The sequence below is a fragment of the Bartonella sp. AA56HLJMS genome (genome assembly GCF_042197145.1).
GTDB lineage: Bacteria > Pseudomonadota > Alphaproteobacteria > Rhizobiales > Rhizobiaceae > Bartonella.
Map to the genome: position 1 here is coordinate 1 of NZ_JBHIRL010000003.1, position 57,671 is coordinate 57,671.

The window sequence follows — 57,671 nt, forward strand, 5'->3', positions numbered from 1 at the left end:
GCTAGCAAGATGAGGATTCCTAAGAGACTGTAAAGCAGTCCATTGGACTCGAAGAAGACGGTTTCTTGGAAAAGACGGCCTGCATATTGGAATCCTCCGCCTGCTGTTTTGTCAAGTAAATTCATTAATTGTTTATCATCGAGTGGGTTTGCGATGAGCGCTTTTGATAACTCATAGGGCATTTGTGTTATTAAATTTGTGATTTCTGGTTGATAAAGTCCTGTGGTAAGAGCTATTGAAGTAATAATACTTATCCGCAGGAAACGGTTTACGAATCCGGAAAGTGGCATATCGATAGCACCCCGAATGATAAGCCATCCATAGATGATGAAAGCGATTGTGATACCGATTGATACAAAGGGTGTAATTGTAACAATTGCTTTTGAGGAAATGTCCGTGACATATGTTTTTGTTATCTGATCAATTTTATTGAAAAGTTGCGTGAACACTGTAAAGTCCATGGAATTCCTCTTTAACGAATTTTCAACTTTTTATATGATTTTTAAGCATTTTTCGTTGAACTTTTTAAGGATAAAATGAAACTTCGTAGACCTTTTCGATCTATGAGAGAGAATTGAGTATTACGCATTAACGTTTTCTTTTTACGAGCATACAGGGAAATAATATACAAAATGTTATTATAAAAGCTTTACCTAATAAATCTTATGGTAGGCATTTTCGTGTTTTTACTATTCAAAATTTTTATGTTATGCTTATCTTTCTGTTGTTTGATAAGTGTATGTTCAGCATTGCGTAAATGTGTAACCATTTGTAGTTTTGCTGTTTCATTTTGTAGCATAGCAAGCATTCCAATTATATGTGCTTGTAACTCGGCAATACTTTTTAGATCTTTTGTTGTCGTGATTTCTTTTAATAGTTCTTCAATTTGCTGAAAACGATTGTTTGCTTCTTGAAAAGTTTTTAAACTTACGGCTTTATCAGTGATGGCTGCATATTGGATGCGCTTGTTGATAAAACTGCTAGATTCATGGATAGTGACAGGAATTTCTTCTTCTTTTAAAATATTTTCAAGTGATTTAGATAGAGCAGAAGGTTTATTTCTATTGTAGAGATTCTCTGGATTTTTGAGAAAAAAGCTACTGTGATCTGTTTGTACATTTTTAAGTTTTTTAGTATCGAATTTTTGGCTTCCCGTTATAGACTCGTGTATCTTTTTTACTTCCTCAAGGTGTTTTTTTAGCATATCGAGAAGTTGGGCATCAGATGGCGCTTTCTTTTGCTGTGGAGTTTTTTTAGACTTTGATCTATTTGAAGATGATTTCCCAAAAAAATTGGGCCACGTCGTTGGGACTGATGCTCCCAAATCCGCCGCCCCAGCGCCCCAAACCCAAGCCATCGCTGGGTTTGAAATCCCTAAAGTTATTACAACTACTATTGAAATGACCTTTTTTTTCATGTTTCCCTCCTGTCATTTTTTGCGTGCTGTAAGAAAATTGGCAACCATATTGCTGGATCATCACCAACTTCTGCGATAATGCTTTCGGCTAACTCTGCGTTATCAGGTGTACCTGATAACACCAAGAGCTCGTCACTAAAGTCGTGTTCGATGGCTTTTCCATCGCGTGTCAGGTGGAATTTACCAAGATTCAGTTCTGCAAGCGCAGATTGATCACCTTGCTTAATGAGGAATTGGCGACTAAACTCACCAAGTCCTTTAACGAGTTCAAATTCGGCATCTGTTAGTTTAAAGCCTTTTGTATAATCTTCATAATTTGCTTTGGGATTGGCTAGAAAAATGTAAGTTGCACACTGTTGAATGAGTGTTTTGGCAATATTACTTTCCAAGGCATCGCTAGGCTCTTGTGTTGCATAAACAAAAATACCATTTTGTTTACGGATAGTCTTTTGTTTATTTTTCGCTAAATCTTCAAAGTACGGATCTTGCAAAGGCTTCCAAAACTCGTCAAAGATATACATAAATCGCTGTCCGCTAATCATGCCTTCTGTGCGGTAAAGCAAATACATCATCACTGGAGTGCGAGTTTCAAAATTATCTAAGAACTCCGTGATATCAAAGCCGTAAATTTGATGTGTTGAGAGATCAAGAGCATCATGGGGATTATCAAACAACCACCCATAATCACCACCTTCACACCATTTTAGTAAGCGAGCATGAACAGATGGGTGAGCATTATAATCACTTAAACGTGGATTTGGTAAAAATTGTACTAGAAAGGACAAACGACGGAGTGATTGGTCAATGTTACTGCTCATAACAGACATAACCGCTTTGTTAATTTCTTCCTCGTCGTGATGCGTGACCTCACCACCAGCTTCTGCCAATTTTTTAACAAATTGTTTCAGAAAAATAAGATTTTCTTGTGTGGGTGGGAGTTGGAAAGGATTGAAACCACTTTTTCTGCCTGGCTTGAATGTTAAATATTTTCCACCCATCGCTCGAATGGCAATTTCCATGCCACGATCTTTATCAAAAACAACAGTTGTCGGCTTAAATTTTTGTGCTTGTGCTAACAAAAAGCCGAGTAACACGGTTTTACCCGAACCAGATTGTCCGATAAGCGCGGTATTACCAAGTAAACGTTTGTCTGTCGAGTCCTCTTCAAGTTTGGAGGCATGAAAGTTGAAATAAAGCGGTGTTTTACTGGTTGTTTTAAGAATTGTGACGGCTGGACCCCATGGGTTACCAGTGGGTTTTCCTGACATAAAATTATGAAAAGATGAAAATGATAAAAAGTTCAATGATGTAATCGGAGCAGGACGCGGTCTCCATTTCCAATTGCCAGGAAGTTGTGCCCAATAGCCAGCCTCTATTGCTAAGTCTACAGGTTTGGGCAGTACCGCAACGTCTAGTAATGCTGCACTTGCTTTGGCCATATGGTCGCGAACTTGTTGAATTGTATCACCATAGATCGTCAATGTGCAGTGATGTTCTCCCATGACAAAATGTCCACTGATAAGCTGGTTTAGTGCTTCGTCAATTTGTTCAATTTGGCTCGTTGCCACGTCTCGTGCATCAATAAGATTACGCTGATGCCGTTGTAAATAATCTTTAGCAGCATGTCGGGAGAGAACTGAAAAGCTCTGCGTCAATACGAACTCGAAGTCACTTTCCAACAAAACATTTAATTGTCCTGGTTTGGTTGTTGCATCATATTCTTTAATTTCCAGCATTCCAAATCGACGCATTCCATTGGTTGTTCGCAGTTCACCAAGAGCGCCCCATTTTGAGAAAAAAGGTCGATTGATAGACATATAGTCAGCAAAACGGTCATGGCAAATTGGCATAGGGCGATATTCACCATTGACAAGCATTCCAAGGAATTCAAGTGCAGAAGAATAAGCATGCCCATTTTTTTCATAAGCACCAAGAAGTTCTGCACCGTAACGGTTTAAAGATTGGCCTAAAGTACGATTGATATCATTGAGTTCCTTGATACATGTGTCTTGTCGCATCTTTTTTTGATCAAGCGTTTCACGTTCATGTTTAGAAAAGAATGACATAATTTTATCCGCTATCGGTTGAAAAATGACAGTCAGATATAAATCATTGACCATCAAATTATAACCAGTAAAGCTTTGTCGATATTTTTCATCAAGTTGATAGCAAAACATTTGATCAAATGTTGAATCGGGATATTCATAAACACGACGGCGCACAATATGCGTCCAAAATGATAAATTGGCTGATGCAAGACCCCGTAGAGTATTGTTAAGCTCTTTTATCCATTGAAAAATATCTTCTTCTGAAGCGCTTTGATGCGAACGCCCGTCAATTTTCCAAATTGACAAATATTCCGCATTTTTAGTAGAAATAATCGTATCTGTAATATGATGTGAATAAGGCAGAAACAGGCTTACAGGTGTCTCTGATGCAAGGCGTTTGCTGCTTTCAACAGCTGTCATGTTTATCTCCTTTTACTATAATCAGAGGGACTATAACTTGATGCGCCCCAAAAACCTTTGTTGCGATTGCGAAACTTAGTATCGATCCATAACCACCAGATACGAAACGCCTTATCATCGTTTTTAGTAATTTGCACCATAATGAACCATAATGGAGGTGCGATAATCCACAAAAAGATACTTACTGTCATAGCAATAACAGCGACCCCCATAACCATAACGATAAATGGCATCATAGGGACACCCCATATCGTTGGAACACGTGTTGCTCCCTTGAATAGGGGGAATTCTTTTTTTTCTTGCGATTTCATGGAATGTCCTCGTCACTGGAGGTGAAATAATATGTGGCTAATATAAAAAGCTGCACCAGCAATAATGACACTGAATGCCCATCGCATAAATGTAGCTCTTGCGATGATGCGAAATATATAAATAAGCAAAAGTAATAAAAGAATGACAGCCGCAACCATAGGAATAATTATACTTAATCCATATTGCATCCCTATGAAAACATCTAAACTCTTTGTTTCCGTCTGAGCATATGTAGATTGAGTTATTAATAACATAATCGAAGTGATAAAAATAATACTAATCTTACATATTTTTGATTGAAGCGTATTTAATTGTTTCATATCTTTTATCCCCTTTTAATTAAAGTTGCTATAAATAATATTCCTTTTTTCGTAGTATGAGCGATATTATTACTGGTACAAATCTATAATCAACGAACATTAAAAACATTACGTATTATACTAATTTATGCTTGACCTGTAAATAGCATTTTAGCAAGTTGGGTTGCTGAGCCAGCGATGACAACGCCGATGGCCCATCGTATAAATGTATCTCTTTCAATGTAGCGTCCCGCATAACCAATTGCTAAGCACAAAAGTATAAGAGCAGCAGCAACAGGAATAATATTACCAATAAGATCTTTTTGCAGAGCTTCTAAAGCGTTTTTAGCATTATCTATTGCTGCATATGCGGGATACGTTATAAAAAACGCAGTTATAGTCGCAGAAATTGCAATGATTCTGTTGTTATTTTTTGATTGAAGGTTGATTAGTTTTTGCATATTTCACTCTTATTATTAAATGAGTTTTTACATTAAAAACGTTTTGTATTATAATTACTTATGCATTACCTGTAAATAGCATTGTAGCAAGTTGGGTTGCTGAGCCAGCGATGACAACGCCGACGGCCCATCGTATAAATGTATCCCTTTCAATGTAGCGCCCTGCGTAACCAATTGCTAAGCACAAGAGGATAACGGCAGCAGCAATAGGGATAATATTGGTAGTAAGATCGTTTTTCAGAGCATTTAAAGCATTTTTAGCATTCTGTATTTCTGCATATGCAGGATGCGTTATAAAAAACGTAACTATAGTCGCAGAAATCGCAATGACTCTGTTGTTATTTTTTGATTGAAGGTTGATTAGTTTTTGCATATTTTACTCTCATTAAGTTCTTATGAATGCTTTGTATTTACTATTATAAATGGAATAGCATTTTGCCATGTTAATAATTACTGAATGAACTTTTATATTAAAAACATTTTGTATTATACTTATTCATGGTTTACCTGTAAATAGCATTGTAGCAAGTTGGGTTGCTGATCCAGCGATGACAACACCAATTGCCCATCGTACGAATGTATCTCTTCCGATGTAGCGTCCTGCATAACCAATTGCTAAACACAAAAGTATAAGAGCAGCAGCAACAGGAATAATATTATCAATAAGATCTGTTTTCAGAGCATTTAAAGCGTTTTTAGCATTATCTATTGCTGCATATGCAGGATGTGTTATAAAAAATGCAGCTATAGCTGCAGAAAGTGTAGCGATTTTCTTATTATTTTTTGATTGGAGATTAATTAGTTTTTGCATATTTTACTCTCATTAAGTTCTTATGAATGCTTTGTATTTACTATTATAAATGGAATAGCATTTTGCCATGTTAATAATTACTGAATGAACTTTTATATTAAAAACATTTTGTATTATACTTATTCATGGTTTACCTGTAAATAGCATTGTAGCAAGTTGGGTTGCTGAACCAGCGATAACAACACCAATTGCCCAGCGTACAAATGTATCCTTTCCGATGTAGCGCCCTGCATAACCAATTGCTAAGCACAAGAGGATAACGGCAGCAGCAATAGGGATAATGTTTTTAATAAGGTCGTCCCGTAAAGACTCTAAAGCAGTTTTTGCATTTGTTAATGTTACTTGAGCATACACAGGATTGGCCATAAAAAAGACAGTTAAAGCTGCAGAGGTTTTAGTAGCTTTATTTCGAATTATTGTTTGAAGAATTTTTGATTGTTTCATATTGTTTATCTCAATTTAGATTTTTCTTTAGAATAAAAAGATATTTTATACAGCATGACTTTAATAGTCATTCTCATTACACTTTTATGAATAACATATTTGCAAGTTCAGCTGCTGAACCAGCGATAACAACACCAATTGCCCACCGTACGAATGTATCTTTTCCGATATAGCGCCCTGCATAACCAATTGCTAAGCACAAAAGTATCACGGCAGCAGCAATGGGGATAATATCTTTCAAGTCTTTTTGGAGCGCTTTTAAAGCTGTATCTGCGTTTTTCAAACCTTGTGCTGCTTGAGCCCATACGGGATTTTTCATAAAAAATACAGTTAAAGCTGCGGAGGCTGCGGTAATTTTATTATTATCTTTCAATTGAAAATTTATTAATTTTCTCATATCATTCAACCTTATCAAATTATATTTGACGTAAGTAGTTTTTCCATGAAATAAGGAATAATTTTATTGATGTGCAATAAAAGCACTGAAACCTAAATTTCTTTTTTACGAAAGAAGCATTTCATGTTTCAAAAAAATTATCATTTTGTAAATAATAAACCAGCAAGTTCAGCTGCTGAACCAGCGATAACGACACCAATTGCCCACCGTACAAATGTGTCTTTTCCGATGTAGCGCCCTGCATAACCAATTGCTAAGCACAAAAGTATAACAGCAGCGGCGATAGGGATAATCGTCTTCAAGTCTGTTTGGAGTGCAGTTAAAGCTTTGTTTGCAGGCTGTAAAACTACTGCTTGGGCTAACACAGGATTGGCCATAAAAAATACAGTTAAAGCTGTAGAGGTTTTAGTGGCTTTATTCCAAATTATTGTTTGAAGAGTTTTTAATTGTTTCATATTGTTTATTCCAATTTAGATTACAGTTGACATAAATAATCTCTTTTTTGATATAGTTTATTATTTCACTAAATAAAAACACAGAAAGCTAAGTTTCTTTTTTTTGATATAAATATTTCGTGCTTAATAAGATTTATCAGGAGTTTTTAAATAACAAGTCAGCAAGTTCAGTTGCTGAACCAGCGATAACGACACCAATTGCCCACCGTACGAATGTATCTTTTCCGATATAGCGCCCTGCATAAGCAATTGCTAAGCACAAAAGTATCACGGCAGCGGCGATAGGGATAATCGCTTTTAAATCTGTTTGAAGCAGCCCTAAAGCTTTTTTTGCAGGATCTAAACCTGCTGCTTGGGTATATGCGGGATTGGTCATAAAAAATACGGTTAAAGCTGCTGAAAATGCAGCAATTTTATTACGAGCTGTTGTGTGAAGAATATTTAATTGTTTCATGTTCTTTATCCTGATTAAGATTAAAACTCCCACAAATGACCCCTCGTTCATGAAGAAACTTAAAGAGATATTTTGGATCAGCCCAAGTTCTTAATTTTCCTCTTTGTGTAAGTAACGTATATTTATTTGGCTTTCCGGTGATTGGATCATCGGAAATGAACGTAAAATACCATTCTCTTTCTGAAAGCATAACGACTGTAATCTCACGTGCTGCTTTTTGACTAAATGCTATATCAACGCTGTTTTGTTCTATCATTTTCATTATCTTTGCCCTCAATTAGAAGAGATTTTGTTCAATCTTACTAATTAGAGCTTTAACATTTTCTTATCTACCTTTCATTATAATATCCTATCAAAATTCTGGGGTTTCGTGAAAATATCAGTCGTTACTCTAGTGATCTTCTCGATGAAGAAAATCTTCAGCTGAAAAAGCATCTCTGGCGCTACTTTCTTTATGTGTAAATGCATCTTCTTCTCCTTTTGAAGAGAGAGAAAGAGAATCTACTTTAGTTGTCTGTTCTGGTTCTTCTTTTTTAAGCTTTACAGGCTCCTGCAAGTCTTCATTTCCTCGTACAGAAGCTTTTACTCCAATATATGAAGTAACTTTTTGCATACGGGTGTGGCTTGAGTTTTCTGTATTGTAAAAATTCAGCACAGACTGCAAAGTCGCTTTTTCAAAGACGCACTTTGATGTTGTTTGTTCATAGCAGTAAGTTAAAGCGCTTTGTGCAGCTGTAAGATTTCTGCAAAAATCAAATGCATCAAAAAGAGAAAACAATTTCACATTTCCAACACTAATTTGCCCTAAAATTATGTTAAAATTATGTTCACTCTGTTCAGCTGTTGCGATTGTTTCCTTAAGCTGAGATGATTGATAGAAGAAGTTATCTTTATCATCTGTTACATAGACATTGTCCCGCGCTTCTTGTTCGGCAACAACTGAAAATGCTAGGGGGGGCGTATTGGATATGTATGCAGCAGCAAAAAATGTGAAATCTGGAACAATCATTAGCAATACACCTTATTACGAAGAATTTTATTAATACAAATGCTAATTCTTTGTGGTGCTTTTTCTCGTTGTCTTTTGATTGTATAAATTTGCAGAATGAGATTGTTTAGCTTAGAATATTTCTTGTGATTATTGCTTTGTTTTCTTCTAAGAATATTTCTAATATATGCGAATATCCAACCAACAAGATACAAGTGTCGAATAAAATAGAGCACATTACGCCAACCAATATTATTGGAATCACGAAAAAAGGCGCTGCTTTTAAAAAATAATAATCTTTGATACTGTATTGAAGCTGCTTGTTTTATATAATTCTCTAGTTGCAAAAATTTTTTCAAAAAAAATTTATACGAAGTAAAAAGCCGTTGTGTGTAAGGGGAGGTTTTACTGTTATAATGAACTACACTATCATTATACAGAGAGGGCTTGTTCTTTGTTGCGTATTGCCATAATTTATAGAGTGACGATTTATATTTACTTTTGACTACTGATTCATGAGAGTCAGAGAGGTGTGATGGTGTTTGAGCACTGCATTTAGTAGTTCCAGTAATTGAACTGAAAAAAGATGCAGTGGTGGTAGTTGATATACCAATAAACAGTTCTTTGTGGCTCAAAGCACATCTCCGTCAAAGTGATATATGTATCGTAATTTTAATTTCGATAATAAATGGACAGAAATTGTCTATAATTGTGTTTAAAATATGGCAAAAAGAAATTCTTTTTTGCAAGGGGAGTAATTAAGGTGAATGATCTCAAAAATATGAATTTTGATGAACTACAAGAGATGCGTACACAAATCGATGTGGAATTAAAAAAACGGCAAGCAAAGGAAAAGCAAAATGCGCGACGAAAAATTCTTGAAATTGCTAATGCCCATGGAATTGATATCGCTGATCTTGTGAGCAAAGAGCGCCATTATAGAAATCCCAATAACCAATGGGAATTATGGAATGGGCGTGGACGTAGACCTAAGTGGATTAAAGAGTGGTTGGAGAATGGGTATACACTTGATGAACTCGAAGTAACGTAACACGTGTGCGATCTTTACAAGATAAGGGAATACCAAGGAATGTAAATGCAAGAAGTATGCTCTTTTGGGTAATTTGATTGTATAAACATACTGAACAAATATATTAAAGTATTGAGTTACCAAATACAACAATAGGGAGCGTGAACAAATTTATTTAAATGCAAAAGGTCTTGTTGTTATAATCTGGCAAGCATAAAGATGATGCCAGATTGGAATATTGTAATTGCTTTTGGCATGTGAGAGAGGGGGATGTTTTACTTCTTTTTATCGTTTCATTAACGTTGCTCTTTTTAGTCTATGTAAATAAATAGTTTTATTGATTATTTACAAATAATGGTCGAAATGAGAATAATTTATTGCATAGGGATTTTAACTCAATATGTAAAATGATAATTTTATCAATTAATATGTTAATAAATTAGCATACTTATATTTTTGAAATATTGTTCTGTAGAACAAGCCTGATGTTATAGATTTTGTTTGGTCTTTTTTCTGTAAGATTATATATGAGGTATTTACTTTATTTATCGTTCGTTGGGATGAGTGAGTGTGTAGAAAAATGGAAAATTTCTATGGCTGTTATGGGTTTTATAGAATTTATGACATATTTCTGAGCGTTTGTGATTAAAATTCATTTCTGAGCGTTTATGAATAATGAATAAAGAGCGTATTTGAAAATAAAAGGATTGGAATATTTTTTCTAAAGTCGTGTGGTATTCCACAATAAGTTAAAGAGTTTGTCTGAGAAGCAGAATGTCCCAAACCGAATACATTTATGTTTCCAATTTACGCGCTTTTTTAAAAGAAAAATTTTTCAATGCAATTAAGCTTATTTTATGGCGCTTTTCTTGAATAGTATAACGTAAAAGTCCCTATGATCATATAAAATCCATTGTACACCACCATTTTTACTTCGATAAAAAGTGTATGCCGGTGCCATTATACACTTTACTCGCCTCCAATATTGCTAAAGCCCTTAGTCCTTGAGAGAGGGAGGCTTTTGTCGCTTTGTTTAATTGTTTTATTTATACGATACTTTCGCTTGTGATGTGCAAGCGAATGATTTTGATTGCTTCAACATGAGAGAGATTTGAAATAAGGGTATTTTATGATCTTTAGATTTCTCACTCAATATGAGAACAATGAACTTATTATTATAAATAAAAGTGTTGTGTGCTAAAAAGTCTTGTTTATTTTATTATGCCGTGAAATGGCTTCTTTTAAGGTGTGGTGATATAAAGCAACAACCTCTCTGAGATATTAAACGTTTTTTCAGTGTATGGTGAATATTCTTAGAATGTAGCTTGCTTGTCGAGTTTAATGTTAAGTGAAATATGGGAGGAGGAAGTCAAGAAAAAATTACTCGACAGGAATCCGGTTTGTAAACAGATTGGATGAGATAGGAATTTTTTGTTCTTTGAAGGAGGAAGGCAAAGGTTGTAAAAAAAGTGAAATAGTATGAATTTTTGCTTAAAGTGGGAAGCCGCGTAGAAGACGTGGGGCATTTGGAGAGAGTCCGGCAGCTTCTTGAATGAAGTATTTTTTTATTTTTGGTGCTTGATTAATGATTCCAAGGCCGGTATCGCGGAGCATCCGTAAAAGAAGGCTATCATTAGAAAAGAGTTTATTAAGCCAATCATTGCTTAAAGCCATACGGACAATTTCAAAACGTCTCCAGCTTTGATAGCGCTCTAAAGCCGTGAGGGAGCCAATGTCAAGACCTAGTCGTGCTGTTTCAATAATCACTTCAGCCAGCGCAGCGCTATCGCGTAATCCTAAATTGAGTCCTTGTCCTGCAATGGGGTGGATGGTATGGGCGGCATCGCCAACGAGAGCAAAACGTGGTTTAACGCATTGACGTGTTAAAGAAAGACTCAAAGGAAAAGCTTGACGTTCGCCATCCCAAGAGAGTTTGCCTAATCGATGGCCAATGCGTCTTTCGAGTTCTGTTTCAAAAATAAGTGTATCAGCTTTGAGATAATATTGCGCAGTTTTATGATCTTCATTCCACACAATGGCGGATCGGTTGCCTTTGAGAGGGAGAAGAGCAAAAGGACCGGCAGGTAAAAAATGTTGAATTGCTTGACCATTATGGGGTTTTTCATGTTCAACTGTGCAGATGATTGCTGTTTGTTTATAGGGATGAGAAAAATTTTTCAGACCAGCTTTTTGGCGTAATTTCGAATGGGCTCCGTCAGCTGCAATAAGCAATTTTGTTTGCCAAACCTCTTCATTATTTAAAGTGACGGTTGTATGTTGATCTTCTTGATGAAAATCAATGACACGGGTGTTTGTAATAACAGGGATATTGAGACCTTTGACACGTTTTTTTAAAGTGTTGATGAGTTCTCTATGCTCTACCATAGCAGCAAAGGGCTCGCCGGGATTAATGTCGCCTTCAAAGGTTAAAAGAGTGGGTTTGACAGGATCATTTGTGCTTGTATCTGTGATGATCATTGAATGAATGGGTTGCGCATAGAGTTTTATAGATTCCCAACATTGTAATTGTTTTAACATACGAATAGAAGCAGCAGCAAGGGCAATGGTTCGTATGTTAGAAGCAGCGGGATCTCCTTGTGGAGCAGCATCAACGATTTTTATTTTCAGATTAGGGGCTGTTTGCTTGAGTGCTATCGCTAGGGTTAAACCGACAGCTGCCCCCCCTGCAATGAGCAGATCACATTGTTTAGTTTTATGAGATTTAATTTTTTTATTGGGTTGTACATTTTTATTGCGATTAGAACACACAATACTTCTTCCATTGTTTATAGTTTGCTTTCTTTTAAAAAGAATATCTTTTTACATTGCTAAAATATCTTAACCTTTACTTTTCTCTCTGCTTTACAAAAACGAGGTTTCTTTTTAGCGCCAATCTGATGACAGATTGGTTTTTCAGAGTTTTTCTGCTTAATCATTTATGTGATTCATCTTACAGATTTATCGGATAAGCTTTTTTAAATATCTTCTTCAATTCTTTTTACACTTGGTTGATAAAAAAGAAAACTAAAAATAAACAAAGATGGTTGTGTATTTTTTTAGTTGTGTGAGTTGCTTCAGTATGCTTGTCCTGAAAGGGGCCATTTCGTTAGTATGATAGATAAAAATTGTGGTCATTCGTGATGGTTAAAACAGTATTCATATTTTGCCGTTATCATGGTGTAGCGTAAAAAATATTATTTGTTTAGGAAGGTGCCTATAGCACCCATGTAACACTTTACACATGAGGTGTTTTTTGGTTGATCGTTTGATAAATATTCAGGGAGAGCTTTTTGTGCGCCTTATGAAGGATTGTCTCTTAGGGTGGTGGTATATGAATGATATGAAGTGGTTAGAAGGTAGAACGCGCTAGATAAGAAGTCGGATTGTTTACAGGCTATTTGTTTACAAATCGGCACAGAGTTTAAGCTTCATGCTTTTTTTAGAGAGAGAGGGAGTTATAACTCTTTAAAATATGAAAGTTTTGTATTTGGAATTGATAGATGCACCGAAGTTCTTCTCCTTATGATTCATTAGAAGTGCGAAATTCTCAAGGTTCGCGTCTTATTGAGATGTTTTTACGTCAGATAGGAGTATTTATTGGGCTCGGGCTTTTGGGCTTTATTATTTTTTGTGTGTTTGCTTTGGCGACGTGGAATGTTGCGGATCCATCTTTAACCCATGCAAGTACAAATGAGGTTACAAACCTTATGGGGTGGATGGGGGCAATTTTTTCAGATTTTATTATGCAGTTTTTTGGCTTGGCAAGTCTTTCTGTTTTGTTGCCACCGTTATTTTGGTCTTTTCTCTTGTTGGCGCAAAAGAATATCTACAATTTGACTTTGCGCTTTTTTTTATGGGTGCTATCAACGATTTGTTTTTTAATTGCTTTTGCCCTTATGTCACCTGTTGCTTCTTTTACTTATTGGCCATTGCCAATGGGATTGGGAGGGGTTTTAGGAGATAAAGTTTTAAGTGTTGCTTCTTCAGTCTTTCCTCTTTTTCTTTCTCCTCCTTACACGGTGTTTTTCAGTGTTGTTTTTATTCTTTTAGGTTTTTTCACCGCTGCTTTTGCTGGTAATGTGATATGGCGGCGTCGAACAAAGAAAAGAAAAGAAAAAAGCATTCCAAAAGACGAAATCGTTAATCCAGTCTTTGAGTTGGAAGAAGATACGGAATATGCCGCAGAGGAGGATCGTGAAAATCATGGTTTTTTTGCGACAACTTGTGGCGCTCTTTTGCATCTTTTTTATTTTTTACAAGCGCGTTTTTTTCGTTTATTCTGTTTCAAAAGGCGTTTTCAGAGTAAAGGGCAAGGAAAGCCATTTGATCGGATTGAGCCAACTTTTTTAGGTGAAAAAGTAAAGTGTGAGGAAAATCAAAATAAAGCCTATGTTTCTCCTGTTAAAAATCGAAAGTCTTTAACAGCTTCTTCAAAGGGTGGTTTTGTTCTTCCTCTTGTAGATTATCTTTCGGTTCCACCACCGTCTGTTAAGGATGCAAAACTTTCTCCTGCTGTTTTAAGAGCAAATTCTCAGGAGCTTGAAGGGGTTTTGTTAGATTTTGGAGTCAAAGGAAAAATTATAGATGCTTGTCCTGGACCGGTGGTAACTTTGTACGAATTTGAACCGGCTGCAGGCATTAAGTCTTCCCGTATCATTGGTTTGGCAGATGATATTGCACGCTCGATGCGTGCGATTTCGGCGCGTGTTGCGGTGGTTCCAGGACGTAATGTTATTGGAATAGAACTGCCTAATGCAAAGCGTGAGATGGTTTATTTACGAGAAATGTTGCAGGCGCAAGAATTTATTGACAGCAAAGCCAAGCTAGGACTTGCTTTGGGTAAGACAATCGGGGGGGAAGCTGTTGTTGCAGATTTAGCAAAAATGCCCCATCTTTTGGTTGCTGGTACAACAGGATCGGGAAAGTCTGTTGCTATCAATACAATGATTTTATCATTGCTTTATCGTATGACACCTGAACAATGTCGTCTCATTATGGTGGACCCGAAAATGCTTGAGCTTTCGGTTTATGATGGCATTCCCCATTTATTAACACCCGTGGTGACGGATCCTAAAAAAGCCGTGATTGCTTTAAAGTGGGCTGTTCGTGAAATGGAAGAACGCTATAGTAAAATGTCAAAACTAGGCGTTCGTAATATTGATGGGTTTAATGCACGTCTTAGGGAAGCTGCAAGTCAGGGAGAGACAATGGTTCGGACAATTCAAGTTGGATTTGATCGTGAGACTGGTGAGCCTCTTTATGAAACGGAAACACTTGATTTTAGTCCTATGCCCTATATTGTTGTCATTATTGATGAAATGGCTGATTTGATGATGGTTGCTGGTAAAGATATTGAAGGAGCGGTTCAACGTTTAGCACAAATGGCACGTGCTGCCGGTATCCATGTAATTATGGCGACACAGCGTCCTTCTGTCGATGTTATTACTGGGACGATCAAAGCCAATTTTCCTACACGTATTTCTTTTTCTGTGAGTTCAAAAATTGATAGCCGAACAATTTTAGGCGAACAGGGGGCCGAGCAATTATTGGGACAAGGAGATATGCTCTTTATGATGGGAGGAGGACGTATTCAGCGTGTGCATGGGCCTTTTGTTGCGGATGATGAAGTGGAGCAGGTTGTTGCGCATCTCAAAGCGCAAGCACGACCTGATTATTTAGAAACAATTACGCAAGAAGTTGAAGAGGATGGTGCTGATGTTTCTTTGTCTTCTCCTTCAGAAGATGATCCCTATAGTCGAGCTGTTGCTATTGTGCTTCGTGATCGTAAGGCTTCGACCTCTTATATTCAACGCCGTTTAGGCATTGGTTATAACCGCGCTGCGACATTGATTGAGAGGATGGAAGAAGAAGGTATTATTAGTCCAGCAAATCACGCAGGGAAACGAGAAATTTTAGTGCCTGCTGAAGAAGAGCGCTTTTGAAAAATCTTTATAGTTGTTTTTTATAATACCTTATAAAATAAGTGTTTATCCTATTGTATCGTAGAAAGTCTGCATTTTCATATACCAGCTCTCAATTTGCGATAGCTCCTTGGTACTTAAGACTCCTTATAAGGGGATTCTTTATCTTATATAACTTTTATCCATACATCAACCTTGCTTGTAATGTGCAAGCAAATGATTTGAATTGATTTAATATGAGAGAGTATGTGATGAGAGAATCTTATTGTATTTGGCGTTATGATTTAAGTTAAAAAGATAAATTATTATAAATCAATATCTTGGTATAAAATAATGTCATTGCGAGTGTAGAGGGGGTAAAAGCATGTAAGACTTGATATTTTAGTGTCTTTTTAAGTGCGCTCTAAATATTTAGGGCAAGGCTGATCTGTCGAGTCTTAATATAAAAGAATTATATGGAGTGGGAAGCTAAGTGAAATTTGCTAAACTCCAAACTGTTTACAGAGTGGTTCGGATGAAGATTTTTATTCTTTTGGGTGGGAAGGAAGTCAAAAAAGCATTTTTGACACTTAAAAGAGCTTTCAGGTTCGCGAGTAATATGTTTAGTCCTTAATCCATTATGTATTGACTATAATTTATGTTGCTTCATAGATTAGGGGTGGGAAAGAATATATTATGCGTTTAGAAAATCAGCAGAAAAGCAGGAAAATTTGATGATTTCGGAAACTTAAACGCAGACTGGTTATTTGGAAACGATACCGCAAGAAATAAAAAAGGATGTTTCTTTAGCTTTTTCTTTAGCAGATGATTCCTATTGTCAAGCTGTTGCTATTATGCTTCGTGATCGTAAGGCTTCAACTTCTTATATTCAATGTTGTTTAGGCATTGGTTATAATCGTGCCGCCACATTGATCGAAAGGATGGAAGAAGAAGGCACCATTAGTCCAGCTAATGATATGGGTAAGCGAAAAGTTTTGGAGACTGTCGAAGAAGAATACTTTTAAAAATCTTTTGATATTTTTTTCAAACAATATCTTTATCTTATAAAGAAGGGTATTTATTCGTCGTTGATCACTTAAGTTATGAATTATAAAGTCAATTAAGTATTGCTTGGGAGCATTTTTTATGAAAACGTCTTTTTTACTGCAAAGAAGAGTCTTTGGGTTGGTGGGAATTATTATCTTTTGGTGTTTAACTGTTCCTGTTTTTTCGCAAGCATCTAATAAAGTGATAAAGGCGCAAAATGTTGTGAATCACTTTGCGGCAATCAAAACAATGACAGGTGATTTTATTCAGTTTAGTCCAAAGGGAAAAATGTCTCAGGGGACATTTTATTTAGAGCGCCCAGGGAAAATTCGTTTCATTTACAAAAAAATGCCTTTACAGATTATTTCAGATGGCCAATTTGTGGGTATTAACAATCGGGCTTTGAATACTTGGAACTTTTCACAACTTTCGCAAACGCCAATGAAATTTTTGTTGGATGATAAAATTGATGTATCTTCTGGGCGCTTGTTCGCATTTCGCGAAGATCCAGGGGCTGTAACGATTGTTCTGCGTGATAAAACGATTGGGGCAGGGCAAATAAGGATGGTTTTTGATTCTAAAGGCTCTGCTTTGCGACAGTGGACAATTGTTGACCAACAAAATTTGGAAACTACTGTGCAGATTATGAATGTGCGGACAGACGTCCGGTTCGCTAATGGGATGTTTGCACTTCCTTCGAATAAATGAAGAAAGAGTGTTACGTCATTGGGATTAAAACAAATGTTCTTTCGTATTGCGACTTGGAATATTAATTCTATTCGTTTGCGTCTTGCACAGGTTTTTCAGTATTTGGAACTCTTTTCCACAGATGTTTTGTGTCTACAGGAAACAAAATGTCCAGATGCTTTATTTCCAGTGGAGGCTTTTGAAGCAGCGGGTTATAAGCATATCGCATTGAGTGGACAAAAATCTTATAACGGGGTGGCTATTATTTCTCGTTTGCCTTTTAAAAAGGTAGAAAAACGTTTTTTTTGTCAAAACCAAGATTGCCGTTATATCTCAGTTATTGTGGAAGCCCATGGGAGAAGCTTACGGATTCATAATTTTTATGTTCCTGCTGGGGGAGATATCCCTGATGCTGATGTGAATGAAAAGTTTCGTCATAAGCTTGATTTTTTAGAAGGAATGTCCTCCATTCGTGCGGATCAAGGCGATGGTCTTTCTTCTCTTTTGGTGGGAGATTTAAATATTGCTCCTTTGGCAGAGGATGTTTGGTCTCATCAGCAATTGTTGAAGGTTGTAAGCCATACTCCCATTGAAACCGAGCGTTTACAGGATTTGTGTTGTCAAGGTGGATGGGTTGATCTGATGCGGTTGCATATTCCTGTTCCTACCAAGCTTTACACATGGTGGAGTTATCGTGCTCGCGATTGGGCATTTACCGATTATGGGCGGCGGCTTGACCATGTTTGGTCTTCTCAAGATTTAGCCCCTTTTGTTGTAGATCTTTCGATTTTTCGTGATGCGCGCGGATGGGAACGTCCTTCAGATCATATTCCTGTGCAAACTGTATTTGATTTTTCACGTCAAGTTTGAAATAAGAGGTAAATAAAGTATTAATATTAAATAATGATTCTGAAAGAATGCGGGAGACTGGATGTATATCAGAAATCTCAAATGGGGCGCTTCTCGTGGATTATTTTTTAGTGTCTTGTTGTGTTTGCTTTTGTCAGGATGTATGGTTGGTCCTAATTACCAGAAAACATCTTTTCGTGTTCCAGCAGTTTGGGGAGAAAAATCTGCACAGACTGCACGGCAGCCCGTTGCGCTTGCCGGATGGTGGCGGCATTTGAATGATCCTGTTCTAGATGCGTTAATGGATTACGCGATTTCTGGAAATAATAATGTTGCTGTTGCCAAAGCTCGGGTACGTGAGGCGCGTGCGGGTTTAGGACAGGTTGTGGGAACTCTTTTGCCAAATGTGTCCAATTCAATTTCAGGAACCCGTAGTCGTTCTGGACAGTCTGATGCATTGTTAAACCAGTATAGTAGTGGTTTTGATGCAAGCTGGGAGCTTGATTTTTTTGGTGGGCATAAACGTGCGGTTGAAGCAGCGCGTTATGGCCTTGATGCGGCTGTGGAAGATATGCGCGCTACCATGGTGACATTACTAGGAGATGTGGCAACAAATTATGTGCAAATGCGTGGCTGGCAACAAAAGTTGTTTATTGTGCGGCAAATTGCTGTATCACAACGTAAAACTTATGAACTGATGCGCGCTAGATTAACAGCTGGTGATGTTTCTGAGCTTGATGTTTCAAATGCGCAAGCACAAATGGCAAATACAGAAGCAGATATATCACAGATGGAAGCGAATTTAGCAATGAGCGTTCATCGCCTTTCTGTCTTAACTGGTCGTGTGCCTACGGCATTGAAGGATCTTTTACAAAAAAATGCTAAGCATGCAAAGATTCCACAACCACGCTGGCCGATACCAGCAGGAATTCCAGCCGATATTTTGTTAACACGTCCAGATTTGCGACGGGCAGAGCGTCAATATGCGCAAGCGACAGCACGGATTGGTCAACGTGAAGCAGATCGTTATCCATCACTTACTTTAACAGGTAATATTTCGACAGCAGCAACGGCAATTGATCAATTATGGAAAAATTCAACGATTGGCTGGTCTTTTGGACCTGGTCTTCGTTTTCCTCTTTTTAATGGAGGTCAGGTCGAGGCTTCTATTGCGGTAGCGCGCGCGCAGCGTGATCAAGCTTTTATTACTTATCGAGCTGCTGTGTTGGAAGCTTTAGAAGATGTAGAAAATGCGCTTGTAAGATTAACGAAGGAACATCAACGCTTAGAAAAGCTAATCGTTGCGAATAAAGCTTCTCTTCATTCCTTAAAACTTTCACGGAACCTTTTTGAGAATGGAAATACTAGTTTTCTTGAATTGTTAAATGCTGATCGCTCTTATTATTCTGCACAAATGGCGCTTAAAGATAGCCGTGTTTCTTTGGTTACGCAATATATCACGTTGATGAAAGCATTGGGGGGGGGCTGGGATGGCGTTGTTGATGTATCGCGTCCAGAAGTCGTTGATAATGCACCTCGTTCGCGTGCAAAGGTAGGGAAATGAAAAAAAACTTACTCAAAAATTTCATTACAAAACACAAAAAACTTTCCTTCTTTTTAACTGCTATATTTCTCATTCTCTCGTTGTTATGGTTACGTTCTGTTTTTTTTGGAACATCTACTCCAACTTATATAACCGCTGTGGTGAAACGTGGGGATATTGAGGAAAGTGTTTTAGCTTCTGGTCTTGTACGTCCTTACCGGTTGGTGGCTGTTGGTGCGCGAGCAACAGGGCGTGTGGTGTCAATGCATGTTTCCCCTGGGAGTGTTGTGAAAGAAGGCGATCTCTTGGCAGAAATTGATCCTACAGATCAGGAAAATGATTTAAAAAGAAAAAAAGCAGCATTATCGCATTATTATGCGAGTTTGGTAGAACAAGAAGCCTATCTTTCTCTTGCACAGAAAAATTTAGAGCGTCAGAAAAAAATGATTGAAACACGTGCGGTTTCACGTGCGAACCTCGATGAGGCTGCGACACAGGTGAAAATACGCGAGGCGCAAATTGAACAACTTCGTCAGCAGATTGTGCAAGCACAAATTGATGTGGAGAGTGCAGAGGTTAATTTAGGTTATACACGCATCACTGCCCCTTCAGCGGGAACGGTTTTGGCAACAGTTGTGGAAGAAGGGCAGAATGTGAATGCGGTTCAGTCGGCGCCAACAATTGTTATTTTGGGTGATTTATCAAAGATGACGATCAAGGCGCAAATCTCAGAAGCAGATGTTCTTAAAGTCCGAGCTGGACAACCACTTTATTTTACAGTTTTAGGTAATTCACAGCGTCGTTATGAAGGCGTTTTAGAAAAAGTAGAGCCGGCTCCTGAAACAATTCGTGCTGATGTGAGTATTAATCCTGGTATGGTGAGTGGTTCTAGTGCTTTAATATCATCGGCTATCTATTACAATGGAATTCTACATGTTGATAATGCGGACAATTTTTTGCGAACCTATATGACTGCTCAAGTTCATATTATCTTAGGGCGCGCACAGAATGTTTTGTTGGTTCCAAGTGATGCTTTACGCGATGAGACAAGAGAGCGTAAAGCATGGGTTTCTGTTTTGGTGGGGGAAAATAAGGTGGTTACTAAACAGGTGAGCGTTGGGTTGAATAATAAGGTTATGGCAGAGATTGTTTCAGGACTTAACGAGGGTGATGTCGTCGTCACCAGTTCGTCTGATGGAGTGATGCCAGAGTCTTCTCACATGCACAGCGAAGACGAGAGTTAAAGCATGAGCACAAATCAAGCAGATGCTGTCTTCGTCTTGGAAAATATTGTGCGCAAATTTCCTGCGGGCGAAGCGTTTGTTACCATTTTGAAAGACATCAATCTTACCATTAAACGTGGTGAAATGGTGGCAATTGTAGGTGCTTCCGGTTCAGGTAAATCAACCTTGATGAATATTTTAGGCTGTCTTGATCGTCCAACTTCTGGTCGTTATTGGATCTCTGGTAAAGAAACAGCTTCTCTTTCTGCGGATGAATTGTCGGCTTTGCGACGTAATCATTTTGGTTTTATTTTTCAGCGTTACCATTTGTTGAATGAATTGACAGCTCTTGGTAATGTTGAAATTCCGGCTATTTATGCGGGATGTGCCGTGGAAGCAAGGAAACAGCGGGCACAGGATCTTTTAACGCGTTTGGGCATGGGGGATCGGATAAATCATCGTCCAAATCAGCTTTCTGGTGGTCAGCAACAACGTGTTTCTATTGCTCGGGCGCTCATGAATAATGCGGAGGTCATTCTTGCGGATGAGCCAACTGGTGCATTGGATAAAAAGAGTGGGCAAGAAGTATTGCATATTTTGGATGAACTTCATCAAGAGGGGCGTACCATTATCATTGTAACCCATGATATGCAGGTGGCTGAAAGAGCAGAGCGTATTATCGAAATCAGTGATGGGGAAATTATTGCTGATAAGCGGTCAAAGGTTGCAAAAACAAAAGTTGGTGGAAAATCTCTTCAGGAACAACAAAATCTAAAAGGCCAACAAAAACTGGGCTTTTTTCGTTCTTTTGTTGAGCGATTCCGTGAGGCGTTTGTGATGGCTCTGTTGGCAATGAATGCACATCGCATGCGGACTTTTCTAACAATGCTTGGGGTGATTATCGGTATTGGGGCGATTATTGCTATGGTGGCTTTAGGGAATGGTACACGAGAGAAAATTCTGGAAAATTTTAAAAGTTTGGGTACTAATACATTAACCATTTTTCCTGGTAAAAGTTTTTCTGATCCACAAGCAGAAAAAATAACCAGTTTGGTTGAAGCTGATGCAGAAGCCTTGTCTGGATTACCTTATGTTTCTGGTGTAACACCACAGATTTCAGCAAGCTCGAAAGTGCGTTTTGGTGCAGTTGAAGTCAATGCCATTATTGCGGGGGTGGGAGAACAATTTTTTCAGACACAGGGGCTCAAAGTTTTCAAAGGACAGTTTTTTGATCAAAAAAGTGTCCATGATCGGGCGGTTGATCTCGTGATCGAGAAAGAAGCATTGTCTGTTCTTTTCCCCCATAGCCATGAAAGCCCCCTTGGAAAGGTGGTGAATGTGGGTAATGTTCCTGCGCGTATTATTGGTGTTGTTGATTCACAAAATAATGCAAGTGGAGATACATCAAATACTTTACAGCTTTATTTACCCTATACAACAGTGCAGACGCGTTTTCTTGGTACAACAGAAGTTCGTGCGATTACTGTTAGGATTGCTGATGATATTGATTCACATTTAGCGGAGACCATGATAAAACGTTTTCTCATTATGCGGCATGGCGGGGAGGATTTTTTCATTAGAAATTCTGAATTTTTCCGTGAACGTGTTATGGAGAGTACAAATATTTTAACACTTTTAATTTCTTCAATTGCAGCTATTTCCTTGGTTGTGGGGGGTATTGGGGTGATGAATATTATGTTGGTCACTGTTTCTGAGCGGATCAATGAAATCGGCGTGCGTATGGCAGTTGGTGCACGGCAAAGTGATATTTTACAGCAATTTCTCATTGAAGCGATTTTGGTTTGTGTGATTGGTGGTGGTTTGGGGATCTTGCTTGGACTTTCTATCGGTGGCTTGTTTCTTCTGTTTAAGGCACCTATTCATTTGGTTTATACTATTGAATCGATCATTATGTCTCTTACTTTTTCAACCCTCATAGGAATATGTTTTGGCTTTTCTCCAGCGCGGCAAGCTTCACGGCTTGACCCTGTTGTCGCTCTTTCACGCGATTAAGCTTTATCAATTGGGGCATGTTTGTTCGTGATGCTTTCCACTTGGATGAAGTATTTATGAAGCGAAACATGAATGGAAAAAGTTTAGCATTATTTGCTGCTCTATTTTAGAAAACACTTTGTTCATTAAGTGGAGCGTACCACTAGAGGTGAACGTTTTATAGGGCACCCCATCATGTGAGATATGGTAGGCATATAAGCCTTCTTGAGGCATTAAATGTTTTGAGAATGCATGATGAATATTTTAAATCTTTCTTGTCGAGTCTTATGGAAGTAAATCCTATTAAGGAGAAATTAAATAGAACCCGTTAGAATGAGATTGCTTGCAGACTGAATTTTGTTAAAAATTCTCGTCTTCTGAGATGTGAAGAGGAGGACAAATGAAATATACTGCGCGGCGATTCTTAAGATTTAACCTAAAAAGAGGCGGGGGAATAATATATCTGCTAACAAACAAAAGAACAAAAAAGAAGGTTGATGCCAAAAACAGCTTAAACCTGCGTTCTTCCAAAAAAATGAACTGGTATCGAGATAGTTGAGCAGTTTAAGAGGTTTCGTTTAGTCTTTTTAAGATTTTCGGAAAAGAGGTTATGAGGATTTCTCACTTTTAGTTTTGCAGAAGGTGGTGCAAATTATAGGTGTTTAGGTTTATGCAAATAAATTATGATCGTGCTCAAGTTTTAAAATGTGACCTAAGACACAGCCATTTTCTGTTCCTTTATGCGAGTAACTTAGCTTTCTTTAGAATATTTTGTTTAAGGCATCGCTTTTTTCTGCCATATCTCATGATTTTGGAGCTGAAGGATAAACAAGCCATTTGAGTTTCTAGGGTAAGGATGCCGTCAGATACTCGGTAGGGGGCGTGATCTTAAGAACTAATACCGTGAGATGCGGGTTTGATTTCATGAGTTTGGTGAGGACGACAAAAAGTTTGAGAGGCGGATGGCTTCTTATGTTGAATGATGTATGAATGAAAAGGGCTTTCATTTATTGAAAAAGAATAAGCTCATATTCAGCAGGTGTGAGATGAAGTAAGAGAACACCGTAATACCAAGCTGCAGTTATGTTGCTAAAGAACATAATGGCGCTAGTGATGAGCAATGGTATGTCTAGTTGGTATGGTATTCTTCCTCCTGCTACAAGTCCGATACAGAGCGCCATTGTGTTGCACATTGACACTCTTGTTTTAAAGAAAGATTTCTCAAGGTATCCAAGCCTATTTTGCGACGCTGTTCATGGTAAATCTATTGAGCACCTCCATCTTTACGCTTATGAAGTAATAAGCCGGGCACCATCATTATATTTGCCAGCTCGTGGGTTTGCGATAGACCTTGCATTAAGACGGTTCATAAGAGCCATTTTTAGTCATTTCTTGTACAGTTTTTCTCCACACACTCATTCCGCTTGTGATGTGCAAGCGGGTGGTTTTGATTGATTCAAGATAAACAGATTTGAAATGAGAAAATCTTACGTTATTCAGAGTTCTAATTTAATATGAATGATGCTATATTATCATTATAAATCAATATATTGTACATATAAAAAAGAATTCTAAAACCACCCGCTATAAAGTATAAGAAGCGAATAATTAGTCTACGAAAGAACAAAAGACAAAGAAATATTTCAAAAATCAATATTTTGAATATCACAACTAATATTTTGCGTATTATAGTGAAATTATATGCATGATCGTTCGTAAAATGCGCTGTTTTGTGTGTGGAGTTTCTTCCTTGGTATCTTGTGTGTTCGCAGGTGTCCTATCCATTTCCTCCTCTCATTCTTAAGCTAAATCCTAAAATTATTGCGCACTTTATTGTGTATTCTTAACAAAAGGCAAAAAATATTTTCAAAATCATCACGCCTTACCGTTTATTTCCATAGGGATATAGACATCAATAAATGCATCATATGATTTGGGGGATACTCAAAAAGATCAAAAGATTCTCTCTTGTTGATTTAATTAAGCATAGACGAAATATCTTAAAATCAAGCAATTTTAAGTTTTTTTTAAGTTTTTTGGGTAGAACAAGAGGCATTAATGAATAGGTCTAGATTCGATAATTGAAGATGTTTTTAATAGAGAGAAAAGCATGACGACGCTGCAATCGCTTTTACAGAGCTATCGTGATGAAGCGCGTACCGAACGAGATAAAGGTACATATTTTGAGCGTTTTGCTCTTGCTTATCTGACACATGATCCTCTTCAGTCTGGGTGTTATGAGAAGATTCAAACCTTTAAAGATTGGGCTCGTGAAAATGCTTGGGATGGTCGGGATACCGGTATTGATCTTGTGGCAAAGCTTCGTGATGAAGAGGGATTTGCAGCAATCCAATGTAAATTTTATGATGCAGCTTATCGGATTAGAAAAGCAGATATTGATAGTTTTATTTCGGCATCAGGGAAAGCTCCATTCAAGCGGCGTGTTATTATAGATAGTACTGAAAGTACTTGGAGTGATAACGCTGAAACAATGATACGGGGGCAGGATATTCCTGTTATACGGATTAATCTTTCCGATATACAACAAAGTCCGATCCGTTGGGAAACTTTTGCAGCCCAGGGCAAAGTTGTTTTGGAGGATAAAAAGAAGTTGCGTCCACATCAATTGGAAGCATTGCGTGATGTGCGTGCTGGGCTTGCTCAAGCAGATCGGGGGAAGCTTATTATGGCTTGTGGTACTGGTAAGACATTTACCAGTCTTAAAATTGCTGAGGATTTGGCGGGTGAAGGCAAGTTTGTTTTGTTTCTTGTTCCTTCCTTGGCACTGATGTCACAGACGGTTCGTGAATGGACAACGGATGCAGGAATCGGATTGAGATCTTTTGCTGTTTGTTCCGATACACAAGTGGGAAAGCGTCGTAAAAATAGTGATGATGTTGCTGAAATTGATGTGTTTGATCTTGCTTTTCCGGCGACAACCGATGCTGCTAAACTTGCAGAACAGGTGGCGAAGAGTGTTGCAGATAAGATGACCGTGGTGTTTGCAACCTATCAATCTATTCAGGTGATTGCTGATGCTCAGAAAAACTATGGTTTGCCAACATTTGATCTTATCATTTGTGATGAAGCGCACCGTACAACAGGGGCAACGCTGGTGGGCGAGGATGAATCCAATTTTGTTAAGGTGCATTCTAATGATGTTATTTGCGCCAAGAAACGCCTTTATATGACAGCGACACCACGCATTTTTGGTGATAACGCAAAAAGTCGCGCGAATGAAGTTAATGCCGTTCTTGCTTCGATGGATGATGAAAAGCTTTTTGGTAAAACACTTTTTTATCGGGGTTTTTCATGGGCAGTACAAAATGATCTTTTAACAGATTATAAGGTTATTGTCTTAGCAATGGACGAAAAATTGGTCAGTTCCGCTGTTCAGAAGCGCCTTAGTGATAGCGATACTGAGCTTATTCTTGATGATGCAACAAAGATTATTGGCTGTTATAAGGCTTTGACAAAACAAAATATGAAGGCTGATGTTGGTGCGGATTTATATCCTATGCATCGTGCTTTAGCGTTTTGTAAAACTATTAAAAGTTCTGAACTTGTGCGTGATGAGTTTTCTACGGTTGTTAGAGAATATCTTGATTATACGAAAGAGGATACAGAAAATGAGCATTTTCTGAAGTGTGAAATTGAGCATGTTGATGGCACTTTTAATGCGAAGGATCGTGGTGCATTACTTGACTGGTTGAAAGCTGATAGTGGGGATGATGTTTGTCGTATTTTGACCAATGCTCGGTGTTTGTCTGAGGGGGTGGATGTTCCGGCTCTTGATGCGATCATGTTTTTAAATCCACGCAAAAGCCAGATTGATGTTGTGCAAGCGGTTGGGCGGGTGATGCGTCGCTCTGAAGGTAAAAAGATGGGATATGTCATTTTGCCAATTGGTATTCCTCCTGATACTCCAGTGGAACAGGCTTTGAACAACAATGATAAATATCGGGCTATCTGGCAAATTTTAAATGCTTTGCGTGCGCATGATGATCGTTTTGATGCGACGATTAATAAGGCATCCCTCGGGCAAGATATCAGCAATGTGATTGAGATTATTGGTGTCACGCAGAGCACTGAGTTACAGGCTGTTACGGCTGTTGTAGACAATCTTCCGGTTCGCTCACAGCCTGCACGAGCGGGAATTGGAAGTCTGGAGCATGATTGCTTTCTTACAGAGCAGGTAAACGAGGAGTTTTCTTTCTGCGTAGATGAACTTTCTCGTGCGATTTTGGCAAAGATCGTTAAGAAATGTGGGACACGTGATTATTGGGAGGATTGGGCGAGCAATATTGCTGAAATTGCTAAGAATCATATCACGCGCTTAACAGGCATTCTGGCAGAGCCAAATACTGAGGCGCGTCAAGCCTTTGACAGGTTTGTGGCAGAACTGCGTGATGACTTAAATGATGCTGTTACAGAAGCTGATGCGATTGAGATGTTGGCACAGCATATTATCACGCGTCCTGTCTTTCAGGTGTTGTTTGAAGGCTATCAGTTCACACGTGAGAATCCTGTCTCGCGTGCTATGCAGCGTATGCTTGATGTGCTTGATGAGGCAAATCTTGATAAGGAATCCAAAGATCTGGAAAAATTTTACGCAAGTGTAAAATTACGAGCCAGTGGCATTACGGATCCAAAAGCAAAACAGAGGTTGATTGTAGAGCTTTATGATAAGTTTTTTCGTTATGCTTTTCCACGCACTGTAGAAAAACTAGGCATTGTTTATACCCCCGTCGAGGTTGTGGATTTTATTTTGCACTCTGTCAATGATGTCTTAGAGCAAGAATTTGGGCAAACGCTTGGCTCACCGGGTGTGCACATCATGGATCCTTTTACTGGAACGGGTACTTTTATCACGCGGCTTTTACAATCGGGTCTGATAAAACCAGAGGAGATGAAACACAAATTTTGTCGTGAAATTCATGCCAATGAAATCGTGCTTTTAGCCTATTATATTGCAGCCATTAATATTGAGACGACCTATCATGGTCTGATGGGGGGCGATTATGTTCCGTTTGAGGGAATTTGTTTAACCGATACATTCCAGCTTTATGAGCAAGAAAAAGACCTGATCAGTGATTTGCTGGTGGATAACAGTACACGTCGGGTGCACCAGAAGGAACTGGATATTCGTGTTATTGTTGGCAACCCCCCTTATTCTTCTGGACAAAAAAGTGAAAACGACAATGCGCAGAATATTGGCTATCCTAAATTGGATCGTCGCATTCGTGAAACCTATGCCGCTCAATCTAAAGCAAGCAATGTTAATGGACTTTATGACAGTTATATTCGTGCCATTCGTTGGGCAAGTGACCGTATAAAAGACTGTGGTGTTATTGGTTTTGTGACAAATGCAGGTTTTATCAGTAGTTACTCTACGGATGGTTTACGAAAATGTTTAATCGAGGAATTTAGCAGCCTTTATATTTTCCATTTGCGGGGGAATCAACGAACTTCTGGAGAGCTCTCTCGAAAGGAGGGGGGAAAGATTTTTGGTTCTGGGTCTCGCGCACCTATTGCGATTTCCATTTTGGTTAAAAATCCGGATGCACAACAGCATGGGAAAATATATTTTCGTGATATTGGAGATTATCTCACAGCAAAAGAAAAGCTCCGTGAACTTCAGAGGTTGGGGAGTATTAGTGGTATCACACGTGAACACGGCTGGCAGATGATTACACCAGATGAATATGGCGATTGGCTGAAACAGCGCAACAGTGATTTTAAAAAATTTCTGGCCTTAGGTGATAAGAAAGGCAGTGATAAAAAGCTCTTTGAAAATTTTTCTGGTGGGATACAAACTAGTCGTGATGCTTGGACATATAACTCAAGTCGTGAAGCTTTAGCAAAGAATATGAGCAATATGATTGCTTTTTATAACAGTGAAGTAGAGCGTTTTAATGCTGCGTATCTACATTCTGATCGCAAAGCACGTGCAAATGCTGTGAACGATTTTGTCAATACAGATTCTAGAAAGATTAGTTGGAGTAGTAGCCTTAAAGAAGAATTAATAAGGGGGAAAGCTTTTAAATTTAAAGATACGTATATTACCCAGAGCCTTTATCGTCCTTTTACACAACAGTGGCTCTATTACAATCGTGTTTTTAACCATAGAGTTTTACAAATGCCACGTATTTTTCCTCTGGAACAAACGGCTGAAAATAAGGTGATACAAGTTACGGGAATTGGAGCAAGCAGTGGCTTTTCTGTTCTGATGACTAAGAATTTATCTAATCTTCATGCAATGGATACTGGTCAATGTTTTCCACGGTATGTTTATGAAGATGCTGTGTCCTTGAAAAATAAGGAGGGGGATCAGGTTCATTTGTTTGCAAATTTTGCAGAGGAAAGCAAAGAAACTGGTTTAGAGCGGCGTGATGCTCTTACGGACGAAGGGTTGGCTTATTTTAAGGCAGCTTATCCTGGTGAAATGATAACAAAGGATGATTTGTTTTATTATGTTTATGGGATTTTGCATTCTGAAGATTATCGTGCTCGTTATGCGCATAATCTGTCTAAACAATTGCCGCGTATTCCAACAGTTAAAAAGGTAGAGGATTTTTGGGCTTTTGTTACAGCGGGGCGCAAGCTTGGTGATTTGCATATGAATTATGAAGAGGTTGAACCCTATCCCGTTACCTATAAACAGGGTGATCCAAGAACTTGGGTGATTTCTGATGAGAAGGGTTTTTATCGTGTTGAAGCAATGAAATTTGCTGGTAAGCGTGGTGCTATTGACAAAACCACCGTGGTTTATAATGCGAATATCACGATGCAGAATATTCCTCTTGAAGCTTATGAGTATGTGATCAATGGCAGGCCTGCTCTTGAATGGGTTATGGAGCGGCAGGTTGTCAAAACGGATAAAGCGAGTGGGATTGTGAATGATGCCAATCGCTATGCTGTTGAAACGGTGGGTAATCCAGCTTATCCATTGGAATTGTTTCAGCGGGTTATTACTGTAAGCTTGGAAACAATGAAAATTGTGCGCAACCTGCCAAAATTGGAAGTGAGAGAAACTGAAAAGGTTAAATTATCCATTGTGCGGTAAAATAGCGCTGTGTCGTAACAAACTGGCACTATCACACACCTTGTCAGCTCGTGGGTATTGCGACAGCCCTTGGCACTTGAGACAAGTCCATAAGAGGCATGTCTTTCTTGTACAGTTTTACGCTGCGCAGGCTCTCTTCCTTTGTGATGTGCAAGTCCTATGTGATGTGCAAGAAAATGGTTTTGATTGATTCAATAGAGAGCAGATTTGAAATGAGAGAATCTGATGATATTGAGAGCTCTCATTCAAGTTGTAGCGTAATAAATTTTCATTATAAATCAATATATTGTATGTGATAAAGCACCTTAGGCAGTGAGGTCGCTAAAATTATGACGCATGAGCTTTAGCGGTAGTGATGAATATTCTCAGGCAGGGTTTTCTTGTCTAGCTTTATGTGAGTAAACCATATAAATGGGGAAGCTGAGTGGAACCTGTCTAGAGAAAGTGGATTGTTTACAAATCGTTGCTAATAAGAATCGTCGCCTTTTGAGATGTTGAGAGGAAATGAAAATTCTCATGAAATCTGTCTTTTGAGGTGTTCTGATATTGAAGTGAGCAGGTGGAACGCGTTAGACAAGAAGCTGAGTTATTATTGTTTACAGATCAATAGAGTTTAAAAATTTTCGTTCTTTTTGGGGATGAAACCAGACAAAAGGTGATCTTAGAGAGCGAAATGATTTCAAAAAAGATTGCGATAAAAAACGTAGGGTATTTGTCGCGGTGTGCGTTTTGAGCTTATTCCTATCTGTGATCTAAAATGCTCTTATGAAGACGCTTTGTATAATGAAGAGATTGTTTCTAATGTATTGATTTATAATGATAGTTTAACCTTCTCTCTGTTGAATGAGAAATCTAACTATTATAAATTTTCTTATTTTAAATCTATTAAAATTATTTTTTTGCATGTCATACAAGGTTGGTATGTTCGTGTTTAAGAAAGGGGTAATGCATGCCTCTTACCAATCATCCCAAGAGGTTTAAGAGCTATCGTAATACTTGGGGGGTGGCAAAATATAGGGTGAGGCGGTTTGCATTTTTTATGAAGGGTAAGACAGTGGTATAAATAGATTTTTATGACAAGTCTGGAAATCTTATGGTTGTCTGGGGGCTCTATTTACAAGAGCTTATATATTGGGATGGTATGTACAGATCCGCGCTGTGAGATATGTTTGGGATGTAAGAGATGTTTTGGGTGAACGTGCAAATACAGTGACACGTGCATTGGGATGTTCTGCGTTGTATGAGGGTAAGCTCTGTCGAGCTTTTATAGAGGCAACTCGTGTGGAAGGGTATGAAGCGGTTCGTGGGTGGCAAGGTTTTTAAAAAGTCAGAAGGATAAAGATTAGAATGCGGTTCTGATATAGACTTGGAGCGTTTTAATATATTGGAATATAAGAATGCGGATTTGATTGATCTGTTGTATTGCGCTTTCAGCATTGTTCTTTTTAACAGGATAGGCAATGAAATGGATATCAGGCATTAAATATTTAAGTTCTCGCATTGAGCGCCACACATGGTAATCATGGGTGACGATATAAAGGGTTCTATAGTGGTGTTTTTTGATCCAAGCGGCGCTTTCTTCGGCGTTTCCTCTGGTGTTAATCGCTTGATGCCCAATGTCAATACAACAGGAGATAAGCCGTGGGGTAATATGCATGTTGTGCATGAGACTTTTCAGATTGGTTGTGGTGTTTACGCCACTGATGAGGAGACGTGAACCAAACCCCCTTTGTAAGAGATTAAGTCCTGTCTCTATTCGGTTTTCTCCGCCTGTAAGCACGATAATGGCATCCGCTTTGGGGAGAGGTGTTGGGGGAGAAAGTCGTTCAGTTTTTTCAGAAAAAATGATAAAACCGCTCCAGAAAATGAAAACAATGATTGAAAGAGTAAGGGTTGTCGGTGGAAAATAGCGAAATAAAAAGCAGGGAGACCAACTATTATAGTGGGGCCGTTTTGGAAGAGGACGTTCTAAATTTTGTTGCATCAATGAGTTGGGGCTGTTGTGAGTCATAAAATTAAAATAAACCGTTTTCACATTGATCGATTTTTTTCAGTTGCGCTAAAATAGTCATGCGGTTGGTAAGGGTGGTGAGAAAAGAAACGAAAATAATAAGCAGAGTGATTTTTCCGTAGGGGATGGAACTTATGGAAAGATGTCCAAACAAAGCTGTTACTTGGCTAGCTTCTACTCTTCCCAAGTTATAATTCGTCCAGAAGCAAAAGGCTGAAAACAGAAATATGCTTGTAAGACCACCATATAAAGCACCACGCAGCGCAGTTTTAAAAAAATGCCAGTCAAATTGGCGCGCAATGAAAAGAGTTTCAGTACCAAGGAAATATAAGACATTGATAATATGTGCATTTTCTGCCAATGCATTGCGGGTGGCAAAAATGATGGTGAGGATAAGAGAGCCTAAAACCAATGCTAAAATTGAAAAACCAATGAAAACAGTGGTGTGTGCCATGGTCGCAAAACGATGAACCCAAACACGGTGATCATCAAATTGACCTCCTGGAATTTGGGTTTTAATGGCGTGATTAATGGCTGAAAAATTGATTTTTTCATCCCCATTCAGGGTCACAATGATGAGGCGGGGAAGGGGTAGTTCATTGACATTGAAGCCTGTTCCAAGCCATGGCTCCAGTAACTTTTCTGTAGCTTTTTGGTCAACAATTTTTGCATCTTGTACACCAGAAAATGTTTTAACCAATTGTACGGCATCACGGAGTGCTTTGTTGATATCAACATTGTCAATGGGGCGTATTTGTATTGTTGCTTCATAGCTAATCTGATTACTCCAATTTTGGGCGGCACGTTGGACCAAATCAACACCGATTAAGGTGAGGCTTGAAAGAAATGTCATAATAGCAATCACGGCAACTAATGCTTTTCCAGAAATATTACCACTGGGAATAATCGCTGTTGTATTTTTTTTATTGCTTGTAAAAATGGGGAAAGACTTATTCATGAATCGTCATCCGTCCGTTATGGAGAAGCATACGTCGTGCTGCAACTTGTTCCATTAAGGCAATATCATGGGTAGCAATGATAACAGCTGTTCCAAAACGATTTAATTCAATAAACAAACGCAGTAGGCGTTTTGCCAAGGGCGGATCGACATTTCCGGTGGGTTCATCGGCAAGTAGAATTTCAGGTTGATCAATGAGTGCGCGTGCAATGGCTACCCTTTGTTTTTCCCCACCGGAAAGAACCGGTGGTAAAACATGAATATGATCTCCAAGACCTACCCAACAGAGAAGATCTTCCACTTCACTGCGATAGGTTGCTTCTTCTTGTCCTTTAATGCGTAAAGGTAAGGAGACATTTTCATAAGTGGTCATGTGGTCGAGTAAACGAAAATCTTGAAAAACCACCCCGATACGTTGTCGCAGCGCAGGGAGCTCTTGTCGTTTGAGCAATGCTGTGTCTGTTCCAAAGAGATCAATATGACCGCGGGTGGGTTTGAGTGCCAAAAACATAAGACGCATCAGCGACGTTTTCCCTGCTCCAGAGGCACCTGTGAGAAATTGAAATGATCCAGGAGGAATATGAAAGCTAATATCACGAAGGACCTCAGGGCCCATTCCATAGCGTAGGCCGACATTTTCAAAATGAATCACTTTTTATTATTACTCCTGATTTTATATTGCATCATTTATTCTAAAAACTCTTACTTTCATTGCTTTAGATTTTTGTTGTAAGCTTGTTTATTTTAGATTTCATGGTTTTCAATATTTTTTATACACCCTCGTTATAGATAAATATTTTTGCTCAAGAATATTATCACTTATACTTTCTTTTTTTAGCCTTATTTATGATTTTAGCAGGAATTTCAAAGGGATTCTAGCATAAACATCAGAACTATTTTTCCTTCTTACTCAGAGGCTTTTTTTGCATTGAGTGGACATTAGGTGATTTTAAAAAGCTATGTTGCTCTTTTTATCTTACTTTCTTATTCTTGTTCGCATCCCAATCCTGAGGTTTTTGCTTAAATTATTTCTTACCTGTTATGAAAAAAAGCGTTTGTTGTTAGAATGATTGAGCTTCTCGTGAATTGTTTTATTTTTTATTCTCCTCGGTGGTTTTCGTAATAATGCTGAGATAATTTTAGCAAAAAAAACAAAAACCACCGTATGTTGTATTGCGTCGTGTTTTTTAGTTTTGTCGGTTGGCAATTAGATCTTCAACAACTTGTGGTTCGGCAAGGGTTGAAATATCTCCGAGAGTATCAAAATCGTTTTCAGCGATTTTTCGTAAAATACGTCTCATAATTTTCCCTGATCGCGTTTTGGGAAGCTGTGGAGCAAACTGAATTTTATCCAATATGGCAATAGAACCTATTTCTTGTCTCACATGCTTGATAAGGTCTTTTTGCAATTCTTCACTTGGCGCTGTTCCTTCCATGAGGGTCACAAAACTATAAATTCCTTGCCCTTTAATGGGATGCGGGTAACCCACAATAGCTGCTTCTGATACAGCGGGATGAGAAACAAGAGCCGATTCAATTTCAGCAGTTCCTAACCTGTGCCCCGAGACATTGAGAATGTCATCAACTCGTCCTGTGATCCAATAATAACCGTCGCTATCGCGCCTACAGCTATCGCCTGAAAAATATTTTCCTTTATAGGAGGAAAAATAAGTTTGAATAAAGCGTTCATGATCCTTATAAAGTGTGCGCATTTGTCCGGGCCATGAATCACTGATACAAAGAGTGCCTTCTGCTTCACCTTCTAAAACATTGCCTTGGGCATCAACAATTTGGGGTTGAACACCAAAGAAAGGACGTGTGGCCGATCCTGCTTTGAGGGGGGTTGCACCGGGCAAGGGTGTGATCATATGCCCTCCTGTTTCCGTTTGCCACCATGTATCGAGAATCGGACAACGGTCATTTCCAATTATATGATAAAACCATTCCCATGCTTCTGGGTTAATCGGTTCGCCTACCGTGCCTAAAAGACGCAACGACGTCCTGTCTGAGTGTTCAACAAACGAATTTCCTGCTCCCATTAAGGCGCGGATAGCTGTTGGTGCGGTGTAGAGTGTATTGACTTGATGCTTGTCGACAATTTCCCAGAATCTGCCTTTGTCAGGAAAGGTTGGTGTGCCTTCAAACATTAAAGTGGTCGCACCATTACATAAAGGTCCATAAACCAAGTAAGAATGGCCGGTTATCCAACCAATATCAGCCGTACACCAGTAAACTTCATCGGGGTGGTAATCAAAAACATATTGGTGAGTCATCGAGGCAAAAACAAGATAGCCTGCTGTGGTATGCAAAACACCTTTAGGTTTGCCGGTGGAGCCTGAAGTATAAAGAATAAAAAGCGGATCTTCAGCATTCATGGGTTCTGCTGGACAAGCTGTTTTGGCATGAGCTATCTCTTCGTGGTACCAAAAATCACGCCCCTCTACCCATTGAATGGGTCCACAAGTCCGCCGTATAACCATGACTTGGTCCACCTGCACGTTTTGGCGCGCGGCTATCTCAATGGCATGGTCAACGTTGTCTTTTAAGTTGATCCGTTTGCCGCCACGCAAGCCGTGATCAGCGGTAATCATAAAGGTTGATTCACAATCGACAAGGCGTCCTGCTATTGCTTCAGCAGAAAAGCCAGCAAAAATAACCGAATGAATAGCTCCAATGCGAGCACAAGCAAGCATGGCATAGGCTGCTTCGGGAATCATAGGAAGATAAATGGTTACTTTATCGCCTTTCTTAATGCCACGACTTTTCAAAAGATTAGCAAAACGACAAACATGTTCATAAAGCTCGTTATAGGTTATTTTTTTATCATGATAAGGATTATCTCCTTCCCAAATGAGCGCGATTTTGTCTCCATGGGTTTTCAGGTGGCGATCAATGCAATTATAGGTAACATTTGTTATCCCATCTTCGTACCATTGAATGGAGACATCTCCGTTAAAAGAAGTGTTTTTTACTTTTGTAAAAGGTTTAAACCATTCAATGCGTTGACCATGTTTTGCCCAGAAGCTTTCTGGATCATCGATGCTTTCTCGATACCATTGTTGATAAGTTTCCTCATCGAGTAAAGTATTTTTTTTGATCTCTTCTGATACTGGATAGATTTTTTCAGTCATGTTTCCCTCTTTTTATTGTTTGGAAAAATCTGCCTCTGTATTTTTGTATGGTTATATTTGTGGCAGAGTTTTCCCAAAAGCTTTTCATTGTGAGGTTAGACTAAATGACAAAGATTAGAATAGTCAATTTTTAAAATCTGATACGTTTGTATTCAAGAGAGTATTTTATGCTTTTAGGATATTCAAATGTGGCAGAATCTATTGTAGTAAAGAGCTTTTTATAAAAGCATAAAGATATTAAAAAATACCCTATAAAGGAGAGGGAATGAGAATGCTTTTTAAAAGAATAAATTTACTAAATATTAATATAAACCAAAATATCTACATAAACTATCAAAAATAATGAACATAATTACTGTATATAATGTTGTTTTATAGCTACTTTCCAACTGTAACCACCAATTTTTTTAAAACCAATAGCATATATAGGGATGAATACAAAGAGAATGCAAAACAGCCTTATTATTTCATAACGAATATTCATTATAAAAAATCCTAAATTATAATAGGTGATCCGTAATAGATATCTCTGAAAAATATTTTGTCCATAGATATTTGGTATATTCTTTCCAATATTTACAAAAATACTAATTTCAGAGATATCTTTGTCGCTATTCTCTATAAATTAGAACCAACATTCACGACCTTTTTCTATAAAGCCCAAAGACCATCTGCTAAGAATCCACCTGCGGCGCCTAAGAGTCTACCTGTAAATGCACCCGCTGGTCTTCCAGTTATACCACCTAGAATTGCTCTGCCTATTCCTCCATCAAAAGCTCCATGCAACCCCCCCTGCACCTATGTGATACATAAAATCATTAGTACTACATGCATTTCCATAAATGATAGGTGTTGAATCATGTATCGTATAAGTTAAACCTGAACCAAAATGTTTCAGTTTAATACTCCTAATATTATCTACATTAAAAATATTAATCATAATTATACATTTCAAATGTCTATCACGTATTTTTAGAGAAATTACAAATATAAACTTTAGAAATGGTGATAAAAATACTGTAATAAATAATATATAAATTATGTATATATGAAATTATTATTCTTAATAAAATAATAATATTAATTATAAGTTTTTAAAATATAAGAAATGACACCATATTTTTTCTTAATTAAAGTTTAAATTTAGAAAAATTTGGCATATGAAAAGTTGAAGTTTTTCTCTTTGTTTACGAGATCGACAAAGGAATAATGATAAAGAAATATTGTTATTGAAATCGGTTTCATTGCCATTGTTTTGTATGCATATATTATGCGCATATGCACGGGATTTGTTCTTTTATTTTTCAGGCGAATATTAACCGTATTTTATGCTTTGTAGAGCATAGAAAGCCTTTTGCTATTTGTTGGACCTTATAGATTGCTATTCATGTTGTTTAGCGCGGTTCTTGGTGCTCTATTGAGCATTTAAGATGTTTATTTTGCTCAAGTGACTTACATGAAAGAGTTTTGTTACTGTATTATGTAACCATAAGCCTCTTTTTGTCTGCTTTATGCTATTGGCATGTGGGGAAATTGTTTACGCGTGTTGGGGAAGTTAAGAGAATTCATGATTTTCAATGGAAATCATTGCGATGATCTTATTCAATATTCTTTTGTAATTATTTATTTCGCGACAGTTTTTTCATTCATGCTCAACGCCATTTTTACCATTTTGCCTTTATATAAGGATTTATTTTTTATGTTGCTTTTGCTGGAGAGGCGTTCAGAGGGGAGTAAAGTAGAGCCAATATGCGAGAATATGAGAGCCAAATTGTAATGCTATTTTGAAGCTATTGTACGTGTTGTGGATGTACCGGTGAGAAATTTGAGAAGACCAGCTTTTTTGCTTATTTTGCTAACAGGATGAAAGAGGGACTGGAATCTTTTTTGCTAGAATTGCTCTTTGTATTGATATTGAAGGAAATATTTTTTCTCATTTCTGCTGTTTTTGGCTTGTTCGTAGAATTTTCAATGGGAATTTATATGAAGGGGAAATTGCTTTACACAGGGCGTTTTCCAAATAAAGCAGAGCCAATGCGAAGGACATTAGAGCCAAACTGTAGAGCGGTTTTGAAGTCACTGGACATGCCCATGGAAAGCTTTGGAAGACCTGCTTGTTTTGCTAATTTTGCTAACAGTGCGAAATAGGGGCCGGGGTTTTCATCGACAGGGGGAATGCCCATAAGTCCGATGATATCAAGTCCATAGTTGTTTTTGCATTGGTTGACAAAAGATGTAGCTTCTTGTGGTGCTATACCACTTTTTTGCGGTTCTAAGCCAATGTTAACCTGAACATAGCAAGGAAGATGCCTTTTTTGTTTTTGCATTTCTTCAGCTAAGCTTTTGGCTATTTTTTCACGGTCAACCGTTTGAATAACATCAAAAAGTTTGATCGCCTCTGCTGTTTTATTTGATTGTAGGGGACCGATGAGATGGAGTTTAATATTTTCAAATTGTTGACGTAAAGCAGGCCATTTTTGTGCTGCTTCTTGTACGCGGTTTTCTGCAAACAAAGATTGGCCTGCTTGCAAAAGGGGTCGTATATCAATAGCAGAAACAGTTTTTGAAACAGCGATAAGTTCAATTTCTTCTACAGGGCGTTGTAACTCTTGACATGTTTCAGCAATGTCTTTTTGAAGGTTTTGCCATGCTTCAACGGAAGGGGCATCAAGGGGTGTTTGTGTATTCATATTTTTGTGCTTTACCTTTTTTGTTCAAGAGTTGGTCGTTTTTTTTAAAGTTTTATAAAATACTTAGGGAAATATTTCACGAAAATGTTGACGATGAGGTTAATCCATGGTCAAGCATAATAAAACAAGTTTTTGGTTCAGTTTTATTAAAAGAGTATAATGGGAATGACGATTGAGCATTATAAGATAGGCGAACGCTATAATCCACGGGCGAGAGAAAAAAAATGGCAAGAAATTTGGGATGAAAAGAAAATTTTTCAGACTGTCCAAGAAGATGCTCGTGAAAAATATTATGTTTTAGAGATGTTTCCTTACCCTTCTGGCCGTATTCACATGGGGCATGTGCGCAATTATGCCATGGGGGATGTGGTTGCACGCTATAAACGCGCCAAGGGGTTTAATGTCCTTCATCCTATGGGGTGGGACGCTTTTGGGATGCCGGCTGAAAATGCTGCTATGCAAAATAAAGTGCACCCTAAAACTTGGACTTATCAAAATATTGCGGTGATGCGTGGGCAATTAAAGCAATTAGGGCTCTCGATAGATTGGACTCGGGAATTTGCGACTTGTGATGTGGAATATTACCACCGCCAACAAATGTTGTTCCTTGATTTCTATCAAAAGGGGTTGGTAGCACGTAAAGTGGCTAAGGTGAATTGGGATCCTGTTGATCATACTGTTTTGGCCAATGAACAGGTTGTTGATGGGCGGGGATGGCGTTCTGGTGCGTTGGTGGAACAACGTGAGTTGACGCAGTGGTTTTTCAAAATTAGCGACTTTAGTGAAGATCTCTTGGCAGGGCTTGAAGAGCTGAACCAATGGCCGGAAAAAGTTCGCACCATGCAAAAAAATTGGATTGGAAAATCACAAGGTTTGCTGATTCGTTGGGCTTTAAAGTCGGCGGGTGATGCTGATGATGTTTGTGAGAAATTTGATGAGGTTGTTTGTTATTCAACGCGTCCTGATACACTGTTTGGCGCTTCCTTTTTGGCTCTGTCTGTTGATCATCCTATTGCACAAGCTTTGGCAAAAAAAGACAAAGCGTTGAGTGCTTTTATTGAAAATTGTCGGTGTGGTGGAACGACAACGGCAGCACTTGAAACAGCTGAAAAACAAGGGTTTCTCACGCCCCTTTTGGCTGTTCATCCTTTCGATTCAACAGTACATATTCCCGTTTATATCGCGAATTTTGTGCTTATGGACTATGGAACAGGGGTTGTTTTTGGTTGTCCAGCTCATGATCAGAGAGATTTCGATTTTGCGCGTAAATATGATCTTCCAATAAAACCCGTGGTTTTGCCAAAAGGAGAGCAAGCAGAAGATTTTGTTATTACTGAAACACCTTATACGGGTGATGGGGTGATGATCAATTCTAGTTTTTTGGATGGTTTGACACCCCGACAAGCTTTTGAAGAAGCTGCTAAAAAGCTTGAAAAACAAATGCTCAATGGGCAACCGCAAGGGAAGAAAACAGTGCAATTTCGTTTGCGTGATTGGGGGATTTCGCGTCAACGTTATTGGGGGTGCCCCATTCCGATGATCCATTGTACAACTTGTGGGGTTGTTCCTGTTCCACGTGCTAATTTACCGGTTGTGTTGCCTGATGATGTTACTTTTGATCAACCAGGAAATCCTCTTGCACGACATGAAACATGGCAGAATGTTACTTGTCCTTCCTGTGGTCAACCTGCCAAACGCGAAACCGATACCATGGATACATTTGTTGACTCTTCTTGGTATTATGCACGCTTTACGGCTCCTTTTGCGCAGGGACCTGTTGACAAACAAGCAACAGCTGAATGGTTGCCTGTGCAACAATATATTGGTGGAATTGAGCATGCCATTTTGCATCTTCTTTATGCACGCTTTTTTATGCGTGCTATGAAATTGGTCGGTCATGTGACGGTAGATGAGCCTTTTAAGGGGCTTTTTACCCAAGGTATGGTGGTGCATGAAACCTATCGAGATGGTAAAGGGTGGGTTTCTCCAGCAGAAATTTCGATTGTTGAAAAAGATGGAAAGCGGTGTGCTTATAAATTAACCGATCAAAGTGAAGTGACGATTGGTTTGATTGAGAAAATGTCAAAATCAAAAAAGAATGTCGTTGATCCTGATGATATTATTGCATCTTATGGCGCTGATACTGTGCGTTGGTTTGTGTTGTCAGATTCTCCTCCCGAGCGGGATGTCATTTGGACAGAATCTGGTGTTGAAGGTGCACATCGCTTTGTACAGCGTGTTTGGCGCCATGTGGCTGTGAGTGCTTCTATTTTAAAGGATGTGGCGCCTTGTGCAGGGCATCAGGGAGCGGCTTTGGAACTCTCAAAGGTCGCACATCGCACGCTCCACGCTGTAGAAGATGATTTGGAAAAATTCGCTTTTAATCGGGCTATTGCACGCCTTTATGAATTCTTGAATATTATGGCGCCGTTGTTAAATAGGATAGAAAGTGTTGACGATGAAATGAAAGCTTCTTTACGTCAAGCTATGGATTTTTTTCTTGCTATGATTGCACCCATGATGCCCCATTTAGCAGAAGAATGTCATGCTGCTTTAGGGGGAAAAAATTTAATATCTGCGCTTGCTTGGCCTATTTATGATCCCACGTTAACCGTTGCGGAATGCTATACTTTGCCAGTACAAATTAATGGTAAAAAACGTGGTGAGGTGAGCGTTGCAGCAACTGCTGATGAGGTGATGATTAAAGAAGCGGTTTTGGCGTTAGATTTTGTAAAGGCGCAGCTGATTGAAAAGCCTGTGAAAAAAATCATTGTTGTTCCACAAAGGATTGTGAATGTCGTTTTTTAGAAGTTCTATTCTTGTCATTTTAGCTGGTGTATTCACACTGTTGTGTGGATGCAAAGTTGAACCGCTTTACCGTCAAGAATTGCAGAGTGCAATGACAATGGATTCTGCTTCTTATGGGAATCCTGCTTCTGGGCACCCTTCTGGACAAGCTTCTTTGGGATTAGCGCAAAAGCTTGCTTCTATTGTTGTGGAAGAACCTTCGGATCGTTTTGGACAAATGGTGCGCAATCATCTTCTATTTCTTTTGTATGGAAATGGTGCTAAACCTTCTCTACCTGCTTATCAATTGGCATTGCAGATATCCGTCTTTACCAGAGAATCGATGCAGATAGAGGTTGATTTCGAGAAAAAGAGAAAGGGACGACCTTCTGTTGGAACTGTTATGAGCAGAGCTTCTTACACTTTGCAGGATATGAAAAATACTCTTGTTGCAAAAGGAACAGCAATGATGAATGCATCTTTTGAGCGACTTCGTCAAGAATATGCAACGCTGCAAGCAGAAGAAGATGCAAAAAAACGTGTTGCGGAAGAGTTGGCTGAACAGATCTTTTTGTTACTTTCAAAAGATCTTTCCAATAAAAATTCTAGATATTAAGCAATATTTTGTCCTGTTTTTTTCCAGTCGTCGAGGAATATTTGCAACCCTTTGTCGGTGAGAGGGTGTTTGACCAGTGCTTTTAAGATTGCTGGTGGAACTGTTGCAATGTCAGCACCACTGAGTGCTGCTTCTTTGACATGATTAACGGTGCGGATTGAAGCGGCCAAGATTTGTGTTTCAAAGTTATAGTTATCATAAATTGTGCGAATTTCATGAAGCAGTTCACTTCCATCATTTCCACAATCATCAAGTCTACCAATAAAAGGTGAAACGAATGTTGCGCCTGCTTTGGCGGCTAATAAGGCTTGATTGGCAGAAAAACAAAGTGTGAGATTTGTTTTTAGTCCTGCTGCTGTGAGGGCTTTACAGGCTTTTAATCCATCGAGTGTTAAAGGAAGCTTGATACAAATATTGTCGGCAACCTTTGCTAAAACAGCTGCTTCTTTCATCATGTTTTCAAATTCTGTTGCTGCAACTTCAGCAGAAACAGGTCCGTTAACGAGAGCACAAATTTCTTTTGTAACATCAAGAATATTGCGTCCTGATTTTAGGATAAGAGAGGGATTGGTTGTGACACCATCAACAAGGCTTAAATTCTGTAACTCTTGAATTTCTTCAATATTGGCGCTATCCACAAAAAATTTCATCTCTAACCTCTTCTTTTTAGCTTTATCCTATTTTTTGTTATGCGCTATTGTTGACTGCAAAAGCAAGAGAAAGAATTAATATCTGTGTAAAGAACAAGAATGCTATGGTGTTAATCATGTACCCGTTTTCGGTAAAGAAATATGATTTATCGTTTCCACACCTATTTCATAGTGTTGCTCGTGATAAGGCATAGAATTCATTGCGTACCAACATTTTTGCGTATTGGCATCTTTGCGTAGCGGTGTTTTTATATTTATGGAAATAAGCTAGCATTATCAAACACTTTGCTCATTTCCTATTTGCGATTGCTCTTGATATTTGAGAGTGCATCATAAGATACCTTCCTTTTTTAGGGGGTATGTTTAACTTTGTTTTTGATGAAAGCGGATGGATTTATTTTGTCGTAAAACACTGTTGAAGAACGCCTGTAAAATTTTACGCATGAAGGGTTTTTTTATGGTCAATTACATTGATTTATTCTGTGTTCTCCATTCTTCAACAATACGCTTTTGTGCTGCTTGTATTGTTGCTTGATTCTCAATCAAGCTGAAAGATGTATACACGTGTTTTCACGTTTTGGCACAAAGCCAAGGTGAATATTGTAACGGCTCCATTTGCAATATTATTCTCCCTATAATTAAAATCATGGGATACTCTTTCATCAATAAGGATTTACAAATGTTCCTCGATGGGGTTGAAATGAGAAAAATTCATCGTATTGAGGGTTTTATTACAATAGGTAAAATGATGATTATATCTTTATAAATCAGTTTGTTGAAGATAAATTGAGATATGAGGCGGTAAAAAAATAAAAGTGTGCGTTGGGAAGAAGTCATATTATGGGATCGCTTTGTTGAAGGATGCACTTAACCGATAGCATGTTGAATGCTTAATAGTGATGCGCTTTATTTGCACAGAAGAATGGCGCTGTTTTTTTTGCTATAGAGTTTTTTATTATAGACGATGAGATTGGTTCTTTTATTGGCACTTTGGTGATGAAATGAGTATTAAAAAGAATTTTTGTTAGAAAAGTGTTGTAATCGGGGGGATTGAATCCTGCAATGAATTTTATAAGAGTGTTTAAAGATTAAGGTTTAGGCCTGTTGGTGTTCAATAGGTCGTAGATTGGTTTAAAAGATGAATTCAAACATGATAGAGGAAAAGATTGTATCCGTATTGGTTCCTCTTCCTGTTGCTCACGCTTATAGTTATAAAGTTCCATCTTCTATGGAGGTGAACGTTGGTTCCTTTGTTCGGGTTCCGTTGATGGGGCGTGAGCTTTGCGGTTTTGTTGTGGACGTTGGAGAGCAGACAGCCGATGGGCAAAAGTCTGCTCCTGTGGCGCGTGAAAAATTACGCTCTCTGCTTCATGTTTTTGATTGTCCCCCATTAAAGGCAGAAATGATCACATTTTTGCGTTTTGTTAGTCGCTATACAATGGCACCTTTTGGTCTTGTAGCACGATTGGTTTTGTCGGTACCGGCTGCTTTAGAGCCGGAAGCGCAGATGCTGGGTTTGCGATATTGTGGTGGAAATGTAGAACGTCTCACACCAGCGCGATCACGGATTTTGGAATTGGTGCGTAATGAGAAGATATGGACACGTTCTGGTCTGGCACATGCGGCTGGAACTTCGGTTTCTGTTGTTGAAGGTTTAAAAGCGCTAGGAATTTTTGAAGATGTTAAGGTTCCTGCTCCTGATCTTGTGGCAATGCCTGATCCTGATTTTTGTCCCCCTCAGTTGCAGGGAGCGCAAAGTGAAGCAGCAACAATGTTGCGAGAAGGTGTTTTATCTTCTCAGTTTCAAGTTTTTTTGCTTGATGGTGTTACGGGATCAGGAAAGACAGAAGTTTATTTTGAAGCGGTCGCTCAAGCTTTCAAAGGGGGCAAGCAGGTTTTAATTTTATTGCCGGAAATTGCTTTAACACAGCAGTTTTTAGATCGTTTTTATGCACGTTTTGGCGCTGTGGCAGCAGAATGGCATTCTGATTTGACGCCACGTCGTAGAGAACGCGTCTGGCGGCAAGTTGCAGAAGGGCGGGTGCGTGTCGTTGCGGGGGCTCGTTCAGCACTTTTTCTTCCCTTTCATGAGCTTGGCTTGATTGTTGTCGATGAAGAGCACGATAGCGCTTATAAACAAGAAGAGCGCATTTTTTATCATGCGCGTGATATGGCTGTTGCACGGGGCTCTTTTGAGCATTTTCCTGTTATTTTATCTTCAGCCACACCGTCGATTGAAAGCCAAGCCAATGTTTTAAAAGGGCGTTATCAAAAGGTGCATTTACCTTCCCGTTTTAAAGAAGCTGCACTTCCACAGTTGCGGGTGGTTGATATGCGCCAAGGAGGGGTGCAAAAGGGGCGCTTTATTTCCTTTGCTCTTGAAAGGGCTTTAAAACAAACGCTTGATAAGGGCGAACAAGCTCTTCTTTTTCTTAATCGTCGTGGTTATGCACCTTTGACTTTATGCCGAATTTGCGGACATCGTTTTCATTGTACCGATTGTTCAAGTTGGTTGGTAGAACATCGTGCGCAAGGGCAACTGAAATGTCATCATTGTGGATATCATGAACCACTTCCTGAAGCCTGTCCTGAATGCGGAACCTTAGATCATCTCGTGGCTTGTGGACCGGGTGTGGAAAGAATTGCCGAAGAAACACAAATGCTTTTTCCTCAAGCGCGATCATTGATCCTTTCAACAGATCTCAAAGGAGGGATTGGGAAGTTGCGAAGCGAATTACAAGCCATTGCAAATGGCGATATGGACATTATTATTGGAACACAGTTGGTTGCTAAAGGACATCATTTTCCCAAGCTCTCTCTGGTTGGCGTTATTGATGCTGATCTTGGTCTTGCCAATGGCGATTTACGCGCAAGTGAACGTACCTATCAGCTGCTTTCTCAAGTTACCGGAAGAGCAGGGCGTGTGGGATTGAAAAGTTTAGGATTATTGCAAACTTATCAACCAGATCATCCGGTCATCAAAGCCTTACTTGCATGCCAGCCAGAAGATTTTTACACACGTGAGATTGCAGCACGTCAGCATTATCATTTGCCTCCCTATGGGCGGCTTGCCTCTTTGATCGTGTCTGCACAACAGCGCCAAGCAGCAGAACATTATGCGCGCGCATTGCGTCAGGCAGCGCCACGGGAAAAAAATATCTCGGTTATGGGACCAGCAGAAGCGCCTTTGGCTTTGGTTCGGGGGCGTTATCGTTTTCGGCTTTTGCTGCAAGGACAGCGTTCTTTTGATATACAAGGGTTTATACGTGCAATGCTTAGCGGTACACCCAAAATGCCCAGTTCCGTTCGGGTTCAAATTGATATTGATCCGCAAAGTTTTTTCTAAAACCAGTATCGCATAAAGTGAAGGTCTCTTTGCTTAAGGTGCTTTACTTGAACTCTTATATTATTCAGAATAAGCATCCAAGCAGCAAAATATGATACATGTATTGCATTAAGTAGAGCCACGGGAAAAAATATCTTTGTTATAGAACCAGCAGAAGCGCCTCTCTTCTTCGAGGGCACTATCATTTCGGCTTTTACTTCTTTTTTGTATGAGGGACAGTATTCTTTTGATAGGCGGATTCTTTTTATAAGGGCTGAAAATGCTTAGCTGTACACCCAAAATACCCAATTCTATTCGCGTTCAAATTGATCTATGCTTTTTCTAAATCAGTGCAATATAGTGCCATATAAAGTGAAGCTATGCGGGCTTAATGAAGGGCGTGATTTTGATAAAAAAATTTGAAAAGAGAGAATTTGTCGATATTTGAAGCTTGTCCGGTATGAAAAATGATATATTATCATTATAAATCAATGTTTTGTATATTTAAAGAGTGTGCTTACAAGAAAATATTACTTGGTGAAATTTTTTAAAAGGAGTGGGTATTTGAAGAAAAAAGAGCAATGTTTTCTTTAATTTTTAGGAGGATATTCATTATTTTTTCTTTCTTATCAGTTTGAAATAATAGACTTTTTCAATCGCAGCTGCATCTCATTAAAGGTCTTGTGGTGATAAAGGGAGTGTTTTTGGGAGAAGAAGTATTTTATTATGGTGGCAAGGGCATTTGAAGAAAAATCAAAGAGAGTGAAAAAATCGCTCAGAGAATGTCAAAAAGAGGCATAAAAAAACTGTGATGCCATCCTGTATATCTAAAAAAAATGCTTTTCAAAAATATTTTGAATATTTTATTAAAATTTTTAAAAAGCAGCGATTTGTGGTGTTGCGAGTCGGCTATGTCTATGCTAGAAACCAAGTGATTTTTGTTCTAGGTTTTAAGAAAAAGATTCTTAAGATTGAGAATGTCTGTTTCATTTCATCTGATAACTATCAGAGAGTCGCTCAAGGGAAAGAGGCGGTATTTCGTGTCGGATTCATTTTCTCTCATACCGCTGCCGTTGGTAGATCAACGCTATGCGCAAGCGCTTTTTGATTGCGTTCAAGAAGCCGGAAACGTTGAAAAGGTTGAAAAGGCAGTAGAGGATCTTTTACTTGTTTTGGAGCATAAGGATTTAAAACGCTTTGTGCTTAGTCCATTCTTTTCAGTTAAAGAGCAAATTAAGGTGATGCAATCTGTTTGTGCAAACATCAAATTTGCTGATAAAAACGCAGGGCAGGTCATTGGTAATTTTTTACGCGTTATTGCAACAAACCGTAGGCTTAGTGCCGTATTTGGTATTTTACGTGCTTTCCAGCATTGTGTTGCACGCGCTCGTAGGCAGGTTACTGCGCAAATTGTTTCTGCGCGCCCCTTAAGTTCTCAACAAAGACAAGAGTTGTGTGAGGCTTTGGAAGGTGTTGTTGGAGGAAAAGTCTTGCTGCACATCATTGTGGATCCAACAATTCTTGGTGGATTAATCGTTCGTGTGGGGTCGTCTCAAATTGATACGTCTCTTCTCACAAAATTGTCTTCACTTAAGCTTGCATTGAAAAAAGAGGTCAGCTGATGGATATTAGACCATCTGAAATTTCAAAAATTCTAAAAGAGCAAATCAAAAACTTTGACCAAAAGGCTGAGGTTTCAGAAATTGGTTGGGTTCTCTCTGTAGGGGATGGTATTGCTCGCGTTTATGGTTTGGATAATGTCCAAGCAGGGGAAATGGTCGCCTTTCCAAACGGTGTGCGTGGTATGGCACTCAATTTGGAAGTTGATAATGTTGGTGTGGTCATTTTTGGCTCAGATCGTGATATTCGTGAAGGTGATTGTGTAAAGCGGTTAGGTGCTATCGTCGATGTTCCTGTGGGGCCGGCTTTGCTTGGGCGTGTGGTTGATGCGTTGGGAAACCCTATCGATGGTAAGGGGCCCATTAAAGCAACAGAGCGTCGTCGTGTCGATGTTAAGGCTCCTGGAATTATTCCGCGTCAGTCTGTCCATGAACCGATGTCGACCGGATTGAAAGCGATTGACGCACTCATCCCTATTGGACGGGGGCAGCGTGAATTGGTGATTGGTGATCGCCAAACAGGAAAAACAGCAATTTTGCTCGATACATTTTTAAACCAAAAACCTTTTCATGAAAAAGGGGCTGGACGAGAGCAAGACAAAGTTTATTGTATTTATGTGGCTATCGGTCAAAAACGTTCGACTGTGGCACAATTCGTTAAAGTTTTAGAAGAACGTGGAGCGCTGGAATATTCTATTATTGTTGCAGCGACCGCTTCTGATCCAGCACCACTGCAATTTATTGCACCTCTTGCTGGGTGTGCTATGGGTGAGTATTTCCGTGATAATGGGCAACATGCTTTGATTGGTTATGATGACTTGTCAAAACAGGCGGTGGCGTATCGTCAAATGTCTCTTTTATTGCGTCGTCCTCCAGGTCGTGAAGCTTATCCGGGAGATGTTTTCTATCTGCATTCGCGTCTTTTAGAGCGGGCTGCGAAGTTGAATGCGGAAAATGGATCTGGGTCGTTGACAGCTTTGCCAGTTATTGAAACGCAAGCAAATGATGTTTCTGCCTATATTCCTACAAATGTGATTTCGATTACTGATGGACAAATTTTTCTAGAGACTAATTTGTTTTATCAAGGAATTCGTCCTGCTGTAAATGTTGGTCTTTCTGTATCGCGTGTTGGTTCTGCTGCACAAATTAAGGCGATGAAGCAAGTTGCTGGCTCGATTAAAGGTGAATTGGCGCAATATCGTGAAATGGCAGCTTTTGCGCAGTTTGGCTCTGATTTGGATGCGTCAACCCAGCGTTTGTTAAATCGGGGTGCGCGCTTGACAGAGCTGTTGAAGCAGCCACAATTTTCTCCACTCAAAACAGAAGAACAGGTGGTGGTTATTTTCGCGGGTGTGAATGGCTATCTTGATGCTTTGGCGGTTTCTGATGTTGCGCGGTTTGAGCAGGGGCTTTTGGTGCTTTTGCGGAGTGATTATCAAGATCTCTTAAAGGCAATTGCTGAGCAAAAGCAAATAACAGATGAGCTGAAAGATAAGTTGATAACTGTTCTTGATACTTATGCGAAAAATTTCTCGTGATGAATTGATGGAATGCTTGAATGGCTTCACTAAAAGATCTTAGAGACCGTATCGCTTCGGTTAAAGCAACACAAAAGATTACCAAAGCTATGCAAATGGTTGCAGCGGCAAGGTTGCATCGTGCTCAAGAGGCAGCGCAGTCTGCACGCCCTTATGCGAAGAAAATGGCTGATATTTTGACCAGTGTTGCTGCTGATGTAGATGGTGTTGATGCGCCTGCTCTTATGCGTGGTACGGGGCGCGATGATGTGCATCTTTTGGTGGTGTGTACTGCTGAGCGCGGTTTGTGTGGTGCTTTTAATGTGCAAATTGCTCGTCGTGCACGTGAACAGATTAAGGCATTGTTGGCGGCTGATAAAATAGTAAAAATTATCACTGTGGGTAAAAAGGGCGCGGATATTTTATCGCGTGATTACAAAGGTTTGATAATTGACCATATCGATTTGCATGCTGTAAAGCGAATTGGTTTTGCAGAGGCAGTGATGATTAGTCAACGGATTGTTGATTTATTCAATGAAGGCGCTTTCGATGTCTGTACGCTGTTTTATTCTGAATTTGTTTCCGTAATTAATCAGCGTCCAACAGCTTTGGGTTTGATTCCAATGGTTGCTCCAAAAGCAGCTGTTGGGGCAATAGATGTTGTGGAGCAAACCGATCATAACACAGGTTCACAATCGATTGTTTATGAATATGAACCTGATGCTGCGTCTCTTTTAGAGGCCCTTGTACCACGTAATCTTTCGGTGCAAATCTTTCGGGCTTTGCTGGAAAATGTTGCTGGTGAAATGGGCGCCAAGATGACAGCTATGGATAATGCATCGCGCAATGCGGGTGAAATGATTAGTAAATTGACGGTGGCTTATAATCGTCAACGTCAAGCACAGATTACGACAGAATTGATCGAAATTATTGCGGGCGCTGAAGCGCTTTAAATGGAGAAGGTAAGAATTGATGGTAAAAGCAGTAACCTCAAGCAAAGGAACAGAAAAAGGTGAAAAAAAGAAACCAGCTGCTCGTTCCGGCGTGAAAAAAGCCGCTTCGAAATCTCAAGTGGATGTAAAGGCTTCCTCTGTACCTGCGCGTGATGCAGCTAAAGATACACCTGTAAAAAAAGATACATCCGCAAAAAAAGAAGAGCATGCAAAAGGCGCTGTTGGTGAAATCAAGCAGATTATTGGTGCTGTCGTTGATGTGCAATTTGAAGGTGAATTGCCAAATATTCTCAACGCTTTGGAAACAGAGAATTTAGGTAATCGCTTAGTATTAGAAGTTGCGCAGCATTTGGGTGAAAATACTGTGCGTACGATTGCTATGGATACGACTGATGGTTTGATGCGGGGCCAAAAGGTTGTGGATACAGGCACACAAATTAGCGTTCCTGTAGGAGAAGCAACGTTGGGACGTATTATGAATGTGATTGGGGAACCGGTGGATAATGTGGGACCAATCGCTTCAACCAAAACACGTTCTATTCACCAAGAGGCACCTGAATATGTTGAACAATCGACTGTTTCGGAAATTCTTGTCACCGGTATTAAAGTCGTGGATTTGTTAGCCCCTTATTCTAAAGGAGGTAAAATTGGCTTGTTTGGTGGTGCTGGTGTTGGAAAAACCGTTCTCATTATGGAGCTTATAAACAATATTGCAAAGGCACATGGTGGCTATTCTGTATTTGCTGGTGTGGGAGAACGTACACGTGAAGGAAATGATCTTTATTATGAAATGATCGAAAGCCGCGTGAATGTGAATCCAAAAGAGAATAATGGTTCAACGGAAGGGTCAAAGTGTGCCCTTGTTTACGGGCAAATGAATGAACCACCAGGAGCGCGTGCGCGTGTGGCTCTTTCAGGATTGACAATTGCAGAAAGTTTCCGTGATGAAGGACAAGATGTTCTCTTCTTTGTGGATAATATTTTCCGTTTCACGCAAGCAGGAGCTGAGGTGTCTGCTCTTTTAGGGCGTATTCCTTCTGCTGTGGGGTATCAGCCAACTTTGGCAACAGATATGGGGGCGTTGCAAGAACGTATTACTAGTACAAAAACAGGCTCTATTACTTCCGTTCAGGCAATTTATGTTCCGGCAGATGACTTGACGGATCCGGCGCCGGCAGCGTCTTTTGCTCATTTGGATGCAACAACTGTTCTTTCGCGCTCTATTGCGGAAAAGGGGATTTATCCAGCGGTTGATCCGCTTGACTCTTTCTCGCGTATGTTGGATCCATTGATTGTGGGGGAAGAGCATTACACTGTTGCTTGTCAAGTGCAAACCATTTTACAACGTTATAGAGCGCTTCAGGATATTATTGCTATTCTTGGAATGGATGAACTTTCTGAAGATGACAAATTGCTGGTGGGGCGGGCACGTAAAATTGAACGTTTCCTTTCGCAACCTTTCCATGTTGCGGAAGCCTTTACTGGTTCGCCGGGGAAACTCGTTCCTTTGGAAGAGACAATCAAAGGCTTTAAGGGGCTTTGTGCTGGCGATTACGATGATTTACCAGAAGCTGCTTTTTATATGGTTGGTTCGATTGATGAAGCACTTGAAAAAGGAAAGCGTCTCATGGCAGAGGCTTCTTAGTAAGAAGCTTCTTATTCAAGAGAAAACTGTCATGGGTATTTTTCGTTAAAAAGGACGAGTCGTTGGAGAAAACGGAGAGTCCTTATATCGGGTATTGTGGAGACTTTTGTGGAAAACAATAGAGAAGAGCATTTTTTATTTGAGCTTGTATCGCCTGAAAAAATTGTGTTTTCAGAGCAGGTCGTGTCTGTTGTTCTTCCTTCAGCCTCAGGTTATTTGACAGTTATGGCGCATCATGCGCCATTGGTGGCAAGTATTGTGTTGGGCAGTGTTCGTGTTCGCACCTCTGTGGGTGAAAAATTATTTGTTGTATGCGGGGGTGTTGCAAATATTACCTTTTCAGGCTGCTCTTTATTGGTAGAGCACGTTGTGGCTGTAGAGAATCTTTCTTTTGATGTATTAGAACAGCAGATTTTGCAGATTCAAGCGACGTTAGAAGGAGGGACAAGTGATGAGGACAATCATAAAATAGAGGCTTTTTTCCAGCAGTTGTCAGCTGATGGTGCTGTGTTGATAGAAGCGTAGCAGAGTATACAGGAAAAGATGACATGAGCGGAAAAAAGAGTACGGTTGTGTCTGCTAAAAGGAGTGCAAAACCTTTTCCTCATCCTGGTCGTGTCTTTGCGGGACCTTTGCCAAAGTGCTTTGTTTATATTTTTGCTTCTCTTATTTTGCAATGGGCTTATGGTTTAGGGGCTAATATTGTTCAGTCTAACATTGTCCATCTTACGGGTGATTTTCATGCAACTTTGGCCGAGACGACATGGCTGGTAGCGGCTTATATGGCGCCAAATGTGAGTGTAGCGATTATGTTGATCAAAATCCGCTATCAATTTGGGCTGCGCGCTTTTGCTGAATTATCAATTCTTGGCTTTGTTTTGGTTTGCGTGTTGCAGCTCTTTGTTACGGATTTGCGTTCTGCATTGATTATTCGCTTTTTTGCTGGGATTGCTGCTGCTCCTTTGGCTTCGCTTGCGCTGCTTTATATGATGGAGGCTTTTGCTCCAGCAAAGAAGTTTACTGTTGGTCTTAGTTTGAATTATATGAATGCGGCTTTAGCGGCACCTTTATCACGTTTGATTTCTCCTGATTTGCTGGAAAATGGTGGTTTTTCCAGTCTTTCCGCTCTGGAAATGGGGTTGGTTCTTATCAGCTTGGTCTGTATCTATACTTTGCCTCTTACTCCTGTTGTGCGTAGTAAGGTTATTCAAAAATTAGATTGGATAAGCTATGGTTTGATTGCTCTTGGTCTTGGATTAAATGCTGTGATCATGTCTGTTGGCATATTGTATTGGTGGTATGAAGCACCATGGATTGGTTGGGGGCTCGCACTTGCTATTTTATCGTTGGCTATTGCTATTATTATTGAGCTTAATAGAGAAAAACCGTTGATTGATCTCCGTTGGATTTTCAGTAAAGAAATGGTCCAATCTGTTTTTATTTTATTTATTTTTCATGTTTTTTTATTGGAGCGGTCAAATTTGCCCGTAGGGTTTTTTAATCTTTTTGGTTTGCTCAATCGTGAGATGGCGCCCATGTATCTTGCGGTGACATTAGGGATTCTGTTAGGGGGGGCTGTTTGTGTCTTTTTTTTACGGGCGGGGCGTGAGGATTATTTTTATTTGTTGTCTTTGGGTTGTTTGGCGTTAGGAGCTTATTTAGATAGTCATGTAAACCATTTAACGCGCCCACAAGATATGATGTTGAGCCAAGGGTTGGTGAGTTTTAGTTATGCACTTTTTTTGCCTCCTGCTCTTTTCAAAGGGTTTGTGATCGCTGGTGAGCGAGGACCGCGTTACGTTTTAAGTTTTATTGCTGTTTTTTTGCTAACGCAAGTGACAGGGGGATTGATGGGGTCGGCTTTTTTTGGCAGCCTTCAGTTTTATTTTGCCCATAAGAACTTTGAGTCCTTAACACAAAATATTATTATTACTGATCCGCTTATTTCTGGTGAGATGAATACTTTATTTTCGCCTTCTTATGGTGTTTCTGTTCCCAATGGCTTGAGAAGTGAGCAGGGTACTTCTATGTTGATAGAGAAATTTAAGTTAACAGCAAATATTTTTGCTTATGATGACGTTTTTCGGCTTTATTTTTATATTTCAATGGTTGTATTCGTTATTTTTCTTGCCACAATGATTGTTAAGTCATGCTCTTTGCGTGCATTAGAAAAGTAGAGTAATGTCATAAAAAGAGGGGTGCAAAAAAATGATAAAAAAATTACGGTCAAAAGCTACGATTGTTGCATTCCTATCGGGCATTACGGGTGTTTTGCTGATTTTGTGGGCTTGGAGGCTTCCTCCTTTTGTGAGTAACATTCAAATAACGGATAATGCTTCTATTAAGGGCAATGTTACTCTGGTTAGTTCACAGATCTCTGGGGTAATCGCACGGATTTATGTGCAAGATTATCAACGCGTTGAAAAGGGAATGCTGCTTTTTGAGCTCGATGATTCTCTTTTTCGGCAGCAGCTTGCACGGGCACAGGCTGTTCTCGATTCAAAAAATGCAAAACTGGCAAGTATTGAATTACAAGCACAGCTTTTGCAGGGCGAAATTAATACAGCAGAGGTGGAATTGGCGCGTTCACGAGCATTTTCCAATGTTGTTCCAGATAGTAAAAAGTTAGGTTTTGGTGATGCGGCAAGTTCTGTTTCGCGTCCTCTTTCACAACTCTTGACAGCTCTCGAAACAAAACGCCAATTGCAAAAACAATTGGATCTTGAACGGCAAAGTTTACAGTCAGAAATTGCGGGAGCGAAGGTGAGTGTTGAGTTGGCAAAACTTAATCTCGATCACACAAAGATTTTATCTCCTCGAACAGGCTATATTGGATTAGTTGGAGCGCGGGTAGGGCAATATGTTATGCCAGGGACACAATTGGTCTCTGTTATTTCTGATGATATTTGGATTATTGCTAATTATAAGGAAACGCAACTTTCTCAGATGCGTGTGGGACAACCGGTTGTTTTTTCTGTTGATGCATTGAACAACAAAAAGTTAACAGGGCGTGTGGTTCGTTTTGCACCTGCTACAGGCTCAGAATTTTCATTGTTAAAAACGGATACGACAATTGGTAATTTTATCAAAATTGCGCAACGTATTTCAGTACGGATTGCTTTAGATCCTGGGCAGGAAGGGATTGAAAAACTCATTCCTGGCATGTCCGTAGTTACCTATGTAGATACTTCGCAGCGAGTCGATTCTGGAGGATGAAATTTTGGGTTTTTTCAGTTTAATTTTTGCGTCATTTACTTATAGCAAGTGGTTGTTTACATTGGAAGATTTCGTTTGGTTTGCTATACTACATGTTTTAAAGCTCTTAGGCTTCTTATACTTTTATGTCATGATGTAAAATAATGTTCCTTAGAATATTAAAGCGCATGCATCTTTACTCACTTCCATTTCTTTTGAACTAACTCAGTAGGGGGGGTGGAGTATTGGAAGCTTTGCTTGTGGTTTTGCACAACACTGTCCTTTGAGGTGTGGTGTCACCGCATGTTTGGAAGATGGGGGTAGGGGGAAGCCAGATAAAAAATTGGATTATAGACTGGGTCGGATGGGAAACTTATCCTTTTGGGTGAGGACGTAAAGTTAGGAGAAAGACGTAAAGTTTATATTTTGTAAACCATAAAAATGCCCGTTTTGAGGCGGGCATTAAAAGGGAAGGTTATTGGTTGTGTTATTAATTTTTACGGATCAGTAAGAAGCTTACTAAAACGACTCCTGCTGCTAATGCGAGGGTTTTTTTAGGATTTTCTTTCGCTTTTTTCTTTAATTCTGTAGCATGTTCGTTGAGGTGATAAAGTGCGTGACGGCCTTTTTGTTTCCATGTGTTAAACAGCTCAGAAATGTTTTCAAAGCTATCATTTTGAAAACTCCAATGATTTACGGGGACCAGCTCTCTTTTTAATTGTGCTATACGTTTTTTAATTTTAGCATTTTTTCTATGGGGTGAAAATAGACACATTTATTGACTCCTTCATGTGTTAAATTGTTGCGTGACAGTTGGAATTGTGTTTGGGGTTTTGCTATAACGGCTTGAACATTGAAAGGTTGCATTGATAATGCCGCGCGTGGGTGAGATAAGAATTAAAAGTTTGGGTTTAATGAGGCATTTCTTAATGTACTTGAGTTCATTTCGTGATGGTGTTTGTTAAGGATGTAAGGTAAAAATTTTTACAAAATGGTGTAAGATTCATTCATAAAGATGGTGGGCGATGTCTTCATTTTTTTGTTTGTTTAAAGTGTTGGGATAGCTTTTGGCACTTGAAATAGTTTATAAGGAGTTTTTATCTATCTATTCTCTTGTGGCTGTAGGGAGTGGTATTGATTGATTCAATTAAGAAGATTTAAAATGAGGAAATCTTACGATATTTGGGGTTGCTATTCAAATTTGTAAAAAATAGATTATTATAAATCAATATGTTGGATTAATTTGGCGATGTCTTTCATGCATTTTTAAAAATTGCGCTTTGATAGGCGTTATCTGTTGTGTTGTAAAACATTGTTTTGTGGTGACGTTGATTAAGGTATCGGCATGCAACTTAAAAATACAGTATTGTCTCTGTTTTGTTTCAGTTTCTTTTTGAAGCAACCAAGTGTAGAAGTATAAACTTGAACAGAAGTAGTAGAACTTATCCGGTGCGTCTATAGAATGAATCTACCTATGAATTGTATTGCATCAGTGTTAGTAGGTAGAACCTTTTGAGAGCAATCTGTTAAGATTGGTGGGCGGTGTAATTTTCGTCCTTTGAAGCGCGGAGGAAGTCAATGTAAATAATGATTGATAGCGCAGGTTTTAAAAATTTGAGGACTTGATGAGTACGACCTATTTTTTATCTAAACCACTTGAGCGTCGTCGATCTGTTGGTGTTGCTGTTGGTGATGTGATTATTGGGGGGCAGAGCCCGATAGTTGTACAGTCAATGACCAATACAGATACCGCTGATGTTGATGCAACTGTTTCTCAAGTAGCTGCTCTTTGGCAAGCTGGTTCACAATTGGTTCGAATTACTGTTGATCGCGATGAAGCGGCGGCAGCTGTACCAAAAATACGGGAGCGATTGGAGAGGTTAGGATTTTTTATCCCATTGGTGGGGGATTTTCATTATATTGGCCATAAGCTTTTATCAGAGCATCCTGCGTGTGCTGAGGCGCTTGCAAAATATCGCATCAATCCTGGAAATGTTGGTTTTGGCGCAAAAAAAGATCGTCAATTTGCAGAAATTATTGAGATTGCTTGTCGGTATCATAAACCTATTCGCATTGGCGTGAATTGGGGCTCTCTTGATAATGCGTTGTTAACACGGCTTATGAATGAAAATGCACAGCAAGAAAATCCTTTATCGGTTGCTGAAGTGATGCGGGAAACTGTTGTGCAGTCTGCTCTGCAATCGGCTCTTTGGGCTGAAGAGATGGGATTGGGACGTGATAAAATTATTCTTTCTGCTAAAGTGAGTGATGTCCAAGATCTTATTGCTGTTTATACCACCTTGGCGGCGCGTTGTGATTATGCTCTTCATTTGGGATTAACGGAAGCTGGGATGGGAACAAAGGGCATTGTTGCTTCTTCGGTGGCTTTGGGTATTTTATTACAGCAAGGGATTGGTGATACGATACGAATTTCCTTAACACCAAAACCTGGTGGTGATCGGACACGAGAAGTAAAGGTGGGGCAAGAACTTTTGCAAGTGATGGGGTTTCGGCAATTTTTGCCTGTTGTTGCGGCTTGTCCTGGTTGTGGGCGCACAACCTCAACGGTCTTTCAACAATTGGCACAAAAAATTGAAGCAGATTTATACAAAAATATGCCTGTTTGGCGTGAAAAATACCCTGGCGTTGAAAGCTTGAAGGTTGCTGTGATGGGATGTATCGTCAATGGACCGGGGGAGTCAAAGCATGCGGATATTGGAATCTCTTTGCC

43 protein-coding genes and 2 pseudogenes (1 of these 45 running past the window's edge) are annotated in these 57,671 nt (G+C 39.2%); 21 read left to right on the forward strand and 24 right to left on the reverse strand.

Annotation, left to right across the window (positions count from 1 at the left end; all coding sequences use genetic code 11):
- From ACFINI_RS02570 to ACFINI_RS02635, 14 genes are all read right to left on the reverse strand, one after another.
- A partial coding sequence (locus tag ACFINI_RS02570) for a type IV secretion system protein (RefSeq protein ID WP_375645548.1) occupies positions 1-461 on the reverse strand: 461 nt, incomplete at its 3' end.
- 188 nt (positions 462-649) lie between these two features.
- Positions 650-1,417, reverse strand: coding sequence for a type IV secretion system protein (locus ACFINI_RS02575; protein ID WP_375645550.1), 768 nt, complete (start codon positions 1,415-1,417; stop codon positions 650-652).
- Positions 1,414-3,885, reverse strand: a complete 2,472-nt coding sequence (locus ACFINI_RS02580; RefSeq protein ID WP_375645552.1) for a VirB4 family type IV secretion/conjugal transfer ATPase — start codon at positions 3,883-3,885, stop codon at positions 1,414-1,416. The genes ACFINI_RS02575 and ACFINI_RS02580 overlap by 4 nt, the downstream gene beginning before the upstream one ends.
- 2 nt (positions 3,886-3,887) lie before the next feature.
- Positions 3,888-4,196, reverse strand: coding sequence for a type IV secretion system protein VirB3 (locus ACFINI_RS02585; protein WP_375613868.1), 309 nt, complete (start codon positions 4,194-4,196; stop codon positions 3,888-3,890).
- Between the two features lie 12 nt (positions 4,197-4,208).
- A complete protein-coding gene (locus tag ACFINI_RS02590) occupies positions 4,209-4,517 on the reverse strand; it encodes a conjugal transfer protein (RefSeq protein WP_375645555.1) in 309 nt (102 codons plus the stop codon).
- A gap of 125 nt (positions 4,518-4,642) precedes the next feature.
- Positions 4,643-4,957 carry a VirB2 family type IV secretion system major pilin TrwL gene (trwL, locus tag ACFINI_RS02595; RefSeq protein ID WP_375645556.1) on the reverse strand — a complete coding sequence of 105 codons (315 nt, stop codon included), beginning with the start codon at positions 4,955-4,957 and terminating at the stop codon, positions 4,643-4,645.
- Between the two features lie 58 nt (positions 4,958-5,015).
- Complete coding sequence (gene trwL, locus ACFINI_RS02600; protein WP_375645558.1) at positions 5,016-5,330, reverse strand: VirB2 family type IV secretion system major pilin TrwL; 315 nt, start codon at positions 5,328-5,330, stop codon at positions 5,016-5,018.
- A gap of 123 nt (positions 5,331-5,453) precedes the next feature.
- Positions 5,454-5,768, reverse strand: a complete 315-nt coding sequence (trwL, locus tag ACFINI_RS02605) for a VirB2 family type IV secretion system major pilin TrwL (RefSeq protein WP_375645560.1) — start codon at positions 5,766-5,768, stop codon at positions 5,454-5,456.
- A 123-nt stretch (positions 5,769-5,891) separates the two neighbouring features.
- Positions 5,892-6,212: a VirB2 family type IV secretion system major pilin TrwL gene (trwL, locus tag ACFINI_RS02610; protein WP_375637546.1), complete on the reverse strand. Its 321-nt coding sequence runs from the start codon at positions 6,210-6,212 to the stop codon at positions 5,892-5,894.
- Positions 6,213-6,288: 76 nt separating this feature from the next.
- On the reverse strand, positions 6,289-6,609 hold the full coding sequence (gene trwL, locus ACFINI_RS02615; RefSeq protein WP_375645565.1) for a VirB2 family type IV secretion system major pilin TrwL: 321 nt from the start codon (positions 6,607-6,609) through the stop codon (positions 6,289-6,291).
- 140 nt (positions 6,610-6,749) lie between these two features.
- The gene (gene trwL, locus ACFINI_RS02620) at positions 6,750-7,064 is read right to left on the reverse strand and encodes a VirB2 family type IV secretion system major pilin TrwL (RefSeq protein WP_375645568.1); all 315 of its coding nucleotides are present in this window, start codon (positions 7,062-7,064) and stop codon (positions 6,750-6,752) included.
- A gap of 136 nt (positions 7,065-7,200) precedes the next feature.
- A complete protein-coding gene (trwL, locus tag ACFINI_RS02625; RefSeq protein ID WP_375645569.1) occupies positions 7,201-7,518 on the reverse strand; it encodes a VirB2 family type IV secretion system major pilin TrwL in 318 nt (105 codons plus the stop codon).
- The gene (gene korA / locus ACFINI_RS02630; protein WP_015857010.1) at positions 7,481-7,780 is read right to left on the reverse strand and encodes a KorA family transcriptional regulator; all 300 of its coding nucleotides are present in this window, start codon (positions 7,778-7,780) and stop codon (positions 7,481-7,483) included. The genes trwL (ACFINI_RS02625) and korA overlap by 38 nt, the downstream gene beginning before the upstream one ends.
- A gap of 129 nt (positions 7,781-7,909) precedes the next feature.
- Positions 7,910-8,527 carry a TrwN protein gene (locus tag ACFINI_RS02635; RefSeq protein ID WP_375645570.1) on the reverse strand — a complete coding sequence of 206 codons (618 nt, stop codon included), beginning with the start codon at positions 8,525-8,527 and terminating at the stop codon, positions 7,910-7,912.
- A gap of 742 nt (positions 8,528-9,269) precedes the next feature.
- Between ACFINI_RS02635 and ACFINI_RS02640 the strand changes: the two genes are divergently transcribed.
- The gene (locus tag ACFINI_RS02640) at positions 9,270-9,557 is read left to right on the forward strand and encodes an H-NS family nucleoid-associated regulatory protein (RefSeq protein WP_015857007.1); all 288 of its coding nucleotides are present in this window, start codon (positions 9,270-9,272) and stop codon (positions 9,555-9,557) included.
- Positions 9,558-11,027: 1,470 nt separating this feature from the next.
- On the opposite strand, the gene ACFINI_RS02645 is transcribed toward ACFINI_RS02640, so the two are convergent.
- Entirely contained in the window at positions 11,028-12,305 is a 1,278-nt protein-coding gene (locus ACFINI_RS02645) for a ubiquinone biosynthesis hydroxylase (RefSeq protein ID WP_375613161.1), read from the reverse strand.
- Positions 12,306-13,036: 731 nt separating this feature from the next.
- Here ACFINI_RS02645 and ACFINI_RS02650 point away from each other — a divergent pair.
- The 7 genes and pseudogenes from ACFINI_RS02650 to ACFINI_RS02680 all read left to right on the forward strand — a co-directional run bounded on the left by ACFINI_RS02650 (position 13,037) and on the right by ACFINI_RS02680 (position 22,798).
- Positions 13,037-15,478, forward strand: a complete 2,442-nt coding sequence (locus ACFINI_RS02650) for a DNA translocase FtsK 4TM domain-containing protein (protein WP_375645571.1) — start codon at positions 13,037-13,039, stop codon at positions 15,476-15,478.
- 722 nt (positions 15,479-16,200) lie between these two features.
- Positions 16,201-16,461: pseudogene (locus tag ACFINI_RS02655) on the forward strand (DNA translocase FtsK); the annotation flags it as partial.
- Between the two features lie 121 nt (positions 16,462-16,582).
- Entirely contained in the window at positions 16,583-17,191 is a 609-nt protein-coding gene (locus ACFINI_RS02660; protein WP_375645572.1) for an outer membrane lipoprotein carrier protein LolA, read from the forward strand.
- Between the two features lie 33 nt (positions 17,192-17,224).
- Positions 17,225-18,040: an exodeoxyribonuclease III gene (locus ACFINI_RS02665; RefSeq protein ID WP_375645573.1), complete on the forward strand. Its 816-nt coding sequence runs from the start codon at positions 17,225-17,227 to the stop codon at positions 18,038-18,040.
- Between the two features lie 61 nt (positions 18,041-18,101).
- Positions 18,102-19,583 carry an efflux transporter outer membrane subunit gene (locus ACFINI_RS02670; RefSeq protein WP_375638249.1) on the forward strand — a complete coding sequence of 494 codons (1,482 nt, stop codon included), beginning with the start codon at positions 18,102-18,104 and terminating at the stop codon, positions 19,581-19,583.
- Positions 19,580-20,806: an efflux RND transporter periplasmic adaptor subunit gene (locus ACFINI_RS02675; RefSeq protein WP_375645574.1), complete on the forward strand. Its 1,227-nt coding sequence runs from the start codon at positions 19,580-19,582 to the stop codon at positions 20,804-20,806. Before ACFINI_RS02670 ends, ACFINI_RS02675 begins: the two co-directional genes overlap by 4 nt.
- 3 nt (positions 20,807-20,809) lie before the next feature.
- The gene (locus tag ACFINI_RS02680; RefSeq protein ID WP_375645575.1) at positions 20,810-22,798 is read left to right on the forward strand and encodes a MacB family efflux pump subunit; all 1,989 of its coding nucleotides are present in this window, start codon (positions 20,810-20,812) and stop codon (positions 22,796-22,798) included.
- Between the two features lie 1,147 nt (positions 22,799-23,945).
- On the opposite strand, the pseudogene ACFINI_RS02685 reads toward ACFINI_RS02680, so the two are convergent.
- Positions 23,946-24,156: pseudogene (locus tag ACFINI_RS02685) on the reverse strand (integrase); the annotation flags it as partial.
- A gap of 731 nt (positions 24,157-24,887) precedes the next feature.
- Here ACFINI_RS02685 and ACFINI_RS02690 point away from each other — a divergent pair.
- Positions 24,888-29,843 carry a DEAD/DEAH box helicase gene (locus ACFINI_RS02690; RefSeq protein WP_375645576.1) on the forward strand — a complete coding sequence of 1,652 codons (4,956 nt, stop codon included), beginning with the start codon at positions 24,888-24,890 and terminating at the stop codon, positions 29,841-29,843.
- A gap of 1,188 nt (positions 29,844-31,031) precedes the next feature.
- Positions 31,032-31,166, forward strand: coding sequence for a hypothetical protein (locus ACFINI_RS02695; protein WP_375611713.1), 135 nt, complete (start codon positions 31,032-31,034; stop codon positions 31,164-31,166).
- Positions 31,167-31,185: 19 nt separating this feature from the next.
- Here the strand turns inward: ACFINI_RS02695 and ACFINI_RS02700 are convergent, their stop codons facing one another.
- From ACFINI_RS02700 to ACFINI_RS02725, 6 genes are all read right to left on the reverse strand, one after another.
- The gene (locus tag ACFINI_RS02700; protein WP_375645577.1) at positions 31,186-31,854 is read right to left on the reverse strand and encodes a YdcF family protein; all 669 of its coding nucleotides are present in this window, start codon (positions 31,852-31,854) and stop codon (positions 31,186-31,188) included.
- 4 nt (positions 31,855-31,858) lie between these two features.
- Positions 31,859-32,812 (reverse strand): cell division protein FtsX, encoded by a 954-nt coding sequence (locus ACFINI_RS02705; protein WP_375621026.1) that lies wholly within the window; start codon positions 32,810-32,812, stop codon positions 31,859-31,861.
- Positions 32,805-33,464, reverse strand: a complete 660-nt coding sequence (gene ftsE / locus ACFINI_RS02710) for a cell division ATP-binding protein FtsE (RefSeq protein WP_273723097.1) — start codon at positions 33,462-33,464, stop codon at positions 32,805-32,807. Before ftsE ends, ACFINI_RS02705 begins: the two co-directional genes overlap by 8 nt.
- Before the next feature lie 535 nt (positions 33,465-33,999).
- Complete coding sequence (gene acs / locus ACFINI_RS02715) at positions 34,000-35,943, reverse strand: acetate--CoA ligase (protein ID WP_375645578.1); 1,944 nt, start codon at positions 35,941-35,943, stop codon at positions 34,000-34,002.
- 651 nt (positions 35,944-36,594) lie between these two features.
- A complete protein-coding gene (locus tag ACFINI_RS02720; RefSeq protein WP_375645579.1) occupies positions 36,595-36,729 on the reverse strand; it encodes a hypothetical protein in 135 nt (44 codons plus the stop codon).
- Between the two features lie 1,214 nt (positions 36,730-37,943).
- A complete protein-coding gene (locus ACFINI_RS02725; RefSeq protein ID WP_375645580.1) occupies positions 37,944-38,633 on the reverse strand; it encodes a YggS family pyridoxal phosphate-dependent enzyme in 690 nt (229 codons plus the stop codon).
- A 165-nt stretch (positions 38,634-38,798) separates the two neighbouring features.
- Here ACFINI_RS02725 and leuS point away from each other — a divergent pair, with 165 nt between their 5' ends.
- Together leuS and lptE are read left to right on the forward strand one after the other, a co-directional pair.
- A complete protein-coding gene (gene leuS / locus ACFINI_RS02730) occupies positions 38,799-41,441 on the forward strand; it encodes a leucine--tRNA ligase (RefSeq protein ID WP_375645723.1) in 2,643 nt (880 codons plus the stop codon).
- Positions 41,428-42,036, forward strand: coding sequence for an LPS assembly lipoprotein LptE (lptE, locus tag ACFINI_RS02735; RefSeq protein ID WP_375613171.1), 609 nt, complete (start codon positions 41,428-41,430; stop codon positions 42,034-42,036). Before leuS ends, lptE begins: the two co-directional genes overlap by 14 nt.
- On the opposite strand, the gene fsa is transcribed toward lptE, so the two are convergent.
- Positions 42,033-42,686 (reverse strand): fructose-6-phosphate aldolase, encoded by a 654-nt coding sequence (gene fsa / locus ACFINI_RS02740; protein ID WP_375645581.1) that lies wholly within the window; start codon positions 42,684-42,686, stop codon positions 42,033-42,035. The genes lptE and fsa overlap by 4 nt on opposite strands.
- Before the next feature lie 1,150 nt (positions 42,687-43,836).
- Between fsa and ACFINI_RS02745 the strand changes: the two genes are divergently transcribed.
- The 8 genes from ACFINI_RS02745 to ACFINI_RS02780 all read left to right on the forward strand — a co-directional run bounded on the left by ACFINI_RS02745 (position 43,837) and on the right by ACFINI_RS02780 (position 54,961).
- Complete coding sequence (locus ACFINI_RS02745) at positions 43,837-46,032, forward strand: primosomal protein N' (protein ID WP_375645582.1); 2,196 nt, start codon at positions 43,837-43,839, stop codon at positions 46,030-46,032.
- A 1,019-nt stretch (positions 46,033-47,051) separates the two neighbouring features.
- Positions 47,052-47,633 carry an ATP synthase F1 subunit delta gene (gene atpH, locus ACFINI_RS02750; protein ID WP_375621019.1) on the forward strand — a complete coding sequence of 194 codons (582 nt, stop codon included), beginning with the start codon at positions 47,052-47,054 and terminating at the stop codon, positions 47,631-47,633.
- Positions 47,633-49,168 (forward strand): F0F1 ATP synthase subunit alpha, encoded by a 1,536-nt coding sequence (gene atpA, locus ACFINI_RS02755; RefSeq protein WP_273790513.1) that lies wholly within the window; start codon positions 47,633-47,635, stop codon positions 49,166-49,168. Before atpH ends, atpA begins: the two co-directional genes overlap by 1 nt.
- 20 nt (positions 49,169-49,188) lie before the next feature.
- A complete protein-coding gene (locus ACFINI_RS02760) occupies positions 49,189-50,100 on the forward strand; it encodes a F0F1 ATP synthase subunit gamma (RefSeq protein ID WP_375645583.1) in 912 nt (303 codons plus the stop codon).
- A gap of 19 nt (positions 50,101-50,119) precedes the next feature.
- Complete coding sequence (atpD, locus tag ACFINI_RS02765; RefSeq protein ID WP_375638258.1) at positions 50,120-51,745, forward strand: F0F1 ATP synthase subunit beta; 1,626 nt, start codon at positions 50,120-50,122, stop codon at positions 51,743-51,745.
- 108 nt (positions 51,746-51,853) lie between these two features.
- On the forward strand, positions 51,854-52,270 hold the full coding sequence (gene atpC / locus ACFINI_RS02770; RefSeq protein WP_375611725.1) for an ATP synthase F1 subunit epsilon: 417 nt from the start codon (positions 51,854-51,856) through the stop codon (positions 52,268-52,270).
- 23 nt (positions 52,271-52,293) lie between these two features.
- Positions 52,294-53,922 carry an MFS transporter gene (locus tag ACFINI_RS02775; RefSeq protein ID WP_375632069.1) on the forward strand — a complete coding sequence of 543 codons (1,629 nt, stop codon included), beginning with the start codon at positions 52,294-52,296 and terminating at the stop codon, positions 53,920-53,922.
- A 31-nt stretch (positions 53,923-53,953) separates the two neighbouring features.
- Entirely contained in the window at positions 53,954-54,961 is a 1,008-nt protein-coding gene (locus tag ACFINI_RS02780; protein WP_375611727.1) for an HlyD family secretion protein, read from the forward strand.
- A 469-nt stretch (positions 54,962-55,430) separates the two neighbouring features.
- Here ACFINI_RS02780 and ACFINI_RS02785 read toward each other — a convergent pair whose 3' ends face one another.
- Positions 55,431-55,715 (reverse strand): hypothetical protein, encoded by a 285-nt coding sequence (locus tag ACFINI_RS02785; protein ID WP_375611728.1) that lies wholly within the window; start codon positions 55,713-55,715, stop codon positions 55,431-55,433.
- Positions 55,716-56,565: 850 nt separating this feature from the next.
- Between ACFINI_RS02785 and ispG the strand changes: the two genes are divergently transcribed.
- On the forward strand, positions 56,566-57,671 hold the 5' portion of the coding sequence (ispG, locus tag ACFINI_RS02790; RefSeq protein WP_375621015.1) for a flavodoxin-dependent (E)-4-hydroxy-3-methylbut-2-enyl-diphosphate synthase. It continues 136 nt past the right edge of the window; only the first 1,106 of its 1,242 coding nucleotides appear in the window; the start codon lies at positions 56,566-56,568; the stop codon falls past the right edge of the window.

Coding starts and splice junctions, on each gene's coding strand:
- ACFINI_RS02700 (WP_375645577.1), bottom strand. CDS start 31,854: ATGACTCACAACAGCCCCAACTCATTGATGCAACAAAATTTAGAACGT.
- atpA (WP_273790513.1), top strand. CDS start 47,633: ATGGATATTAGACCATCTGAAATTTCAAAAATTCTAAAAGAGCAAATC.
- korA (WP_015857010.1), bottom strand. CDS start 7,780: ATGAAAATGATAGAACAAAACAGCGTTGATATAGCATTTAGTCAAAAA.
- trwL (WP_375645569.1), bottom strand. CDS start 7,518: ATGAAACAATTAAATATTCTTCACACAACAGCTCGTAATAAAATTGCT.
- trwL (WP_375645560.1), bottom strand. CDS start 5,768: ATGCAAAAACTAATTAATCTCCAATCAAAAAATAATAAGAAAATCGCT.
- ACFINI_RS02575 (WP_375645550.1), bottom strand. CDS start 1,417: ATGAAAAAAAAGGTCATTTCAATAGTAGTTGTAATAACTTTAGGGATT.
- lptE (WP_375613171.1), top strand. CDS start 41,428: ATGTCGTTTTTTAGAAGTTCTATTCTTGTCATTTTAGCTGGTGTATTC.
- ACFINI_RS02725 (WP_375645580.1), bottom strand. CDS start 38,633: ATGAATACACAAACACCCCTTGATGCCCCTTCCGTTGAAGCATGGCAA.
- ACFINI_RS02650 (WP_375645571.1), top strand. CDS start 13,037: ATGCACCGAAGTTCTTCTCCTTATGATTCATTAGAAGTGCGAAATTCT.
- trwL (WP_375645556.1), bottom strand. CDS start 4,957: ATGCAAAAACTAATCAACCTTCAATCAAAAAATAACAACAGAATCATT.
- fsa (WP_375645581.1), bottom strand. CDS start 42,686: ATGAAATTTTTTGTGGATAGCGCCAATATTGAAGAAATTCAAGAGTTA.
- trwL (WP_375645568.1), bottom strand. CDS start 7,064: ATGAAACAATTAAAAACTCTTCAAACAATAATTTGGAATAAAGCCACT.
- ACFINI_RS02705 (WP_375621026.1), bottom strand. CDS start 32,812: ATGAATAAGTCTTTCCCCATTTTTACAAGCAATAAAAAAAATACAACA.
- ACFINI_RS02680 (WP_375645575.1), top strand. CDS start 20,810: ATGAGCACAAATCAAGCAGATGCTGTCTTCGTCTTGGAAAATATTGTG.
- trwL (WP_375645558.1), bottom strand. CDS start 5,330: ATGCAAAAACTAATCAACCTTCAATCAAAAAATAACAACAGAGTCATT.
- leuS (WP_375645723.1), top strand. CDS start 38,799: ATGACGATTGAGCATTATAAGATAGGCGAACGCTATAATCCACGGGCG.
- ACFINI_RS02775 (WP_375632069.1), top strand. CDS start 52,294: ATGAGCGGAAAAAAGAGTACGGTTGTGTCTGCTAAAAGGAGTGCAAAA.
- trwL (WP_375645565.1), bottom strand. CDS start 6,609: ATGAGAAAATTAATAAATTTTCAATTGAAAGATAATAATAAAATTACC.
- ACFINI_RS02665 (WP_375645573.1), top strand. CDS start 17,225: ATGTTCTTTCGTATTGCGACTTGGAATATTAATTCTATTCGTTTGCGT.
- ACFINI_RS02580 (WP_375645552.1), bottom strand. CDS start 3,885: ATGACAGCTGTTGAAAGCAGCAAACGCCTTGCATCAGAGACACCTGTA.
- ACFINI_RS02745 (WP_375645582.1), top strand. CDS start 43,837: ATGATAGAGGAAAAGATTGTATCCGTATTGGTTCCTCTTCCTGTTGCT.
- ACFINI_RS02670 (WP_375638249.1), top strand. CDS start 18,102: ATGTATATCAGAAATCTCAAATGGGGCGCTTCTCGTGGATTATTTTTT.
- ACFINI_RS02585 (WP_375613868.1), bottom strand. CDS start 4,196: ATGAAATCGCAAGAAAAAAAAGAATTCCCCCTATTCAAGGGAGCAACA.
- atpD (WP_375638258.1), top strand. CDS start 50,120: ATGGTAAAAGCAGTAACCTCAAGCAAAGGAACAGAAAAAGGTGAAAAA.
- ACFINI_RS02675 (WP_375645574.1), top strand. CDS start 19,580: ATGAAAAAAAACTTACTCAAAAATTTCATTACAAAACACAAAAAACTT.
- ACFINI_RS02760 (WP_375645583.1), top strand. CDS start 49,189: ATGGCTTCACTAAAAGATCTTAGAGACCGTATCGCTTCGGTTAAAGCA.
- ACFINI_RS02690 (WP_375645576.1), top strand. CDS start 24,888: ATGACGACGCTGCAATCGCTTTTACAGAGCTATCGTGATGAAGCGCGT.
- ACFINI_RS02780 (WP_375611727.1), top strand. CDS start 53,954: ATGATAAAAAAATTACGGTCAAAAGCTACGATTGTTGCATTCCTATCG.
- ACFINI_RS02635 (WP_375645570.1), bottom strand. CDS start 8,527: ATGATTGTTCCAGATTTCACATTTTTTGCTGCTGCATACATATCCAAT.
- ACFINI_RS02660 (WP_375645572.1), top strand. CDS start 16,583: ATGAAAACGTCTTTTTTACTGCAAAGAAGAGTCTTTGGGTTGGTGGGA.
- ACFINI_RS02785 (WP_375611728.1), bottom strand. CDS start 55,715: ATGTGTCTATTTTCACCCCATAGAAAAAATGCTAAAATTAAAAAACGT.
- trwL (WP_375637546.1), bottom strand. CDS start 6,212: ATGAAACAATCAAAAATTCTTCAAACAATAATTCGAAATAAAGCTACT.
- acs (WP_375645578.1), bottom strand. CDS start 35,943: ATGACTGAAAAAATCTATCCAGTATCAGAAGAGATCAAAAAAAATACT.
- ACFINI_RS02590 (WP_375645555.1), bottom strand. CDS start 4,517: ATGAAACAATTAAATACGCTTCAATCAAAAATATGTAAGATTAGTATT.